The organism is Paraburkholderia sp. BL10I2N1, from assembly GCF_004361815.1.
In the GTDB taxonomy this organism is placed as follows: domain Bacteria; phylum Pseudomonadota; class Gammaproteobacteria; order Burkholderiales; family Burkholderiaceae; genus Paraburkholderia.
The window spans coordinates 1,427,120-1,484,790 of record NZ_SNWA01000001.1; the positions used below are offsets into that span (position 1 = coordinate 1,427,120).

Here is a 57,671-nt window from a genome sequence, read left to right on the forward strand (position 1 = left end):
ACACCGAATTCAGGCGTGCGGAATGAAAACCGGTGTCCACACCCTGTACGAACGGCGAGGAAGCAGACAGCGCGATGAAGTGCGGAATAAAACGCGACATCGAATGCAGCAAAAACAGCGCGCTGTTGGGATCCGGACAGCCGATATGCACGTGCTGGCCAAACACCGTGAACTGCTTCGCGAGATAGCCATACAGTTCGGACAGGTACTGAAAGCGCGGTGTATCGACGATTTGCCGCTCGCTCCATTGCTGGAATGCGTGTGTTCCGCCGCCGCACAGTCCGACGTTCAGCCGGTCGGCCGCGGCGACGAGCGTGTCGCGGATCGTGCGCAGATCGGTCAATGCCTGTTCGTGCGACGTACAGATGCCCGTCGACAGCTCGATCATGCTTTCGGTGATTTCCGGCGTGATGTTGCCGGGAATCTTTTCGTCCTTGATAAGCCGCAGCAGATCGGAAGCGGCTTTGGTCAGATCATAGTCGTGGGTGTTGACGATCTGCATTTCGAGTTCGATACCGAAGGTGAACGGTTTCGAATCGACAAACGGTTCGAGTGACATGGCGTCCCTAGGTTACTGGCTCGCCCGACCGGTCGCGTGGATCCGGTCGGCCGTATTCAATGCCGGGTGGTGAAAAAGTGCGACCGCCTATTCTTCGCGCCGCTCGCCGACCAGCGCGAGACTGCGGTAGACAAGCCATGGCCCCACAAGCTGCAGCACGACAATCGAGCACATCACGACGGCGCGCAGCAGCGGATCGAGATTCGGATAAAGATCGTAGGTGTCCTCGACGAGCAGATACGCGAGAGCGGACATGGGCGAAAGCGACAACCCGAGTGCCATACCCTGCTTCCAGTTCAGTCCGCTCGGTTTCGCGAAGGCGAGCACCCCGACCAGTTTGCCGACGAGCCGCGCAACGATCAGCCCGAGCGCGGCCACGCCTCCGAGCGCGATGTCTCGCCATTCGAACGTCGTCAGCGTCAGCACGAACAGAATCACGGTGAGCAGCCAGCCGGCGGTGCCGAAATGCTGCGGCCACAACTGCGGGCGCGCTTCGAGATTTTTCACGATGATGCCGGCGGCAAGCAGGCTCAGGATCGTCGACAGTTTGAACAGATGGGCGATCGCGATAGCCAGCAGTACGAGACCGAACAGCGCGACAAACGAATGCTCGTCCTGCATGTTCATTCGTCGATAGAAGAAATTGCAGGCGCGCGCAAGTGCGTACGCAAGCACCAGCGAACCGATCAACAGATAAAGCGGCTGCAGGATCGTGGCGAGCACATTGCCGTAAATCTCCTGATGCAACCAGCCTGATGCGAGCTTTTCAATCACTACGGCATACATGCTGTTGAGCGCGGTCAATGTCATCAGACGTTGCGTCACCTGGCCCTCAGCTCGCAGCTCCGTTTTGAGCTGAATCACCATCGCGGGCGAAGTGGCCATCGCGATGGCCGCGAGCACCATCGCCACCATGGTCGACACGTGCAGAAACAGCAGAACGGCAAGGACAAGGACAAATGTCAGCGTTGCTTCAGCAATGCTCGACAGGATCAACCAGGGATTGCGGCGAATCCAGCGCAGATCGAGCCGGCTGCCGAGTTCGAAAAGCAGCAGACCGAGTGCGACATTGAGCAGCGGGCCTGCCGCCCTTGCGGCATCTGCATCGATCACACCGAAACCTGCCGAACCGGCGATCAGGCCAATCACCGCGTAACCGGAAATACGCGGCAGACGCCATGCGCGATAGCAGAGTTCGCCACACAGACCGGCCGCGAGCAGCGCGAGACCGGCCCAGAAAATTGCGTCGGGCGCGAGTGGCCAGGCTGGAAAAAATGAAAACGCCGACTTCATCGTGGTGGCTTCTCCTTTTGCAGCAACGGCAAGCAGCGCGAACCGGCAGAAACGCCGGCGACGGGATAAACACGTTGCGCCAACCAGCGTTGCGAGTTGAACGATCGGGTGAAAACTGAACGAACGCGCAGGAACCACAGGACTGCGAGCGGCGAGTCTGCGCGCGGCGTTAAAGCTTGCCAGACACGTGCGTATGAACGCCGTCGACCTGTGAATCAGATTGTTGTCGACGGGTAACCGTTCCGTTGTTGCGCACGCTGGTCAAACAAGGCATGCGCGTGGGGGAACGGCGATTGTGCCATAGCTTTTTCGCACTCGACCGAAAACACTGCAACATGCGCGCAAAGCGGTAAAAACTGACGTCATCTTCGCAGGAGCAGGAAAAAACGACCGTTTGTAGAGAACTGCGCGGCAGTGAACAGACAGACGCAGTCGTATCGATGTAGCCAGGCTGGTCGAATTTCGTTTTCGCCAAATGACGGTTTACAGCCCGCCCTTCTTGCCGATGACGGGCGGGCTAGCCCTTGGTTTACATGTTTACCTGTATGTATACGTAGTAATAGTTAACAAGGGCACTGCGTTTCTGTGGATAACATCGGTTTACCACGAGGAATCAGTCGCTTGCAGAACGCATAACCGGATGCATAGCGTGTGTGGCTGGCGCGCGCTGCCGAGAATAACTTTTGGGACCCAGCCAGGGGCGCGCGGGTTACCCCGTTTACGTCCACATCGATTCCACATCAGTTGCGCCTGCTTTCCACGGTGTTATCCACAGCCGGGCGTGGATAACTTTTGCTGGTCAGCCGACGCTGCCGTGACGTAATGCCCTAAGAAGAAAGCGTGCAGGGTCGATCGCTTCGGAGAGGTCCCGTTCTATGGGCCACGGTTCGCCTTCGATTTGCGAGGCGATGAGTTCCGCACCCAGTGCCGCCCATACAAGACCGCGTGAACCGTAGGCGAATGCTCCGTGCAGGCCGTAGGCGCGCGGGAGATCGAGTGGCCAGGCGCCGCGCAGACGGTCGGCTTCACGGGCGGCCGCATTTTCGTCAGCTAGCGTGCCGATTATCGGCAGACGGTCGCTGGCGACGCAGCGAAACGCGACGCGTCCGCCCAGCATGGCGATTTGCTGCGGGTCGATCGCGCCGTTGAGCGTCGGCAGCATCTGCCCGATACGCGCAAGATTCTCGGCGTGACCGGGTGCGCGCAGCGAAGGGTCGGGATCGTCTATATCGTAGGTCGCGCCGGTGAGCGCGATGCCATTGGCTAGCGGTACGACGTAACCCTCACCGATCACCGGAATGTGTAAACCTGACACGATGCCCGCGGGCAAAACTGTCAACTGGCCGCGTACGCTGCGCGTCGACGCATAGTTGAGACCCGCGACGCGCGCGGCGTCGTGCGCGTTCGCAACGATGACAATGGGCGCCCGAGCGACGAGCTGGTTAGCGTCGTCGAATACATTCCAGTCTTCGCCGGATCGTTCGATGCGCGACACCTGCACACCGAAGCGTCGTTCAAGTTGCCCGCCTGCAGCGGCGCATTGTGCCGCGCAAAGCGACGCGGGATCGAGCCAGCCACCGCGCGGAAAAAACCAGCCACCGTTTGCCACGTCGATGTTCGCGATACGTCGCGCCTCTTCGCGCGACATCGGCACAACGTAGTCCGGGGGATAGGCAAACGACGCGAGTGCCCCAGCCATCGCTCGCGATTCTTCGTCGCTGGCGGCTAGCTGAAGCAGGCCCTCTGGACCGCGTGTCAGTGGTTGACCTGCGCGCTCGAGCGTACTCCAGCGCTGCAACGCGTACAGAAATCCGGCTCGCGTGATGCGCGACGCGACGCTGTCGTCTCGCGAAAGCATCGGATGAAACACGCCTGCCGGATTACCCGACGCGTCGCGCGCTAGCGCGTTGTGACGCTCCAGTGCTGTCACTCGCCAGCCGCGTGCGGCGAGTCGTTCGATCACTGCACAGCCGGCGAGGCCGGTGCCGATCACGATCGCATGACGTTCGCCGACGGCGAGCGGCAACGGCGGTTCATGTCGACGTACCCGCCAGCGCGGCGCAAAGCGGCCGACCAGCATCGCGCGTTTCCAGCCGAAGCCATCGACTTTTTTATACTCGAAGCCGCTTCCCTGGAGCGCGCGTTCTACGTCGCCGGCACTGGTATAAGTGGCGAACGTGGCGCCATCGCCCGCGATCCTGGCGAGCTGCCTGAAGATGACCGGCGTCCACAACTCAGGATTTTTCGCGGGAGCAAAGCCATCGAGATAGAACGCGTCCGCGCGTAACCAGAGCGACGGCAAAGTTTCTGTTGCATCACCGAAGACCAGCGTCAGCGTGATGCGCCCACCTTCGAATTCGAGTCGGTGCGTGCCGGGCACAAGCGTTGGCCACGCATCGACGAGCATTTGCGCAAGCGCGGCGATCGATGCATCTGCAACGGTCGCTTCGTATGCACGACGCAGATCCGCCTGCAAAAACGGGTGTTTTTCGGTCGACACGAAATGCAGACGTTCGCAACGGGCGGGGTCGGCTCGCCACGCTGCCCAGGTCATCAGAAAGTTGATGCCCATGCCGAAGCCGGTTTCCATCACCGTGAAAACGCGCCTGCCCTGCCATCGTTCAGGCAGGTCGTTGCCGCGGAGAAACACGTGTTCGGCCTGCGCGAAGCCGCCTACTGCGCTGTGATAGATGTCGTCGTAGTGCGGCGAGAAGGGGGTGCCGTTGTCGCGAAAAGCAAGATTGGCAGGAGTCAGCGGCTCGGTCATGAGGGTAAAAATGAGCGTTCGAAGCCAGGTTCGCCAGTGCAGAAAGCCCTTGTTACAAGGGTTACACGGCAGTACGTGAGGACAGAAGCGTTGGCAAAAACCAACGCTAGCGGGCCTTTCAGGGCAGCTGGCACACCTGCTTCGGTGGCCTCAAACCCCAAATCCACCGAAACCTTACTGGATAAGGCGAAGAACCGTGTAATTCTTCGAAACCCTTGTCCTGATTGGGTTTGCGCTGCGCTATCATAGCAAGCGCCGCACAGGGAAGCGGCAGCGCGGCCGTCGCGTAGTATGCTGCGCGGCGCGTTTGTCCGGAGCGTTCCGGCACCGTCGCTGCTCGACGGCGCGGCACGCGCACGTATAATCGGCGCGTTCGCGCTGTTCGTGTCAACCTAAACCAGAAAGGAACCTTAATGAACAAACAGGAACTGATCGACGCCGTCGCAGGTCAGACGGGCGCCAGCAAAGCTCAAACCGGCGAAACGCTGGACACGCTGCTTGAAGTAATCAAGAAGTCGGTGTCGAAGGGTGACGCAGTCCAGTTGATCGGCTTTGGCAGCTTCGGTTCGGGCAAGCGTGCGGCACGTACGGGCCGCAACCCGAAGACCGGTGAAACCATCAAGATTCCGGCCGCGAAGACTGTCAAGTTCACGGCCGGCAAGGCGTTTAAGGACGCAGTCAACAAGCGCTAAGCACCTTGTGCTTTGTTGTTGACGCCCGCCACAGGCGGGTTTTTTTTTCGTCCGCGTTTTTGTTTGAGCTTGGGTTTGCGCTGGCGTTTGCAGCGCTGTTTACCTTGGCGTTCGCGTGATTGCACGCTAAGGCAACTCCGCCGGCAAGGCGCGATCTCTTGATCGATGGATGCCGGCGGCAAGTTTTTTAGCTAACCCAACTTTCGCTATTCGCCCGTCGATTCCAGTGTTTTTCACCGATTTCTGATATGGCTGCCTCGGTAACTCTTTGATTTGTCGTGTGAGTGCGCGCGGGGGATTGGCAGAATCGCTTGTAGTGAAGACCTTGGTCCTTGGCAGTCGTACGGCGAGGATCCTACACTGGCCGAATGTTCCTCAAGCGCACACAGCGGATCAAGGACGGCAAGACGCACCAGTACTGGAGCGTGGTGGAGAATCGGCGTCTGTTGAATGGCAAGGTCGCGCAGCGCCAGGTGCTGTACCTGGGCGAGATCAACGACAGTCAGCAACTCGCCTGGCGCAAGACGATCGAAGTGTTCGACGAAGGCGCCAAACGCCAGGTTGCGCTGTTTGCGGAAGGTGCGCAGCCGGCAGATGACGCCAAGGCAGTGGGCGTGCGGTTGAGCGAGTTGCAATTGAAGCGCCCGCGGCAGTGGGGAGCGTGCTGGCTGTCTTGCGTGCTATGGCAGCAGCTAGGCCTGGACGCATTCTGGTCGGCGCGCCTGCCGGCTTCACGCAAAGGAACGCGCTGGCTGCAGGTGTTGCAGACCCTGGTGGCGTATCGGCTGATCGATCCGGGCTCGGAATGGCGTCTGCACCGGCACTGGTTCACGTCAAGCGCGATGGCGGATCTATTGGAAGCCGACTTTGCGCTGGCCGGCAAAGATACGCTGTATCGTTGCCTGGACAAGTTGCTGCCGCACAAGGACACCTTGATGCTGTTTCTCAAGCAGCGTTGGGGCGAACTGTTCGGCGCCTCGTTCGACGTGCTGCTATACGATCTGACCAGCACCTACTTCGAGGCCGACACGCCGCGGGAAGCACCGGACAAGCGTCAATACGGCTATAGCCGCGACAAGCGCGGCGACTGCCGGCAGGTCGTGATCGGCCTGATTGTCACGCCGGAGGGCTTTCCCCTGAGCTACGAAGTGCTGGCCGGCAACACCGCAGACTGCACCACGCTGTCCGATCTGCTCAAGCGTATCGAGACCCGACACGGCAAGGCCAATCGGATCTGGGTCATGGACCGCGGCATCCCAACAGAAGAGACGTTGGCACAGATGCGCCAGATGGGCGCCTTTTACCTCGTAGGCACACCTAAGGGTCGCTTGAGCAAGCTGGAGCAGTCATTCCTCCCAGCGCCGTGGGAGCATGTCCGGGAAGGGATGCAGGTCAAGCGCCTGCCCCTGGAGAGCGAAACGTATGTGCTTGCCGTGAGCGAGCAGCGGATCGGCAAAGAACGTGGCATGCGGCTGCGCCGGCTCAGGCGCTACGTGGAAAGGCTCAGGCAGTGCCGTACGCAAAGCCTCACACGCGACCAGCTACTGATGAAAGTGGGCGCGGCCAGGCAGGACGCCGGGCGAGCCGCGAGCCTGATCAGACTGACATTGCCACAGAGCCATGAAGTCGTCACGCCGGACACCTTCCGCTTTGAACTTGACCGTAAGAAATTGCGTCAGGTGCGGCACCGCGAAGGCCGTTATCTGTTGCGCACCAACCTCTCGAGTCACGACCCGGCGCAGCTTTGGACCTTCTACATTCAGCTCACGGAAGTCGAGCAGGCGTTCAAGGAACTCAAGCATGATCTGGCTATCCGACCGATCTACCATCACAAGGAAGAGCGCATCGAAGCGCACATCTTCGTGGCCTTTCTGGCGTATTGCCTGCAGGTCACGCTCAAATACCAGCTCAAGCGGGCCGCGCCAGGTTTGACACCCCGAGCGGCGCTGGAGAAATTCAGGACCATGCAGATGGTCGATGTTCATCTGCCCACCACTGACGGGCGCCATCTGATCCTGTCGCGCTACACGCAGCCGGAACCCGAACACCGTCTCCTGCTCGACCAGTTAGGTCTCAAGCTGCCCGCGCAGCCACCGCCGAAAATCACCGCCCAGCCATCGCCAATCGTCCCTACGCGCGCCCACGCCCTGTAGTGAAGACCTTTGCCGGCGACACCTTTTAAAATCAATTACTTAGCCTAGGCAAACACCGCGAATAGCGAAAGTTGGGCTAAGTCTACCGCGAGGTTTTTTCAGCTGGCCGGCATGCGCCGGTCTAGTGACGGTGATGTCCATGACCGTGATCATGGTGATGGTGATGGCCGGTTTCATCCTCGCCGGCTTCGTGATCGTCTTCCGGATCGAAGTCCCATGCCGGAAACGGATCGGCAAATTGCTGCCATGCGTCAACGCCCAAAGCATATTCATCGTCGGTCAACAGACACGCATCCAGCTTTGCGCGCCACGCGGCCGGATCGATGTCGACGCCGATCATCACCAGTTCCTGGCGACGGTCGCCGATGGTGAAATCGTCGAGGTCGCCATACCAGTCGGCGGCAATTTCAGCCATCAGTTCGTCGTCGTCGTGTGGCCACTCACTGCGATCCTGCGCAGCCCACCACATGCCGGCCGGACCATGCCGGCATGCACCGCCCGCCTGCGAGAGCGAGCCGCCAATCTCGTTGCGCGTCGCAAGCCAGAAGAAACCCTTGCTGCGCAGCACGCCCTTCCATTCCTGATGCAGCAACGTCCACAGACGTTCTGGATGAAACGGCCTGCGTGCGCGATAGATGAAATTCCCAATGCCGAATTCATCGGCTTCAATATGGTTCTCGTGCCCAGCATGTTCGTTCAGCGCAACGAGCCAGCCCGGTGAACCCGAAGCCTCATCGAAATCGAATCGCTTCGTATCGAGAACCTCGGTCAGCGGCACGTCGCCAAAGCGGCTCACCACCTGCACCGCGCGTGGATTGATGCGCGCGAGGATGCGCTGCAAACGCGTGAGATCGTCGACGCCGACCCGATCCGCCTTGTTTACGACGAGCACATCGCAGAATTCCACCTGTTCGACCAGCAGCTCAACGAGCGTGCGGTCGTCCTCTTCGCTCGCGGCGATACCAAGCTCCGTGAGCGCGTCGGCGCGAGCGTAGTCGCGCAGAAAGCTGGAGGCGTCGATCACGGTCACCATCGTGTCGAGCCGCGCGACATTGGAGAGCGGCATGCCGTCGTCGTCCGCAAAGGTGAGGGATTCGGCGACCGGCATCGGTTCGGCCACACCGTTCGATTCGACGAGGATCGCGTCGAACCGACGCTCGCCACCCAGACGGCGGATCTCGGTCGGCAGGTCGTCGCTCAGGGTGCAGCAGATGCAGCCGTTCGACATCTCGATCCGCTGCTCGCCGGCTTGCGACCGGGTGGCGGCGTCGCGCACGAGCGTCGCGTCGATTTTGACCGCAGCGAGATCATTGACGATCGCCGCGACGCGCAGGCCTGCGTGGTTCGCCAGGATGTGATTGAGGAGCGTGGTCTTGCCCGCACCCACAAAACCGGAGAGCACGGTGACGGGCAGTGGCGGCTGGTTCATCGCAGTAGGGAAAACATGGGAAGAAAGGGGCATGCCTGGCGCAAACAGGATGCAGGCCGATGGCAGCACGAAGCCGCATTGTGCATCAAACGCGATGGCGCCGCCTGCGCGCATCTGCAGGAGCGTGGACTGATGCCTGAGGAGGTTGGATCAGCGGGTGGTCCGCAGCAGGTTCCACTTTTCCAGGATGCCTGCGATCTGCTTCGAATACTGGTCGCGCAGTAACGGCGTCTCTGAATGATATGCGCCGACTGCCTGCCAGGTGTTACCGTACTTGTTCATCTTCTGACGCAGATGCCACGCCGCGATGTAGACATTCTTACATGGCTCCATCAGCGTTCCGGTAGAAATGCCGTACTGGGACAGCGTGGCGAGATGGATCGAATTGATCTGCATCAGGCCATAGTCCGTTGAACCATTGGCGTTCTTGTGAAGCGCGTCGGGCCGGTTGTGCGACTCCTGCCATGCAATTGCGCGCAGGATCAGCGGATTGACCTTCTGATAGCCGGCGGCCTCGTCGAAACAGTCGGCGCGTGCGGACGCCACGGCGAACCATGCGCACAATCCCACGACAACAGTGATGACGGCCTGTCTCATCGGTCAAGATGACTAAGCAAAAAAGTGAAGAAGCGACCCTGCAACCAGCTTGCAAGATGTCGCCCGATATCGGGAAAACCCGTGTCCGGCGCATTGAGCTATTGCTTCGAACCGTCCGTATGATACTGGCAGCACGTCAAGCGTCAAAGTTGGCTAACCGACATAAGAATGCTGAATAGGGATCCGCGTTTTGCCTGGGGCGCCGTTTGCGGTGGCTCGCGTGCGAGGCTTTCAGTAATATGACGGATGCGTCGAATTCCAGAAAGAACTCACGGTGCCGAGCCCTTTTGTGACAATTCCGACATGAAAAGCTGCTACTGTTCACATTTTTCGGACATCGGGCGGCCTGCATCCGCGATCCCCGGGACTCGTCAGGGCGAAGGGGTTGCACCCGGCCAGGATGTCCACTGCGCATGACCGTCGGCGGCGACTGCCGTCGGCATCGACATAACACTCCATGAGAAGAAACCGTATGGCTCTGCGTCGCGTCGCGACGGCGCTGCTGATTGCCGGGTTGATCACCACGCAGGTTGCTCATGCACAGGTGACCCTCAACTTTGTCAACGCCGACATCGATCAGGTCGCCAGGGCGATCGGCGCGGCAACTGGCAAAACGATCATCGTCGACCCGCGGGTGAAGGGGCAACTGAATCTCGTGTCCGAGAACGCGGTCCCTGAGGACCAGGCGCTCAAGACCTTGCAATCCGCTTTGCGGATGCAGGGCTTCGCACTGGTTCAGGACCATGGCGTACTGAAGGTAGTACCTGAAGCCGACGCGAAGTTGCAAGGCGTGCCGACCTACGTCGGCAATGAGCCGGCGGCACGCGGCGATCAGGTCGTCACGCAGGTTTTCCAGCTAAGAAATGAATCGGCGAACAATCTGCTGCCGGTGCTGCGTCCGCTGATCTCGCCGAACAATACGATTGCTGCGTATCCCGCGAACAACACATTGGTCGTGACGGACTACGCCGACAATGTACGGCGCATCGCGCAGATCATTTCGGGTGTGGATACGGCTGCCGGGCAGCAGGTCGAAGTCGTGCCGCTGAAAAACGCGAACGCACTGGATATCGCCACGCAGCTTTCCAGGATGCTGGATCCGGGCGCCATCGGCAGCGCGGACACGACCCTCAAGGTATCCGTCACCGCCGACGCACGCACCAATTCGCTCCTGCTGCGCGCTTCGAATGCCGCACGGCTTGCAGCGGCGAAGACGCTTGCGCAGAAGCTCGATGCTCCGACAGCCCAGCCCGGCAACATGCACGTCGTGCCGCTGCGCAATGCGGATGCGGTCACGCTTGCCAAGACCTTGCGCGGGATGCTGGGTAAAGGTAGCGACACCGGCTCGTCGGCCAGTTCGAGCGAGGCGAATTCGTTCAACCAGAGCGGCGGCTCGACGGGGGGGAGCAACTACTCGACGGGAACTGCGGGCACGCCGCCGCTGCCTTCGGGGCTCAGCACCTCATCGTCGTCCTCGTCGATGGGCGGTGGCGGAGCGTCGGGCTCGACTGGCGGTCTCGGCAGCGCGGGTCTTCTCGGCGGCGACAAGAAGAGCGAGGACAACCCGCCAGGCGGGATGATCCAGGCGGACGCGGCCACCAACTCGCTGATCATCACGGCGTCGGACCCGGTGTACCGGAACCTGCGAGCGGTGATCGACCAGCTCGACGCCCGGCGCGCGCAGGTCTATATCGAAGCGCTGATCGTCGAGCTGAGTGCGACGACGAGTGCCAATCTCGGGATTCAGTGGCAGGTCGCGAACGGCAACCTCTTTGCCGGCACCAACCTGACAGCAGGCGGCGCCGGCAACAGCATCGTCAATCTGACTGCGGCGGCGGCGGGAACCGGTGGCACCCCCGCGGCGCTGGCGGGCCTCGCGCAGGGGCTCAATATCGGCTGGATACACAACCTCTTCGGCGTACAGGGGCTCGGTGCCCTGGTGCAGGCACTCGCCCAGTCTAACGACGCGAACATACTGTCGACGCCTAACCTCATCACGCTCGACAATGAGGAAGCCAAGATCGTGGTTGGCACGAACGTGCCGATCCAGACCGGTTCGTATTCGAACCTGACGAGCGGTGCCACAAGCGCGGCGTTCAATACCTTCGACCGCATCGACGTCGGGTTGACGCTGCACGTCAAACCGCAAATCACCGACGGCGGGATTCTCAAGCTGCAGCTCTACACCGAGGACTCGGCAATCGTAAACGGCACGAACGTCGCTGCGACCAACCCGGCGGGCCCGGAATTCACCAAGCGTTCGATCCAGTCGACGGTGCTCGCCGATAACGGCGAGATCATCGTGCTCGGCGGCCTGATGCAGGACAACTACCAGGTGAGCAATAGCAAGGTTCCGCTGCTGGGCGATATACCGTGGATCGGCCAGCTGTTCCGCTCGGAAGCGAAGACCCGCACGAAGACCAACCTGCTGGTCTTCCTGCGCCCCGTGATCATTACCGACCGAAATACCGCGCAGGCCGTGACGGCGAACCGCTACGACTACATCCAGGGCGTGCAGGGTGCGTACCGGTCGGACAACAACCTGATCAAGGACAAGGACGATCCGGTGGTGCCGCCGATGCCGGTCGGCCCGAGCCAGGGTGGCTCCGAGTTGAACCTGTTCGATCTCGACCAGATGCGACGCCAGCAGATGACGCCGCCACCCGCTGCTCCGGCGAGCGGCGCGGCCGGAAGCGTCGCGTCGCCAGGAGCCCATCCGTGACGCAGGCGGGCGCGCAGGCAACCCCCAACGATCCGGTCCACCCGGAGAAGGGTGCGCGCGAGGCGCCCTCGCCGCTCGCCGCCCGGCTCGTACCCTACGGCTTCGCGAAGAGCGGGCAGATTCTCGTCGCGCATCAACACGCGGACGGTCTCGAAGTCTGGATCAGCGAACGCACGACCGACGCCGCGCTGGCTGAAGTCGCACGAAATTTTGGTGCACTCTCGGTCATGCGGATTCACGCCGACGAGCTCGCCCAGGCGATCAATCAGGCCTACGCACGTCAGGATGGCAGCGCGGCGCAGGTGGTCGGTGAAGTCGAAGGCGAAGTCGATCTGTCGCGATTGATGCAGGAGATTCCCGAAGTCGAGGATTTGCTCGAATCGGAAGATGATGCGCCGATCATCCGTATGATCAACGCGCTGCTGACACAGGCGGCGCGCGAGCAGGCCTCGGATATCCATATCGAGCCGTTCGAAAATGCGTCGGTGGTGCGGTTTCGCGTCGACGGCACGCTGCGCGATGTCGTGCGGCCGAAAAAGGCGCTGCACGGCGCGCTGATCTCGCGGATCAAGATCATGGCGCAGCTCGATATCGCTGAAAAACGTCTGCCGCAGGATGGCCGGATCACGCTGCGCGTGGGCGGCCGGCCGGTCGACGTGCGCGTCTCCACGCTGCCGACCGGACATGGCGAACGCGCGGTGCTGCGTCTTCTGGAAAAGGATGCGACCCGCCTGAATCTCGAGGCACTCGGCATGGCCACCGACACGCTCGCGAAATTCGACAGGCTCATCAGCCGGCCGCACGGCATCGTGCTCGTCACCGGCCCGACCGGTTCGGGCAAGACGACCACGTTATATGCATCGATGTCGCGGCTCGAAACCGCGACGACCAACATCATGACGGTCGAGGATCCGATCGAATACGACCTCTCCGGCATTGGCCAGACGCAGGTCAACGAACGGATCGGCATGACCTTTGCGCGGGCGCTGCGCTCGATTCTGCGTCAGGATCCGGACGTCATCATGATCGGTGAAATCCGCGATCTGGAAACCGCGCAGATTGCCGTGCAGGCCTCGCTGACCGGCCATCTCGTGCTGGCGACGCTACACACGAACGACGCCGCGTCGGCCGTCACGCGTCTGACCGATATGGGCGTCGAGCCGTATCTGCTGGCGTCGTCGCTGCTCGGCGTGCTGGCGCAGCGGCTCGTGCGCAGGCTGTGTCCGGTGTGCAGGGAAGAGCGCGTCGAAGACGGCGACGATGAACCCGGCGACGACAAAGGGCACGCCCGCTGGCATCCCGTCGGCTGCGAAAAATGCGGTCATTCCGGCTACGCGGGACGGCGCGGCGTGTATGAACTGCTGCTGATCGACGAGCAGATCCGCTCGCTGATCCACCGCAACGCAGCCGATGCGGAGATTCTCGCAGCAGGCCGCGCGCAGGGTATGCGTACCCTGCGCGAGGACGGCGACCGCTGGCTCGCATCGGGCATGACGTCGCTGGAAGAAGTGATCCGCGTCACGGGCGGAGTGTAAGCGCATGCCAGCCTTCCGCTTCGAAGCGATCGATGCAGCCGGCAAGGCGCAAAAAGGCGTCCTCGATGCGGACAGCGCGCGCGGTGCCCGCACACAGTTGCGCACGCAGGGTCTGACGCCGCTCGTCGTCGAACCGGCGGCGACGCGCACGCGTGGGCAGCGCAATCAGCGTCTGGCGCTCGGCCGGCGCCTGTCGCAGCGCGAACAGGCGATTCTCACGCGCCAGCTGGCGAGCCTCCTGATCGCCGGGTTGCCGCTCGGCGAAGCGCTTTCCGTGCTCACCGAGCAGTCCGAGCGCGACTACATCCGCGAACTGATGGCGGCGATCCGTGCCGAAGTGCTCGGCGGCCATTCGCTCGCGAACGCGCTGGCGCAGCATCCGCGCGATTTTCCCGAGATCTATCGCGCGCTGGTATCGGCGGGCGAGCATACCGGCAAGCTCGGTCTCGTGCTGTCGCGCCTTGCCGACTACATCGAACAGCGCAATGCGCTGAAGCAGAAGATCGTCCTCGCATTCACGTACCCGATGGTCGTGACGATCATCGCGTTCGGCATCGTCACGTTTTTGTTGAGCTATGTCGTGCCGCAGGTCGTGAACGTCTTCGCGAGCACGAAGCAGCAACTGCCGATTCTCACCGTGATGATGATGGCGCTGTCCGGTTTCGTGCGGAACTGGTGGTGGGCAGTGTTGATTGCGCTCGTCGTGGTGTCGTATGTCGTGCGCTCGATTCTTGCGCAAGCCGGGCCGCGCCTCGCATTCGACCGGTGGCTGCTCACCGCCCCGCTGCTCGGCAAGCTCGTACGCGGCTATAACACGGTGCGCTTTGCGAGCACGCTCGGCATTCTGACGGCGGCTGGCGTGCCGATCCTGCGCGCGCTGCAGGCCGCCAGCGAGACGCTCAGCAACAAGGCAATGCGCACCAACATCGACGACGCGATCGTGCGGGTACGTGAAGGCACGTCGTTATCGCGCGCATTGGGCAATACGAAGACGTTTCCGCCGGTGCTGGTTCACCTGATCCGCTCGGGCGAAGCAACGGGCGATGTGACGACGATGCTCGACCGCGCCGCCGAAGGCGAAGCGCGCGAGCTCGAACGGCGGACGATGTTTCTGACGAGCCTGCTCGAGCCGTTGCTGATTCTTGCGATGGGTGGCGTGGTGCTCGTGATCGTGCTGGCGGTGATGATGCCGATCATCGAATTGAACAACCTGGTGCAATAAGAGGTAACCGGAAGGGCGCGCGGCGGCAGTTACGCCGCTTGGAAAATTCAGCGTACGTAGATCGTGGGACCGGGCGCGTTGGCAGGGAGGAACACTTCGGAGTGTGCGCCATTGCGATCGATGATGATCGAGCGCGGCCGGACTTCGTAGAGTTTCGCGCCCTGCATGATTGCACTGCCGAGCGTGACGGCGCGCGGCGGCTCGCCGCCGGTGCTGATGATGGCTGCGGCGCCTTCCCTGAGTGCGAGGATGCCGAAGAGATGTACGTCCTGATTGGCACTGCGCGTAAGCTGGCCACCGAACAGCGTCTCCGCCTGCTCGATCGAAACCGGCGCGCGCGCAGCCGCAGCCGCGGGTCCGGGCCGATGCGCGGTGAGCGTGACGATCCAGTAGGTGAGCGTCGCGCACAAGACAGCGAAAAGCGCGAGCGACAGGAGGCGGACTTGGAGTGCGTTCATAGGCTTCATTGTACGTATTAATGTGAAATTTGCGTTGAGTTGAAACCCTTCAACTCCATGACATTAAAATGAGCCGCCGGGCGTAGACCAGGCAGGTGGAACGCAGCATGTTCACTGCACCGGGCGTCGCCCGTTGCATCGATACTTTTTCTGGAACGAGGTAGCAAGCTATGCAGATGTGGACCACACGCCGCACTGAAATCTCCGGACTGGGCGCCCGCCGTCAACGCGGGTTCACGTTGATCGAAATCATGGTGGTGATCGCGATTCTCGGCATTCTCGCCGCGCTGATCGTGCCGAAGATCATGAGCCGCCCGGACGAAGCCCGCCGTGTCGCGGCGAAGCAGGACATCGGCACGATGATGCAGGCGTTGAAGCTCTATCGCCTCGACAACGGCCGTTATCCGACCCAGGAGCAGGGATTGCGCGCGCTGATCGAAAAACCGTCGACGGATCCGGTGCCGAACAACTGGAAGGACGGCGGCTATCTCGAACGCCTGCCTAACGATCCGTGGGGCAACGCGTATCAATACCTGAACCCGGGCGTTCACGGCGAGATCGACGTTTTCAGCTATGGCGCCGACGGCAAGCCTGGCGGCGAGGGCAACGACGCGGACGTGGGTTCGTGGCAGTAACTGGCTGACTTCAATGAAGGCGATGCTTCCGATGCCGCGCAGCCGTCCGCGTGCGACCGGTTTTACGCTGCTGGAAATGCTGGTGGTGCTGGTGATTGCCGGCCTGCTGGTGTCGCTGGCATCGCTGTCGCTGACGCGCAATCCGCGCACGGATCTGAACGAAGAAGCGCAACGTCTCGCGCTGCTGTTCGAATCCGCCGGCGATGAAGCGCAGGTGCGTGCGCGGCCCATCGCCTGGCTGCCGCTCGAAGGGGGTTTCCGATTCGATCTGCGCAGCGATGACGGCTGGCGTCCGCTGCGTGACGATCTGCTGGGACCGCGCCACTGGGAAGGTGGCGTAACGGGTGTCGCGATCAGCTATCCCGGTTCGGAGGAGCGTGCCGATCGCGTCGTATTCGGAACGGAAAGCATCGACGCGCCCGTGCAGGTGACGCTGTTTTCGTCCGCGGGGAGCGCGACGATCGTCGGCACGGGTAATGGCCGCTATGAGGTGCGTTGAGATGCGCTGCCGCACGTCGGGTTCGGCTCGCGCCGCGGCATCGCGCGGCTTTACGATGATCGAAGTGCTTGTCGCGCTTGCGATCATCGCGGTGGCGCTGGCGGCGTCGCTGCGTGCGGTAGGCAGTCTTGCGACGAGCGAGGCCGATCTGCACACGCGGATGCTGGCCGGCTGGAGCGCCGACAACACACTCGCGCAGTTGCGGCTTGCACACGCGTGGCCGGAGGTCGGCTCACAGAGTTTCGACTGCTCGCAGGGCAACCAGCAGCTGATCTGCACGGAGCGCGTGAGCGCGACGCCGAACCCGGTGTTTAGGCGCGTCGAAGTATCGGTGACGACGCCTGGGCGTTCCGGCAATCTCGCCCAGATGGTTACGGTGATCGCGAATGAAACCAGCCGGTCGCTGTAAATGCAATGCGGCTCGCCGCGGAGGTCTGCCTCGCCGCGTGCGGGGGTTCACGCTGATCGAATTGCTGGTTGCGATTGCGATCCTGGCGGTGATTGCTGTGCTGTCGTGGCGTGGGCTGGACCAGATCGTACGTGGCCGGCAGATGATTACCAGCGCGATGGAAGACGAACGCGTCTTCGCGCAGCTGTTCGACCAGATGCGGATCGATGCGCGGCAGGCGACCTCGGACGATGAAGCGGGCGAGGCGGCAGTATCGATTGGCGGCAGCGTGCTGCAGATCGTGCGTGCGCTTGATATGCCGGGCACGGCACCGCGGCTGGAGGTTGTGCGGTATCGGATCGCCGATGGACGTGTGATCCGGTATGCGTCGCCGCCGTTAGGGAATGTGGGTGAGTTGCGGCGTGCCTTGCGCGGTGGAGAAAATGCGGACTGGAGCGCGGTGCCGTTGATGGGCGGTGTCGGAGCGATCTCCGCGCGTGCTTATGTGCCGAAGGTCGGCTGGACCGCCCAGATGAATGATGTGCAATCCGCCATCACGCAGAACGACAATAATCTCAAGGTGCCGCAATTGGGGAATGCGCCTTTGCAGCGATCTGTCACCGGGCTTGAAGTGAGCATCGGAGGCAAGGGGTTGGCGCGGCCTGTGACGCGCGTGTTTCTTGTCGGAGAATGATGATGAAGTTTTTTTGTTCTTCGTCTGCGCGGTGCTTTGGTTCGAAGGCACCAAAACTGCAATTCCAGAAAAGAACAAAAACCGCCGGCGCAGCCATCATCACAGCCCTGCTAGTCGTAGCGCTATCCGCGATCCTGGTCTCAGGCATGCTCTGGCGCCAGCAGGTGCAAATCAGAAGAATCGAGAACCAGCGCCTCCTGTCCCAGGCCCAATGGGTAGCAAGGGGCGCGCTAGACTGGACGCGCCTGATCCTCCGTTCTGAGGGCGACACCTCCGCCGGGGTCACTTACCTCGGTGGCATCTGGGGCGTGCCAATCGCAAAGACACGCCTGTCCGACTTTCTGGGCCAGATCGGCGAAGGCGGCGCCGAACAGGGTGCGGAAACCTGGCTGTCGGGATCGATCGAAGACGCCCAGGCCAAATTCAACCTGCGCAATCTCGTCTCGAGTCCGGCGCCCGGCGCGCTCCAGCTGAATATCCAACAGATCGAGGCATTCCAGCGCCTCCTCGCGCTCCTCGATGTCAATGGCCAGCTGGCAAAAAACACCGCAGTCCAGCTGCGCGCGAGCCTCGCGCAATCCGCGACTCGCTTCCAGACGCAGACCACCACCAGCACGACCACGACATTGCAAGGCGGTGCAATCGGCGGCGGCAATTTCACCGACAAACCGGGTCTCGACGACAGCGACGACAACTCCCCCGTCGCGCCGCTCCAGATGACGAGCGTCGACTCGCTGCTCGATGTTCCGGGCTTCACGCCCGAAATGGTCGCGCGCCTGCGCCCTTTCGTGACCGTGCTGCCGACGACTTCGGCCGTCAACATGAACACGGCTCCCGCCGAAGTCATCGCTGCAATTGTCCCGGGGATGAACCTGTCGAGCGCGCAAGCCTTCGTTGCGCGTCGCGCGACGGTGTTCTTTCATAACATCGGTGACGTGCAACTGGCGTTGCAAGGCGCGGGTGTGCAGCTCGCGGCGTTGGACCCGAACCAGCTCGACGTGAACACGAGCTATTTTCTGATTCACGGCCGCGTGCAGCACGAACGCGCGGAAGTGGACCGCACGACGCTCATCTATCGCGATTCACTGACGCACACGACGCGTATCGTGCGTGTGCGCGACCAGCTATGAATAACGTCTTTCCCGGAGAGAGTGGCCTTTGAGCACCCTGATCGTCCTTCTGCCGCCGCGTGACCCGGTGGTGCCTTCGCAGGAATGGCAGTTGCCGGAAATGCCGTTCCTGTTGCTCGACAAGGCGGGCCGCACGCAACGCGCCGGTCGCTCGGCGTTGCCGCTGCTGCCGCGCGCGTCGGCGACCGTGCTGATGGTTGCCGCGCGCGATCTGCTGATGATCGCTGCCACCGTGCCGCCGCTCAAAGGCCCGCGGTTGCGCCAGGCGCTGCCGAACGTCGTTGAGGATCAGTTGATCCAGGATCCGCAGACCTGTCACATCGCGCTCGATCCGCTACCGCTCGCCGGGGGGCAGCAGGTGCTCGCCGTGATCGATCGTGGCTGGTTCCGGTTCATCCTGGAAGGCTTTCATGCAGCCGGTCATCGCAACATTAGCGCGGTGCCGGTTACGCGCTGTCTGCCGGAAGCACTGACCGGCGCGACACTCCCCGCTGAGGCGGCGATCGCCGCGACAGCGCATGCCGGTGCCGATCTGCTGGCGACAGCAGCGGCGGGCGCAGGCTTGGGGGACACACCGGTTGCGCCCGTCGTTGCCGCCGTGCTCGGCGCGGTGGTATCGACGGCCCCGGCGCTGCTCATTGATGCCGCGATGGAAACCGGCGCGCCAGGCGTCGAACTTGCGATCGTGCGCGGCGCGCTGGGCGAAGGGCTCGCCGTGCCGGCGGCCGGCGTTCGCGCGACCCTTGCCGCGCTGGCAGGCACCGCGCCCACTACGCTTTATTCGCTCACGGAGGTGCCCGGCAACGAGCCGCGTCTCGCGTCAAGTGTAGAGGCGCATCTGGGCGGCGCGCAGCCGTTGCCGTTCGAGACGCTGGCGCGCCGCGCGCTCGAATGCCGCTTTGATCTGTGCCAGTTCGAGTTTGCCTCCCAGCCTTGGCGCCTCGACCGTGCGACGCTGCGGCGGCTGCGTGTACCGTTGCTGCTGGCGATTGCCTCGATCGTGGTGGCGATAATCGGTGCCAACCTGCAGTGGCTGATGCTTGCGCGCCAGCGCGATGCCATCACGACGCAGATGACCGAGTTGCTGCTCAACGCCTTTCCGAAAACCACCGTCGTGCTCGATGCCCCCGACCAGATGTCGCGCCAGCTTCAGCAACTGCGCGTCGCGGCGGGTGAGCTGTCGCCGGGCGATTTCCTGTCGCTGGCGGATGGGCTCGCGCGTTCGCTGGGTCCGATTCCCGTGAACGGGCTCGCGGCGCTGGACTATCACGATCGGCACCTCGAAGTGACCTTCAAGCCGGAAGTGAAGGTCGATCCTGATCTGGGCCGGCGCCTTGCGCGCAATGGCCTGAACGGCGCGATCGACAGCAATACGGGCAAGTGGACGATCAGGAACGGACAATGAAAACAGCACTTGCACAGACCTGGGCCGGATTCTGGGACGCGCGCACGACGCGCGAAAAGACGCTGCTGACGTGGGGCGGCGCGGCGGTGGGCGTGGTAGTCGCCTGGTCGGTGCTATGGGCACCCGCGCAGGAAGGCCGCGCGCGTCTGCGCGATACGCTGCCCGCTCTGCAGCGCCAGCTCGCGCAGATGACCGCGCAGGCGAACGAGGCGCGTGCGCTGTCGCCAGCGACTCAGGGTGTGGCGCCTACGGGCGGTGCGCTAAAAGACGCTCTGACGGCCTCGCTCACCGATCACGGCCTTGCCGCGACCCAGGTGCAGGTGCTTGGCAATGCGGTGCAGATCCAGATGAAGAATGCGCCGTTTCCGGCGTGGACCGCCTGGCTCGACGACGCGCGGCGGCAGTTCAAGGTGCAGGTCGTCGAGTCGCACGTGAGCGCACTGAAGGCCGACGGCCAGGTCGATTTGACGGCATCTTTGCAGCCGTCGACAGCCCGATGAACGCGCATCGGCACGAAACCGCATGATTTTCTGGATGCGCCGTTTACGTGCTGCGTTGCCGTGGGCGCTCGTTGCCGCATTGTCGAGCGGCACGGTGTTGCTCGTGATGCTGCCTGCCGCGTTGATCACACCGCAATTCGCGAAGGCCACGCACGGTCACCTGAATCTCGCCGATCCGGCCGGTTCGCTGTGGAACGGCTCGGCGACGTTGATGCTCGCCGCAGGTGACGATCTGTCGGGTGCGACGCTGCTGCCGGGCCGAATCGAATGGCGCACTTCGTTCTGGCCGCTTTTCACAGGCCGCGTGCGTATGCAGATGCGTCAGACCGACGCGATGCCGGACTTCGTTACCGTCGATGCTGCCGCACGAGGCGCGACCATCACTGGCGGCGGCATCGCCGTGCCGGCGTCCTTGCTTGCTGGCCTCGGCGCTCCGTTCAATACGCTCGATCTGCAGGGTGACGTGCGTCTTGCATGGACCGATCTGCGCATGTTTGACAAGCAAGCGTTCGGCAGAATCACCGTCACGCTGAATAATATGAGTTCGCGCGTGTCGCTGGTCAAGCCGCTCGGGTCGTATCAGGTTGTGCTTCAGGCGGAGGGCATGAGATCGACGGTCGATCTGTCGACGCTGAAGGGACCGCTGATGCTCGACGGTCACGGCATCGTGCAGCAGGCGGGGACGTCGTTTCAGGGCACGGCGAGCGCCGCGCCGGAGCAACACGACAACCTTGCGGGGCTGTTGAATCTCCTCGGCCGGCGCACCGGGCCGGACACCGTGGCGCTTACCTTCATTCGTTGAGCGACGGCGCGACGCTCGCGACGATGACATTGCCAGGCATCAAGGGAGGCGGTTACTGCAGTGCCGCCTCCTGATCCATCGCTATTTCTGCGCGGGGTCCGATTTCTGCGCGACCGCCTGCGGTATGGGCGCCGGCGCGGTGACGTCGCCCGTCTCGCGATCCATCTGCGAAGCGTCCCAGCCGCCGCCAAGCGCCTTGACGAGCCCCACCGACGACACCATGCGCTGCCCGGCGATGCTCGCGAGTTTCTGTTCGGCCGTGAACGCGGTGGTCTGCGCGGTCAGCACATTCACGAAGCCGACTGTGCCGGCCTTGTACTGGTTCAGGACAATATCGCGCGCCTGACGGGCCGAATCGACGGCCTGCTGCTGCACGACGATTTCCTGCGCGAGGATGCGCAGCGACGCAAGGTTGTCCTCGACATCCTGGAACGCGGCCAGCACGGTTTGCCGGTAGGCGGCGACGTCCTGGTCGTAGGTCGCGCGGGCGGCGTCGGTCTGCGCCTTGCGCAGGCCGGCATCGAAGATCGTGGCAGCGAGTTGAGGACCGAGCGTCCAGAAGCGCGACGGCACCGTCAGCAACTGCGAGAGCACCGAGCTTTCGAAACCGCCCGTGGCCGACAGCGTCAATGTCGGAAAAAATGCGGCGATCGCCACGCCGATCTGCTCGTTTGCCGCCGCGGCCTTGCGTTCCGCCGACGCGATATCGGGCCGGCGTTCGAGCAGCGCGGAGGGCATCTGCGTGGGCACTGCTGGCGGCGTTGCTACGAGCGGCGACGGCGGAATCGAGAATGTCGAAGCAGGTTCGCCGACCAGTACCGCGATGGCGTGCTCGTCCTGCGCGCGCGCGACGCCGTTTCCGATCGCAGCGGCCTGCGCGGATTGCAGCTGGGTCTGCGCCTGGATCACGTCCGAGCGCGCGACGATGCCCTGCGCGTACTGATTTTGCGTGAGTTGCAGCGAGCGGGTATAGGCCTCGACGGTGTCGTCGAGCAGCTTCTGGGTTGCGTCCAGCGAGCGCAGTGAAAAGTAGGTCTGCGCAAGCGTCGCCTGCGCGGACAGACGGGCGTTGGCCAGATCCGCGGCGGCGCCCTGCTGGCCAGCCTGCTGGGAGCTGACCGAGCGGCTCACCTTGCCCCACAGGTCCGGCTCCCAGGTGGCGTCGAGCTGGAGGTGATAGCTATTGCCGACCGAGCTTGGAAGCGAGCCTGACGTCGAACTCGAGTTGATATGCGATGACGAGCCCTGCCGTGTCGCGCCTGCCGTCGCGCTGATCACCGGGAAATACGCCGCACGTGCTTCGCTGACGAGCGCCCGCGCCTGCCGGTAAGCGGCGGCGAACTGCGCAACGGTCTGGTTCGACTGGTTGAGCTTGTCCTGGAGCGCGTTCAACTGCGGGTCTTTATAGATGGTCCACCACGCGCCGCGATCGTTCTGGTCGGCTGGCTGCGCAACTTTCCAGCCGTCAGCCGCTTCCTTGTACGACTCGGGGACTGAGACCGCCGGACGCTTGTAGTCGGGGCCGACCGCGCAACCGGCAAGTGCAACTGCTAACGTTGCCGCAGCGACGGCGAGCGTGAGTGCACGAGGCGCGGCCGTAAGCGGGCGCGTGGTGTGTTCAAACAGCATGCAATGAATTCCTTTCGGTCCAGCATTCGCGCGACGCAATCGCCGCAAACCGCCGCTGCAGGCGGCCATGCAACGTGCGCGACGCCCGTGATGGTAGCGCACGCCATGCGCTCGATACGGAAAACTGAAAGGGTAATGCGATGGATGCGGAAGGTGTGTTACCGACGTTGTCGAGACGGTTACGTCTCGTTACCGTCGGCCGTGCGCGGCGACTGTGTCTCTAGCTGCGGGCGTCGCAACTCTGGCGAGCCTGCTTTCCCGCAGCGGCTCGGCAGGGCGGCGCATCGGCGCGAGTCTGGCAACTGGAGATGACGGCTGCCGTCCCTTTGGTCGTTGCCGTGGAGGTCACCAACGCGACCGGCACATCGGCGCGTTCGCGTGCGGTGCTGCCGTCGCGACGATTTCCAGCCCATGCGAACAGCAAGACCGCGATCGACCCACCCGGCAAGACGAATATGGCCGCGTACAGCGCCAGCTTCCACCAGCGATGCGGCCCCTGGAAAGGGCAGAGCGCAGAGCCAGTCAGGGAGCGGCCCAGGCCGCCAAGGGTGTTTTTCAGGTACAGCATCGCGGAAATCCTTTTAGCACCGGCGGACGCCGTTGCCGTTCAATCGGTCAGAACATGGTCTCGTGACAGCGCAGATCGCGCGTAACTTATTGCCTGTCATAATATTGACTATGCAATTAAATTTCAAGATACTTTGCGTCATGTCTGATTGACTGTTGTTTTTTGTCGAGGAGACCGATGCAGAATGCGGTTGACTTGCCTGCCCAGGCAGATAAAATTCGACACCCGTTCCCGATGTTTTCTGGCGATTTCCGATGAGCGATGGCCCTTACAATGCCAACGAGATCCGCCTTGAGGCGAGTCTCGGCTATTACCTTTCCAAGGCGCGCAATGTGTTCGCGGAGCGGATGGATCAGGCGGTCGAACCCCTCGGACTCACGTCTTCGCAGATTGCCGTGATCCTCCTGTTGTCATGCGGTCGGGCGCATACGCCGTATGAGCTGTCGCGAGCCATGTCGTACGACAGCGGCTCGATGACGCGGATGCTCGACAGGCTGGAAAAAAAGGGTTTTATCGTACGAACCCGTAGCGATGCCGACCGCCGCATGGTCGAGCTGCAGCTGACGCCACAAGGCGCGGATGCCGCGAAAGTGTTACCGGGCATCGGCGCCACCGTGCTGAACGAACAGCTGCGCGGTTTTTCCGACGCTGACCTCGCAACGCTGATCGATTTGCTTGCCCGCTTCATTGCGAATGGCCCAGCCGGTGACTCAGGATGCTGCGAAGTTGCGCCACCCGCGCCACCCGCCAGTTCATCGGCCGCAGAAAAGAACGAGTAGATAAACGGCGCTTTCTGAGCGCCGCAACACAGGCATTTATCTGTCTGGGCAGAAGGTGTCGAAGCATGCAAGATGCATCGTCAGCGTGGGTTTGACGGGCTGACAAGCATGCCGCGGCAAGCTTTCTGCGCGACACGGAGATCGATACATGACAACTTTGGCAACTGCCGACGCCTCCGCCCCACCCGCTGCACCGGCGCCGCTCGCCGGCGGTATGCTCGCGCTGCTCACCGTGGGTCTTGCGCTCGGCACCTTCATGGAAGTGCTCGATACGTCGATCGCGAACGTCGCGGTACCGACTATTTCCGGCAGCCTCGGTGTCGCGACGAGCGAAGGCACGTGGGTGATTTCGTCGTATTCGGTGGCGTCGGCGATTGCCGTGCCGCTGACCGGCTGGCTCGCGCGCCGGGTCGGCGAGGTGCGGCTCTTTACCCTGTCGGTGCTGCTCTTTACGGTCGCATCGGCGCTGTGCGGCTTCGCGCAGAACTTCGAATCGCTGATCGCTTTCCGGCTGCTTCAGGGGCTCGTCTCCGGTCCGATGGTGCCGCTTTCGCAGACGATCCTGATGCGCTCATACCCGTCGGAAAAGCGCGGCCTCGCGCTCGGCCTGTGGGCGATGACGGTGATCTGCGCACCGATCTTCGGGCCTGTGATGGGTGGCTGGATCACCGACAACTTCACCTGGCCGTGGATCTTCTATATCAATGTGCCGATCGGCCTCTTTTCGGCGACCTGTGCGTTCCTGCTGCTGCGTGGCCGCGAAACGAAGACCACGAAGCAGCGTATCGACGCAGTCGGTCTTGCGTTGCTCGTGATCGGCGTGTCGTGTCTGCAGATGGTGCTCGACCTCGGCAAGGACCGCGACTGGTTCAACTCGACGTTCATCGTCGCGCTGGCGATCATTGCGGTGGTGTCGCTCGCGTTCATGCTCGTCTGGGAAATGACGGAGAAGGAACCGGTCGTCGACCTGTCGCTCTTCAAGGACCGCAACTTCGCGCTCGGCGCGCTGATCATCTCGTTCGGCTTCATGGCGTTTTTCGGCTCGGTGGTGATCTTCCCGCTGTGGCTGCAGACCGTGATGGGCTACACGCCGGGGATCGCCGGCCTCGCAACCGCGCCGGTCGGGCTGCTCGCGCTGGTGCTCTCGCCGCTGATCGGCCGCAACATGCATCGGCTCAACCTGCGGATGGTCGCAAGTTGCGCGTTTCTGGTATTTGCGTTCGTGTCGTTCTGGAACTCGAGCTTCACGCTCGACGTACCCTTCAATCATGTGATCTGGCCGCGGCTGGTGCAGGGGATCGGTGTCGCATGTTTCTTCGTGCCGATGACGACCATCACGCTTTCGAGCGTCCCGGACGAACGGCTCGCGAGCGCGTCAGGCCTGTCGAACTTTCTGCGGACACTTTCGGGGGCGATCGGCACGGCGATCAGCACGACGTTTTGGGAGAACGACACGATCTTTCACCACGCGGTACTGGCGGAATCGGTAAACGCCTATTCGCAGAACACGATTGCCTATCGTGATGCCCTGACGAGTCTCGGCATGTCCGGCTCAGGGGCAACGGCTCAACTGAACGAGATCGTCACGCAGCAGGCCTACATGATGGCGACCAACGACTTCTTCCGGATTTCCTGCGTCGCGTTTCTTGTGCTGGCGGGCCTCGTCTGGATCACGAAGCCGCGCAAAGTCGGCGGTCCGTCCATAGGGCACTAGCCTCTTTCGCCGCCGCGAGCGGTTGCGGCGCGGCGACGAAGCGCCGGCTACTGGGAGACAGGCTCGCCTGTCGAAGACGGACGGGCCGATTGAGCGCCCGCTGTATCAGTGGGGTTTGCTGCAGAAGGAGCGGACGCCGGTGACTGCGGTGTAACACCCGCTGCAGTGCCTCTCACGAACTGCTTGAAATCGGCTCCCGCTTTCCATGGATTCGGTTTGCAGCCGAGCGAACTATCGCAGTGCGCGGCGAAGCCGATCGTTGCGGTGCCGTCGCTATTGGGTGTCAGCGTGATCTGGTACGCAAGCGCGCGTTTGCCGCCATCGGGCCCGGCGGTCTGGATCAGCGTATCGCTGACGGTTTGCACATCATAGGTTGACACCTGTGTGACCCACGCCTGCGCGCGCTTCCACCACAGATCGCATTGGGCCTTGTTCGCGCAGGTAAGCGGTGCGGTCGCGATCTGCATCGTGTCGGGGTCAACCTGGCCGCGTGTCGAGCACCCCGCGGCCAGCACGCATAGCACAGCCACCAGACCTTTTTTCATCGCGTAGCTCCATGCCACCGTTGCGCGTCGGGTCCATTTCATCGCGGCCCGATCGTATGTCATGAAAGTTTGACCGACCAAGGCCGACGACGTTTCATGCACACTTTTGATCTACCTCAGGTCGCGGAGATTTTGCCGATCGACGGCGTGTGGCAGTTGCTGATCGCGTGGCTGTTACCGTGCGCAAGGACGGATGGCGCGCCACGCCGAAATGAAAAAAGGCAGCATCGCGCTGCCCTCTTTCGTACAACGATTGGCTGCAGGATCACACGCTGAAGCGATTCAAAGTGTATGCGCGATAGGCAGCGACGAATGCATCGAACGAGCCGACTTCCTCGCGCTCGAGCTTCGCCTGTTCTTCGAGCGACTTTGCCGCAGACTCAGCGAACGCCTGCTGTTCGTCGACGGGCAGCGGACGCGAGTGGAAATATGCGGCATGCGCTTCGCTCTGCTCGAGGCCGAATTGCAGGAAGCTCTGCTGCCTGTCGCGCATTGTTTCCAGTACGCGTGCCGACGGCGTCAACGATACATCAGCGAGCTTTGCGCGTTGCGTCGCGACAGCACGAGCGTGCGAGTCGTCGCCGCGCAATGCGTCGAGCGTTGCCGCGGCGCTGTCGATCTTCGCGAAGAGTTCGTGCGCCCAGTCGAGCATCGGGATGCTGCGTCCCTCGCGCGTCAGTTCCAGACCCGCCTTGCGCCCTTCCATCGTGACGCGGCCAAAGTTCGCGTTGGATTCGGCATAGGCAGCCGGCGGCAGTAGTGCGCTGTCGTCGAGCGCGCAGACCAGCAGATAGGCGTCGAGAAAGCGCGACGTTTCGAGCGAGATTCCGATCGGCTCAAAAGGATCGATATCCATGCAGCGCACTTCGACGTACTGCACACCGCGCGCGGCGAGAGCATGCAGCGGACGCTCGCCAGGATACGTGATGCGCTTTGGCCGGATCGTCGAATAGAACTCGTTTTCGATCTGCAGCACGTTAGTGTTGATCTGCACCCACTCGCCGTCGCGCTGCGTGCCGATCGCCTCGTACGGCGGATAGGGCTGGCTGACCGCTTTTGCGAGTGCGTCGAGATAGCCGGGCAGCGTGTCGTAGTCGGCATGCAGCGCGGCCTGCGCAGTGGTGTTCGAATAACCGAGATCGCTCATCCGCAGGCTCGTCGCGTATGGGCGATAGAACGTGTCGGCGTCGAAGGTTTCGAGCGTATGCGCGCGGTCGCGCAGGAAGCGGCGATCAAGTGCCGGCGATGCGCCGAACAGATACATCAGCAGCCAGTTCGTACGGCGGAAATTGCGGATCAGTGCGAGGTAGCGTTCCGACTGGAAATCGACGGGGCTCGCCGTGGACTGCTGATCCGCGTGAAGCACGCGCCACACTTCTTCGTTCAGCGAATAGTTGTAGTGAATGCCCGCAATGCATTGCATCGTGCGCCCGTAGCGCAGCGCCAGACCGGTGCGGTACACATACTTCAGCTTGCCGATATTGGATGTGCCGTATTGCGCGATCGGGATCTCGTCGTCGGCGGGCAAGAGGCCTGGCATCGAGTTGTTCCAGAGAATCTCGTCGCCGAGCTCTGCGTAGACGAAACGATGCAGCTCGTCGAGTTTTTCCAGCGTGATGGAGACGTCGTGTTCGGCCGGTGTGATCAGTTCGAGCAACGCTTCCGAATAGTCGGTGGTCAGCGACGGGTGCGTCAGGGCGGAGCCCAGCGCGCGCGGATGCGGCGTCATCGCGAGCTGGCCATGGTGCGTCACGCGCAGGCTTTCTTTTTCGATGCCGCGCAGACCGGCCGTCAGCGCGTCGCGCTGCGGGCCGGATGTCAGCACAGACAGGCGGTGCGAAAAGGCGTCGGTCGTGCGGAGAGGTGTCGTGTTGGGCATTGATGCAGGTCGTGCGTTATCGGCGCTTTGTGCGGCCGACAACGATCGGCGGAATTTTCAGTAGCGGGCACTTTAACATCTCGCCAGAACCCCTGCTTGAGGCCGCTTCGGCGGCCGGTTCCGCGTCTCCGGGACTACCCTGGAATCGCCGTTTCCCCGACACCCGTCAACCGCCGCGCGCCCCTCCCGCGCGGTCCGCGACCTCATTCCACAGATGCATGGCGGCATAGGCGCGCCATGGCCGCCATGTGTCCGTGCGTGTGCGTTGCTGGGTCGGACGGACGAGCGTCGGGTCGCGCATGGCAATCGACTGCATCAGCACCAGGTCCCACGCCGGCCACGCATCGGCATCGCGCCATGCGCGCATCGCGACGTATTCGACCGTCCACGGCCCGATGCCGGGCAACGCGAGCAGCGCGGCACGCAATGCCATCGCGTCGATATCGGCGTCATGGGTGTGGTCGATGGGCACGGCGCCGGAGGCCACCGCCTGCGCAAAGCCTTGCAACGCGGCCACACGTTTGCCAGGCATGCCAATCTGCGCGAGATCGACGGCAGCAAGAGCCGCAGGCGTCGGAAAGCGCCAGGCGGTGCGCTCGTGCATATGGCCTTCGATGCGCTGTCCGGCGCGCTGCACGAGCCGGCCGATGATCGTGGTGGCCGCCTTCACGCTGACCTGCTGGCCGACGATTGCCCGGACCACCAGCTCGAAGCCGGACCAGGCTCCCGGCACGCGCAGACCCGGCGCGGCTTCGACGAGCGGGGCAAGCCACGGGTCGCTGGCGAAGTGCGAGCGGATCGCCGCCGGATCGGCGTGCAGGTCGAACATGCGCGCGATGGGCGCGGCGAGCGCCTCGGCATGGCGGCCGACCTCACCTTCGAGCGTGGCGACGATGCAGCGCTTCTTCGGATGCAGACGGACGGTCAGCGTGCCGCTGTCGCCGGCCCACTCGATTGCGCGACGATACGCGCTGTCTTCGACCGCTTCGACGCCAGGTGTCGCGCGTCCCGCGAAGAAACGCAGGATGCGCGGCCAGTCGAAAGGCGGTTTGAACGGCAGTTCGAGAGAAGCGGCGGATGTTGCGGACGGAATGGGCCTAAGGGTGCTCAAGCGACGTGATCCAGATCGTTGGTTTCGGCAGGCGCAGCGGCTACCGCGCCCGTGTGGCGAGCTTCAGTGTCGAGCAGCGCTGCCTTGCGCGGCAGGCCCCAGCGGTAGCCCGCGAGCGCACCACCCTTCTGCACGACACGATGACACGGAATCGCGAGTGCTACCGGATTGGTCGCGCAGGCGCTGGCGACAGCACGTACCGCGCGCGGTGAACCGACGGCTTCGGCGATATCGGAATAGCTACGCGTCTCGCCGTACGGGATGCGCCGCAACGCGTCCCAGACCCGCAGTTTGAAGGCGGTGGCGGCGATATCGAGCGGCAGGTCGAAATGCTGGCGTGTACCGTGCAGATAGGCGTCGATCTGCCGGAGGAACGGCGCGAGCTTCAGCGGATCGTCGATCAGCATGGCATTCGCGAATTCGCCGCGCAGGTCGTCGACCAGCCCGGCGACCTCGTCACCGAAGGAGATCTTGCAGATGCCCTTGTCGGTCGCCGCGACGAGCACGAAGCCGAGCGACGTCGGCGCACTGCCGTAGCGCACGGTGAGACCCTTGCCCTTGTGGCGGTAGGCCGACGGCGCCATGCCCAGTTCGGCCGGCGCGTTGTCGTACATCCGTGATGGCGAACTGAAGCCCGCGTCGACGGTGGCGCGGGTGACGTCGGTGCCGCGTTGCAGGGCGTCGCGCAGCGCTGCGCCACGCTGCGCGGCCTGATACTCGCGCGGCGACACGCCTGTTACGCGCTTGAACAGTCTCTGCAGGTGAAATGGGCTGACGTGGACCGCTTCGCTCAGCTGGGCGAGCGTGAGACGTTGCTGGGGGTCGGCATCGAGCGCCGCGCAGGCGCGGTTCACGATGTCGAGCTCGCGCGGCAGGCCGCCGGGCTGGCAGCGTTTGCAGTCGCGATAGCCCGCGGCGCGCGCTTCGTCTGCGGTAACGAAAAATTCGACGTTTTCACGGCGCGGCGGACGTGATGCGCACGACGGCCGGCAAAAGACCCCCGTCGTGCGGACGGCGTAAAAGAACACGCCGTCTGCCTGGGCGTCGCGTTCGGTGAGGGCGGTCCAGCGCTCGGCGTCGGTGGACCAGGCGAGTTGTGTGGCGTTCATGACGTTCTCGACAGGACGGTTTCGATGGTCCTAATGTAGTCCGCAGAGCCTTACAGTACGCTCCGGTTCTTGCTCTGTCATTGGGCCGCCCGGGTTAGCCGGCAATTGTTGGGGTCGAATCCCAGGAGAGAGCACAAATCGGCATCGCCTCGGGTTTTCCCTTAAAAATCTATTGCGTCGCACCAACCCGTTGTGTATAGTTGTCTCTGTCTCCTCCATGTCTCCTCCTGATATGGATTCAGCCCGCTCCCTGTGAGCGGGCTTTTTTTCGCCTGCTAACTGTACGACAGCGCGGACAACGGCATGAAATCGGCAGGCAGCCAGCAGGCAGTCATCCGCCGAGCCATCCAGCGGCATTAGCACCCGCCTCGTCTTCCTCCTACACTCGTAGACTGCCATCCAGCGGCATGAAGAACCGGACGAAGGAGGCTTTTCCATGAAGTTTCACATTCGTGAGATCGACCACGTCGTGATCAGGACCACCGATCTCGATGCGATGACCCGTTTTTACCGCGATGTACTTGGCTGCAGCGTGGAGAAGGAACAGGCTGATCTTGGGCTCACTCAGTTACGCGCCGGGCGCTCGCTGATCGACCTGCTGAAGGTCGGCGGGAAGATCGATCGCCCGGAGAGCGGCGCGCCGGGCGCGGGACGCAATATGGATCATCTGTGCCTGCGCATCGAGCCCTTCGACACCGATGCGCTCAAGGCGCATCTCATCGTCCACGGGGCGCGGCCGGGAGAGCCGGCACTGCGATATGGCGCGGACGGCTACGGCCCTTCGCTGTATCTGTTCGACCCAGAAGGCAATATGGTCGAACTGAAAGGGCCACCCGAAGCGGCGCGCGAGACGTCCCTGTAGCTTCGTCGCCAATGAGCCCTGCCGGGTTCCGCTGCGCCCCATGGAGTCGGTGACGCGCTCAGACGCTGGCCGGCGCCTTCAACACGGTCCACTCGATCGGCACCGGATCGGCTTCGGTGCTGCCGAGCCACGCGGCGCTGTCCTGCACCGTGCATTGCAGTCGCATCGTCCGTTCGGCGAGGCCGCCAAGGGCCTCGGCGACGCCTTCACCCAGCGACCAAACCGTCACATTCCGCAGACGCTCGACCTTGCTGCGCACGCCCTGCCACCAGATATCGGAGGTTCGGCCCGCATACGCGATCACGATCACCTCGTTCGCTCGACCGCTTGCCTTCGCGATGCGCCGTTCGTCCGGCTGACCGACGTCGATCCAGGTTTCGATGGCGCCGGTCAGGTCCTTTTGCCAGAGATCGGGCTCATCGGTATCCGACAGCCCCTTGCAGAATTCGAGCCGCTCCTGCGCGAACAGCGCGAACGCGGCGACGCGGACCATCATTCGCTCGTCGGTTTCAGACGGGTGGCGCGCGATGGTCAGCTGATGGTCGGCATAGTAGTGCCGGTCCATGTTGGCGATCTGGAGTTCCGCCTTGTAAATCGTCGATTTTAGAGCCATGCAGGATCAAGGGCCGCTTCGGCGGCCCTTTCAGAATAAGGGTTAAGCAGCGACTTTCAGGTCGCCGCGGTGGCATCGAACGGCGTGCCGTACACCTCGGCGGCGGCCTCGCGAAGCGCGTCGAGCACCACCGACGCCGCCGGCGAAAGCAGATGCGACTGGCGCGTGATGATACCGAATGCGTCCATCCTGCACGGCAAGTCGATCGGCAGGCGCTTCAGCACGCCGTACTGCTGATACTGCCGCGCGACCTCGTCAGGCAACACGGCCAACATGTCACTCTGCAAAAGCAGGCTCGAGATCGCCAGAAAATTGTTCGTATTGACGACGTTTTGCGGCGGATTCAGTCCGATCTGCGAAAAGATCATATCGAACCGGTGCCGCAGCACGCTACCGGGCGGATGCAGTACCCAGCTAGCGTTGACGATGCCGCGCAACGTCAGCCCCGCCTCGCCTTCGAGCGGATGGCCGGGCCGTGCGACCACACATAACGGCTCATCGGCGAGCGGTTCATAGCGGACCTCGGTCTTTAACTGGTCCTGCCGTTCGAGCACCCGGCCGATCATGATATCCAGTTCGCCCTCCGCCACACGCGGCAGCATCACATCCGACGTTTCGACCTGCACCCAGATCTGCAACTGCGGATAGCGCGCCTTCACGCTGGCTATCGCGCGCGGCACCATCGTCGCGGCTGCCGTCGCGATCACGCCGATGCGCACCTGTCCCGCAAGTCCGGCCCGCAATGCCGATATTTCATCATGCGCGTGACTCAGGTTTGACAGCACCATCCGCGCGTGGCGAATCATCACCTCACCGTACAGGGTGGCGTGCATGCCGTGCGGCGTCCGGTCGAAGAGACTCACGCCCAGCATGTCCTCCAGTTCCTTCAGCAAACGGGATGCCGCGGGCTGCGTCATCCCGAGCACGTCGGCAGCGCGCCGGACGTTGCCCTCTTCCTCCATCGCGGCGAGCAGTAACAGCTGTCGGGTCTTGAGCCGCGCGCGGACGAACCAGTTCGAGTAGCTGCGTGTCATGGATGTCCCGCTCCGTTGTTTCGTGCGGTTATCTGGGGGATGTCGGCAAAAGACCTGGCGGTAGGTCGTATCGGCGCCACACCGCGTTGGGCCAGCTGCGATGATGCCATACCAGAAACGATATTGCGATGGCCTAAAAAGGGATTGGAAAGTTATTGCGGCGACTCATACCATTCGTGAACTTTCACCGGACGGCCGCACTGCGCAGCGATGAATCGCGATCCCCTAGCCCCTCTGTTTCCTCTCGTATCCGGTCCGTTCCGGCACTACATCAATGGTGCCTGGGAAACCGGTGCGACGACGGGGCTGTCGCTGAATCCATCGGATCTCGACGATCCGATCGGCGAATATGCCCGCGCCGATGCACGGCAGACCGATGCGGCCATCGAGGCTGCAAGCGCGGCGTTTCGCGAGTGGTCGCTCGCTTCGATCCAGCGGCGGGCCGACGCACTGGATGCGATCGGCAGTGAGATTCTCGCTCGCAAGGACGAACTTGGCCGCCTGCTGGCGCGCGAGGAAGGCAAGACCCTGCCGGAAGCGATCGCAGAAGCGACGCGCGCCGGCCAGATCTTCAGGTTTTTCGCCGGCGAGGCGCTGCGCGTTCCCGGGGAACACCGCCCATCGGTGCGCGCCGGAATCGACATCGACGTGACACGCGAGCCGCTCGGCGTAATCGGGATCATCGCGCCATGGAATTTTCCGCTCGCGATTCCGGCATGGAAGATCGCCCCGGCCCTCGCCTATGGCAACTGCGTCGTGTTCAAGCCGGCCGAAACGGTTCCAGCGTGCGCGGCGGCGCTGGCCGGGATCATCAATCGCGCGGGGTTGCCGGCGGGCGTCTTCAATCTCGTCATGGGCAGCGGCCGGCAGGTTGGCGAACGGATCGTCGCCCACCCGCTCGTGCACGCGATCAGCTTCACGGGCTCGGTCGAGACCGGAACACGTGTGCTGCAGTCGGCGGCCGCGCGGCAGGCCCGCGTGCAGCTTGAGATGGGCGGCAAGAACCCGCTCGTCGTGCTGGCGGACGCAAATCTGGAGAGCGCCGTCGATGCGGCGCTGAACGGCGCGTTCGTCTCTACCGGACAGCGTTGTACGGCTTCATCGCGGCTGATCGTCGAGCGCGGCGCGTTCGAACCTTTCGTCGAGGCATTGAAGGCGAAGCTTGCGTCGCTTTCCGTCGATCACGCGCTGAAGCACGGTACCGACATCGGGCCGGTCGCCAACGAGCAGCAGCTCGCAGTGACGCAGGACTACCTGAATGTCGGTCGCGAAGAAGGCGCGGAGCTGGTGGCGGGCGGCCGCCGGCTGGAACGGGCAACGCGGGGCTACTTTCTCGAGCCGGCGCTCTTCATTGGTGAGCCAGCGCATCGGATCGCACGCGAGGAGATTTTCGGTCCGCTCGCCGTTGTACTTCCTGCCGACGACTACGAGCACGCACTGCATCTCGCCAACGACACGCCGTTTGGCCTGTGCGCAGGCATCTGTACGCAGTCGCTGAAATACGCGCGGCATTTCCGGCGCCACAGTCAGACCGGCATGGTGATGGTGAATCTGCCAACCGCGGGCGTCGACTATCACGTGCCGTTCGGCGGTCGCAAAGGCTCGAGTTACGGACCGCGCGAACAGGGCACGTATGCCGTTGAGTTCTACACGACTGTAAAGACCGCTTACGTCGCGGGCTGAAGCACGACGCAACATCGGCCATGACGTGGCAAACCTGCGCGGGCGGGCACCCGGATCCGCACGCGCCAGCATCGACCGGCTGCAAAAACATGAAGTACCCGCAGCTTTGATAACTTCAGGAGACACGAATGAATCTCAAGCTTCGCCGTTTGACCCTGTCTGCGATGGCCGCTGCCGCCCTCGCCGCTCCGTTCGCCGCGCATATGTCGGCGCATGCGGACGAGCCGCTGAAAGTCGGCTTCCTCGTGAAGATGCCGGAACAGGCGTGGTTCATCAACGAACAGAAAGCCGCGTCCGCCCTCGGCCAGAAGGAAAACTTCTCGGTGGTGAACATCGGCACGCCCGACGGCGAAAAGGTTCTGGCCGCAATCGACAACCTCGGCGCCCAGGGTGCAAAAGGCTTCGTGATCTGCGCCCCCGACGTGCGTCTCGGACCGGCCATCGAGGCGCGTGCGAAGCGCTACAACATGAAGTTCGTCACCGTCGACGACCAGCTCGTCGACTCCTCCGGCAAGCCGCTGGCGGACGTGCCGCACCTCGGCATGTCGGCGTTCAAGATCGGCAATCAGGTCGGTCAGGCGATCTCGGATGAAATGAAGCGTCGCGGCTGGAAGCCCGAAGAAGTCGGCGCGCTGCGCATCACGAACTACGAACTGCCGACCGCCAAGCTTCGCACCGATGGGGCGACGCAATCGCTGCTGGCAAACGGCTTCAAGAAAGAGAACATTTTCGATGCGCCGCAAAAGACGACCGATGACGAAGGCGGCTTCAACGCGTCGTCACCGGTGCTCGCACAGCATCCGAACATCAAGAAGTGGGTGGTCTTCGCGCTGAACGAAGAAAGCGTGCTGGGCGGCGTGCGCGCGACCGAGCAACTGCATATTCCGTCGGCGGATGTGATCGGCGTGGGCATCAACGGCGCGGGCGAAGCGTTCGCCGAATTCCAGAAGAAAGAGCCGACGGGCTTCTACGGAACGATCGCTGTGAGCTCGACAAACCACGGCAAGCAGAGCACGGAAAACCTCATCGAGTGGATCAAGACGGGCAAGCAGCCGCCCGCCGATACGCAGACCACCGGCAAGCTGATGGTGCGCGGCAACTGGCAACAGGTGCGTCAGGAACTCGGCATCTAAAGCGGTACAGGCACGCGTGAGATGAACGGCGCGCGGATGGCCATGACTGTCCGCGTGCCGGCTTCACCTCCTCCAGCAAGAGGCATTCGATGACGGCTTTACCACAAGAAGAAGCGGCTGCGGTGGCATCGCCCTCGCCCGCTTCCGGTCCATGGCTGCGGCTTGACGGCATCACCGTGCGCTTTCCGGGCGTGCTCGCGCTCGACCAGGTTTCGCTTGGCGTGCGGTGTGGCGAAGTGCACGGGCTGATGGGTGAAAACGGCGCGGGCAAGTCGACGCTGCTGAAGGTGCTGTCGGGCGTCAACCACCCTGAGTCCGGCACGTTGCGGCTGAATGACGTCGCGCAGCAGTTCACGACGACCAAGGCAGCGATCGAAGCCGGCATCGCGATCATCTATCAGGAACTGCATCTCGTGCCGGAACTGACGGTCGCGGAAAACCTGATGTTGGGTGCACTGCCGAACCGCTTTGGCGTGCTCGACGAGAAGGCGCTCGTCAAACGTGCGATCCATGAACTCGACCGGCTCGGCGAGAAGATCGATCCGGCGACGCAGGTGAAACATCTGTCGATCGGCCAGCGGCAGATGATAGAAATCGGCAAGGCGCTGATGCGCGACGCGCGCGTGATCGCGTTCGACGAACCGACGAGTTCGTTGTCGTCGCGCGAAACGGAGCAGTTGTTCCGCATCATCCGCGCGCTGAAAGCTGAAGGCCGCGCCATCATCTACGTCACGCACCGGATGGACGAAGTCTACGAGCTGTGCGATCGCGTGACAGTGTTCCGTGACGGGCGCCGGATCGAGACGTTCGAAGCGGTAGACGGACTCGATCGCGACCAGCTCATCAGCTGCATGGTCGGCCGTTCGATCAGCGACGTGTACGGCTACCGTTCGCGCGAGATGGGCGCGACTCAGCTCGAGGTGAAGGATCTGATGGGTCCGGGTCTGTCGGAGCCGGCTTCGTTCGTCGCGCGGGCCGGCGAGATCGTGGGCTTTTTCGGGCTGGTTGGCGCTGGCCGCTCTGAACTGATGAAGCTCATCTACGGCGCGGTCAGACCGAGCGCCGGCGAGATCACCCTCAAGGGGCGCCGCGTGCGTTTCTCGACGCCGCGCGATGCGGTGCGCGCGGGTGTCGCCTTGTGCCCGGAGGATCGCAAGCAGGAAGGCATCGTGTCGATCGCGTCGGTCTCGGACAACCTGAATATCAGTTGCCGCCGCCACTTCAGCCGCTTCAACGTGCTGAACGGCCGCAAGGAGGCGCAGACGGCGAAGGATTTCATCGCGAAGCTCGCCATCAAGACGCGCAGCGGTGAAACGCCGATCGGCACGCTCTCGGGCGGCAACCAGCAGAAGGTCATCCTGTCGCGCTGGCTCGCGGAAGAAATCGACGTGTTCCTGATGGACGAGCCGACGCGCGGCATCGACGTCGGTGCGCGTAGCGAAATCTACGGCCTGCTGTATGCGTTGGCTGAGGCGGGCCGCACGGTGATCGTCGTGTCCAGCGACCTCGCTGAAGTGATTGGCGTCACCGATCGCGTGCTCGTGATGAAGGAAGGTCGCATCGTCGGCGACCTGCCGAAAGCGCAGGCCACGCCCGATGCGCTGATCAAGCTCGCGCTGCCACGCTGACGCGCCCTTCGGGCAATCGAATCAGGAACAGACAACATGCAAACACAATCGACCAACTCACCCCTGCCCAATCCGTCGGGCGCCTCCGCGGGCATCGGCGCGCGTGCGGCGCGCACGTGGGATCTCATCAACAGGTCGGGCATCGTGATGGTGTTCGTGATCCTGTTCACCGTGCTGTCGTTCACGGTGCCGGGGTTCATCAGCTCACGCAATATCCAGGGGCTGCTGCTGTCGGTGACGCTGATCGGCTCGATCTCCGTCACGATGATGTTCGTGCTTGCGCTCGGCGAAGTGGATCTTTCTGTGGCTTCGATCGTCGCGTTTTCAGGCGTCGTCGCGTCGACGTTGATTACCGCGACCCATAGCGTGCTGTTCGGCGTGCTGGCGGGCGTGCTCGCCGGCGGCGCGGTCGGGCTGGTGAACGGAGTGCTGGTTGCGCGCTACAAGATCAATTCGCTGATCGTCACGCTGGCGATGATGGAGGTCGTGCGCGGCCTTGCATTCATCACGTCGAACGGCGACGCGGTGATGATCTCCGAAGAGCGTTTCTTCGATCTTGGCGGCGGTTCCTTCCTCGGGATCTCGTATCCGATCTGGAGCAACATCGTCGGCTTCGTGCTGTTCGGCTTCCTGCTGAAAAAGACCGTGTTCGGCAAGAACGTGCTGGCCGTGGGCGGCAACGGCGAAGCAGCGTTGCTGGCGGGGTTGCCCGTCACGCGTATCAAGATCACCGTGTTCATCCTGCAGGGACTCGTGACCGGCTTTGCGGGCGTGATGCTCGCGTCGCGGATGAGTCTCGGCGATCCGAAGACTTCAGTCGGGCTCGAACTGGGCGTGATTTCGGCGTGCGTGCTCGGCGGCGTGTCGCTCACGGGCGGCGTGGCGACGATTTCCGGCGTTCTCGTCGGTGTGTTGATCATGGGCTCGGTGCAGGACGCGATGAGCCTGATGAACGTGCCGACTTTCTATCAATACCTTATTCGTGGCGGAATCCTGCTGCTAGCGGTACTGTTTGATCAATTCCGGCGCAGCAAGCGTGTGCACTGAGCGACAGACCGCGCGCCCGACATGTATGACAAAAGACAGGAGTATTCATGGCTGATTCAAGCAAGACCAGTAAGCCGCTACGCAGCCAGGCGTGGTTTGGGCTGAAGGACCGCGATGGTTTTCTGCATCGCTCGTGGATGAAGAACCAGGGTATTCCGCACGATGAATTCGACGGACGCCCGGTGATCGGAATCTGCAACACCTGGTCGGAACTTACGCCGTGCAACGCGCACTTTCGCGAGCTGGCGGAGTATGTGAAGAAAGGCGTCTACGAGGCCGGTGGCTTTCCGCTGGAGTTTCCGGTGATGTCGCTGGGCGAAACGAATCTGCGCCCTACAGCCATGTTGTTTCGCAATCTCGCGTCGATGGATGTCGAGGAATCCATTCGCGGCAATCCGATGGATGGCGTGATCCTGCTGGTTGGCTGCGACAAGACCACGCCCGCGCTGCTGATGGGCGCGGCGTCGTGCAATCTGCCCGCGTTGGCGGTATCTGGCGGCCCGATGCTGAATGGCCGCTTTCGCGGCAAGAACATCGGCTCCGGCACGGGCGTGTGGCAGATGTCCGAGGAAGTGCGTGCCGGCACGATGACGCAGGAAGAATTCACCGAGGCCGAATCGTGCATGAACCGCTCGCGCGGCCACTGCATGACGATGGGCACGGCTTCGACGATGGCGTCGATGGTGGAATCGCTGGGCATGGGGTTGCCGCACAACGCGGCGATTCCCGCGGTCGATGCGCGGCGTCAGGTGTTGGCGCATCTCGCTGGCCGGCGCATCGTCGACATGGTCCGCGAAGACCTGACGATGGACAAGATCCTCACGCGCCAAGCCTTCGAAAACGCGATCCGCACCAACGCCGCGATCGGTGGCTCGACCAATGCGGTCGTGCATCTGATCGCACTGGCGAAACGGATCGGCGTGGAGCTGTCGCTTGAAGACTGGGAACTGGGTTCGAACGTGCCATGCCTCGTGAATCTGCAGCCATCGGGTGAATACCTGATGGAGGACTTCTATTACGCGGGCGGCCTGCCCGCCGTGCTGAAACAGCTTGGCGAACAGGGCCTGCTGCATCGCGATGCGCTGACAGTCAACGGCAGGACGATCTGGGAGAACGTACGCAACGCGCCCAATCACGACGAGAAGGTCATCACGACGTTTGCCGAGCCCTTCAAGCCGAAGGCCGGCATTGCGGTGCTCAAGGGCAACCTCGCGCCGAATGGCGCGGTGATCAAGCCGTCGGCAGCCACGGCGAAGCTTTTGAAGCACCGTGGACGCGCGGTGGTGTTCGAAAACATCGAAGAGCTGCACGCGAAGGTCGACGACGATTCACTCGATATCGACGAGCACTGCATCATGGTGCTCAAGGGCGCAGGACCGAAGGGCTATCCGGGTTTCGCTGAAGTGGGCAACATGCCGCTGCCGAAGAAGGTGCTGCAAAAAGGCATCACGGACATGGTCCGCATCTCGGACGGCCGCATGAGCGGGACCGCGTATGGCGCGGTGGTGCTGCATGTGTCGCCGGAAGCAGCGGCAGGCGGGCCGCTCGCACTCGTGAAAACCGGCGACATGATCGAACTCGATGTCGAAGCGCGGCGCCTGCATCTCGATGTCTCCGACCAAGAACTCGAGCGCCGTCGAACCGCGTGGCAGGCGCCCGAGCCGCCGAAACGCGGTTATTACAAGCTCTACGTCGAACACGTGCTTCAGGCCGATCAGGGCGCGGATCTCGACTTCCTGGTTGGCTCGAGCGGCGCGCCAGTGCCGCGCGATTCGCATTGATTTGATGTACCTGCGCTAGCGAGAAGGCGTCATGCCGATGCGTGTTTTAAGCGCATCGGCTTTTTTTGCTCGTTACGCCGCGGGAACGGGCGAAAAAAATGGCCTGGCAAAAGGCGCCAGGCCATTTTTTTAAACACGCAGATTGACCGCCAGTCCATTAAAGGACGGGCATTTCGTTACTCGCTTTTTCTGCGCGAGGCAGAAACAGGTTATTGCTTGATAAAACGGTCGTTGGTCCAGAGTCCCTGAGTGTCGCCATTGCCGGCATTCACGAACTCAACGTCGTGACCCACGACGCGCACTACACGGAAATTGGCGTTTTCCGGGGTCGAGAGGCACTGATAACCGGAGAAGAATTCCTGCATCTTCTGTTGCTCGCCCGCCTGGGCATGGTGGTCGGCGGCGTCGAATTTATCCTTCGACAGACACCCATACGCATTAGGCCTGAACTGGATCGTCTGCTGCGGCTTGATAACGACATCTTGTGCCTGCGCAGCAGAAACGGCGGCCAGTCCTGCGATTGCGAAAAGAACAGCGATACGCATTTTCATGTTCTGCCTCCGAGCGGGTTTTACTCAGGTTAGCTATGTATTTAACTTCAAGGGAACACCCGCAACTCTCACTCTAGGAGAACCGGCGCTGGACACAAGCATATCTTGTGTGCGTTCGCAACAGCGGCGAATTGTCGCAGCTGTGACAGGGCCGATTTAGAGCCTGCAGATCAGCGTAAACCCATACGGTTTTGACGGTTGAAGAAGCACCCAGCAATTTACGACGCGCTATATCTGGTGTGCTTTAGCGTCAATCTATTTGATAAATCGATCGTACTAATTAAGTGGATTGCTATGAAATCAGCTTCCTTGGTGCGCTGCACATAAACTTGTTTGGCAGCCGGAGGAAAAATAGCTGGGTATAGGTGTGGATGCAGAATAAAAAGGATGCCTGATCTGCGTGCTGCAGTTTCCGGGCTAATGGAGCGCGCGTAGGAAGCAGCTAAATCGCGGTCGAAAAGAGATCCATGCTCATTGCCCTGAGAGGCGCGATGTGTCCATGCGGCACATGAAACGGGTGCCGGGCATTTCGATAGTGCAGTGAGTGGTTCCCCGCAATGCACGCATTCGCGAGACGCCTACAATGAAATGGCGGATATCTAACGATCTGGAGGCTGACGTGATCGAGCACCTGATTCTGGGCGTGTTTCTGGTCGTGCCCTTGCTGATCGTCGCATTCCTTTTCTCAGACGAACTCTGGCAGGAACATCGACTCCACGAACATGAACCGGACCAGCATCCGCGAAAGATCGACTGGCGCCATCCGTGGCGCAGCCTCCGGCATCACTGAACCGACATCGCGCAAGTGCTAAGGCATCTGGGAGGCGCGCATGGACTTCAACTTTTCGTGGATGGGGTACTTTCTGGCGATCTTCGGCTTGATGGCGCTTAGCCTTGTATTGACGACACTGTGTGGCGGGGAAAGCGACCCTTCGTCAGAGGTTTCGGCTGGCAGCCGGCACGGCCGGCCGGGTTTTTACCGCAGCATCAGCGGGTCCGATGGGGAATCTGGGTAGGTCAGCTTCAGCTCCCGCTATCGTTGCGCGCGTGGTACCAGCACGTAACCTTGTGAGACTGCCTAATTTCCTTGTCTGGAAAGGGTTGGATGGGTTTATTGAATGTGCTGTGTACCATAGAAGAGGCGCTTGCAGATCGCAAGCCGGGGCGGCGTGATCGCCCTCGTGGGTCATGCGCGGCAAACGTCACGACGCGTCTCGCGGTTGGCCGACAGGCACCTCTCGGGCGCCGTCAATCTTTGCTTCCACAAAATCGGCCCATAGCTGCAGCATCTGGCGGCGCTCGGACGCGAACGCCGAGACGTTATTGCCGCCTTCAGTCTCCTTGACTGTATTTGCCAGCGCCTTTTCGATCGCGTCGGAAGGCTGGCCCGCTTCGTGGAGATGTGTCGAAGCGGTGCGTCTGAAATCGTGCAAGACGAAATGCTCAAACTGGAGGCCGAGTGCTTTCACTGCCTGATTGAGCGTGCTCCTGCTTATCGGCCGGTCCGCGCCTCTCACCGCCGGGAAAACAAACGTCGGGCTGGCCTTCGTCGCGCGGAGCTCACGCAGTATGGCGACCGCCTGGCGAGGTAGGTAAACCCAGTGTTCGCAGTTGTTCTTCATTCGCGACCCCGGGATTTTCCAGATCGCTGTGTCGAGATCGAATTCGCTCCACGTCGACTCGATCAGCCCGGATTTCCTGACCATCGTAAGCACCAGCAGATGCAACGCCAGCTTCAGCGGTCTCCGGATGCTCGATGCGTAGATCGCCCGCAGCATCGTACCGATCTCGTCTCGCGTAAGGACGCGGGTACGGCTCTCCGGGGTTGCGATGAATCGGGCCGGGATGACCTGTGCGGGGTTTGTGGTTGCCAGTTGGCGTGCAATCAGAAACTCGTAGAGCCGTTTGACTACGTTGCGGGTATGTAGCGCCATCTTCGGGGAGCCCCGGCCCTTGATCCTGTCGCATACCGCCAGAACGTCTTCTGCCGTCACGTCGCGGATCAGTTTGTTTCCAATCGCGGGTAATACGTCCTTTTCGAGCGCCCGCTGCGCCGTACGTTGATATTCCTCTGACTTCTTCACCATCGCAGCGCTCAGGTATAGCTCCGCGGCGTCTCTCAGGACGTCGACGCGCTTCTCAGCGCCGCGGTCCTGCCGTGCGGCAGAAACCGGCGAAACTCCCCCTGCGACGATCGCGGCGTACTTCCGCGCTTTCTCGCGCGCAACCCGCAGCGAGATCAGCCGGAAGTCGCCGATGGTGACGGTGGGCTGACGTGCACCGTTGAGGGAATAACGGAAACGCCAGATCTTGTTTCCGGTCGGCATGATCTCAAGAACGAGGCCGTTGCCGTCTGCGATGGAGTAGCGCGTCCGGCGCGGCTGGAGGGCACGTATCTGCGGTTCGGTGAGGGGGACGGCGGCTCTAGGCATTTTTTGTTGGTACACGGGACTGGCCAGATTGAGAAGCACATCATCCTGTGTACCAAAAAAAGTCACGTCCCACAGGTTCGTAAGCGCTGTCGGAAGTATAGCAATGATCTGCTAAATCGCTTGGAAAAAGGGGGGATTAGTGTTCCGGATCGGGTGGCTGTTCCTCGGATCATCACTTCCCGATACAAAATCGACTAAAAATTACCCCTAGTAGATCATCGGAAGTAAACTCACCCGTGATCGAATTCAACTGCTCCTGCGCCAGCCGCAACTCTTCGGCGAAAAGATCGAGTGCCTGCGCATTTTGATCCGCGTGTTGCTCGGCCATTGCGAGATGCTCCTGCGCCGCGCGCAGCGCAATCAGATGTCGTTCGCGTGCCAGATACACGCTCTCGGCGCCCGCCTGCCATCCGGCAATGCGTAGTAGTTCCGCCCGCAGCAGTGTGATCCCATCGCCCTTTTTAGCCGAAAGCCAGACTTCACGCAGATTCGCACCCGCGACATCGTCGATCGTATTGACCGATGGTCCGACATCCGTCAGATCGGTCTTGTTCAACACGCGCACGACGGGCACACCCTGGGGAAAACGTGTGGCGATGTTCACGTCCTCATCGGTCATGCCGACGCGAGCATCGAGCAGATGCAATACCACATCGGCGCGTTCGATCTCACCCCATGTTCGTTCGATGCCGATCTTCTCGACCTCGTCCTGCGTTTCGCGCAGCCCTGCCGTGTCGATCACATGCAGCGGGATCCCTTCGATCTGGATGGTCTGCGTGACCTTGTCGCGCGTCGTGCCGGCGATCGGCGTGACGATCGCCAGTTCCGCGCCTGCGAGCGCGTTCAGCAGCGACGATTTGCCGACGTTCGGCTGGCCCGCCAGCACTACCGACAAACCTTCGCGCAGCAATGCCCCCTGGCGCGCTTCGCCGAGCACGTGCGCAAGCCGCTCGCGAATGCGCGCGAGCTTTCCGCGGGCATCGGCGGCTTCGAGGAAGTCGATTTCTTCTTCCGGGAAATCAAGCGTCGCTTCGACCAGCATCCGCAACGTGATGACCTCGTCAACGAGCGCGTGGATGTCGCGCGAAAACGCGCCGTCGAGTGAGCGGCTCGCAGAGCGTGCGGCGGCCTCGGTACTTGCCTCGATCAGGTCGGCGACTGCTTCGGCCTGCGCGAGATCGAGCTTGTCGTTGAGAAAGGCACGCCGCGTGAACTCGCCCGGTTCAGCAAGCCGCAGGCCGAAGGCGCGGCCGGCATCGATACAGCGTTGCAACAGGAGTTGCAGCACGATCGGGCCGCCGTGTCCCTGCAGTTCCAGAACATGCTCACCGGTGTACGAATTCGGAGCCGGGAAATACAGGGCGATGCCGCGGTCGAGCGCATTGCCGCCGTCGTCGAGGAACGGCACGTAGCTCGCATGCCGCGGTGCCAGCAACTGGCCTGTGAGAGCCTGCATCAGCGGACCGGCGGCGGCCTCGCCGGCGCGGCTAAACGAGATCCGCACGACGCCGATTCCTCCACGACCGGGTGCTGTGGCGATGGCAACAATCGGATCGGAGTCGGTGGAGAGCATGGTGGCGGATCGAAGAAACAGGACAAAGAGGTGGCCGCGAGCGGAGATCGTGCGGCGCCAGGCATTGTAACGCGGGCCTTCCCGGTGCTTGAAGCCGGGGGCGAGGAAACCACGAGCGATGCGAATACCTGAGACGTTTTCCGATGGCCCTCGAGCGATTCGCGCCGTTCTGCGTCACTGCCGGTAGCGGGCAGCCGCATGCAGAACCCGCAAAAAAAGCCGCCCGGCGCAAACCGGGCGGCCTTCTCATTCTCGTGGTGAACGGACCGGAAATCCGCGCCGTTCACTCAAGCCGGCATCAGGCGGCTTTCTTGGTCTTGCTCTGACCCATCATCCGCGTGATGTAGTACTGCTGCGCGATCGACAGCACGTTGTTGACCACGTAGTACAGCACGAGGCCAGCCGGGAAGAAGAAGAACATGACCGAGAACGCGATCGGCATGAACATCATCATCTTGGCCTGAACCGGATCCGGCGGGGTCGGGTTCAGCTTCGTCTGCAGGAACATCGAGACGGCCATCAGCACCGGAAGGATGAAGTACGGATCCTGCTGCGACAGATCCTGAATCCACAGGATCCACGGCGCACCGCGCATTTCCACCGACGACAGCAGCACCCAGTACAGCGAGATGAACACTGGAATCTGGATCACGACCGGCAGACAGCCGCCGAACGGATTCACCTTCTCGGTCTTGTAAAGCTCCATGAGCGCGGCGTTCATCTTCTGCGGATCGCCCTTGAAGCGTTCGCGCAGCGCCTGCATGCGCGGCGTGATCGCTTTCATGCGCGCCATCGACTTGTAGCTCGCCGCCGACAGCGGGAAGAACACGGCCTTGATGAGGACCGTCAGCAGCACGATCGACCAGCCCCAGTTGCCGACATAGCTGTGGATCTTTTCGAGCAGCCAGAAGAGCGGCTTGGCGATGATCGTCACATAGCCGTAGTCTTTCACCAGTTCCAGACCCGGCGCGATGGTTTCCAGATTGCGTTCTTCTTCCGGACCGGCGAAGAGGCGCGACGACACGGTAACCGACTGCCCCGGCTGGATCGTCGACACCGGCTGCTTCACGCCGACGCGATACAGCGACGGATCGATCTTCTCGACATAGATGTCGCGCTTCGCACCCTGCTCCGGAATCCAGGCCGACGCGAAGTAATGCTGCACCATCGCGATCCAGCCGTTGTCGGCCGTCGTCGCGTAGTTCGCCTTGTTCTTGTCGATGTCGCTGAAATCGATCTTCTGGAAGTGATGCTGGTCCGTGTAGACAGCCGGGCCGATGAACGTGTGCGAGAAGCGCGGCGTTTCGACCGGCTGGCTGTCACGCACGAGTTCCATGTAGAGGGTCGGCGACACCGGCGTCGTGCCGACGTTGACGATCTTCGTGTCGACGCCGATCACATAGCTGCCGCGCGTGAACGTGTAGGTCTTCACGACCTTCACGCCACCGCGAACCGGCGACTCGAAGCTCAACTGGAACGACTTCGCATCGGCCGGCAACTCGGTCGGCTGACCGGCGACAGGCGTGAAGATGTCGTTGTGGTTCGGGAAATCGCCACCGAGCAGACCCGTGCGCGCCAGATACGTGTGGCTCGCGGTGTGGTCGAACAGCGTGATGTACTGGTCAGGCTGCTTGCCGTCGCCTTCCTTCACCAGCGACAGCTTCGACAGCGTGCCACCACGCGTATCGATCTGGCCGGAATAGACGTCGGAACGGAAACTGACCAATTGCGACGTCTGCGCAGCGGGCGCTGTCGCGCCACCAGGGGCGGCAGCCGTGCTAGCCTGCGGCAGATCGGCGGACTGGGTGTCAGATGCCGTCGTGCCAGGCGGCGCGCCCGGAGCGGTCTTCGTCACCGACGTGTTCGGGAAGAACATCGACGGGCGTCCGTGGTCGCGTTGCCAGTTGTCGAACAGCATGACCGCTGACATGAAGAAGATGACCCATAGGACGGTGCGTTTAATATCCATGCGTTGTCTCAGTGTCGATGGAACGGCGCGTCAGCGCTTTTCAGAAGTGGGAGGCGGGACAAGATCGATGCCGCCCGCAGAAAACGGATGGCAGCGGCACAGGCGCCTGGCGGCGAGGTAAGTACCACGCGCGGCGCCATGATACTGGATTGCTTCGCGCGCGTAATCCGAACAGGAAGGGTAAAAACGGCACCGGCTGCCGAGCAGGGGGCTCACGGCAACCTTGTAGAAACGCAATAAAGCGAAAAGTACCGTTTGCATGGCAAGTGCGGCCAGCCTGCGCCGCGCTACATAGAGTGGCAGTCGACGCGACCGCAGACGGGCCGCGGGAGGCGTCATTCCGTCGCGGGCATTTCTGCCGGCGGCGCCTGACGGCGCGCGATTTCGCGAGCCGCCTTGTCGAGCAGCGCTTCGATCTCGCTCTTGCACAACGCTTTCAGGGGCGGCGACGAAGCGGCGGGCATCGCCTTCCTGTCGAACTTCGTGTGCAGGCGCAGCAACACATCCCAGCCGCCGAACTCCGCACGCCGCACCCTGAAGGCTTCGCGCGCAATGCGGCGCACCAGATTGCGGGTGACCGCGCGCGGCGCATACTTCTTGCCGATCACAAGGCCGAGGCGCGCTTGGTTGCCCGTCGGACGGCCGTAGACGACGAAATAAGCAGACCGGCGCCACGGGCGCAAACGAAAAACGGATGAAAATTCATCCGTTTTTAGTAGCCTTGCGGCTTTGGGAAAGGCGGCTTGCGCTCGCAACGGAACTGAGCCCTGCTGCGGCGCCCCAGCCGTTCCCGCGATGCGGGCGTCGGACATAGCGCGCAATCGTCGCAACAGCCTTAGATGGCGAGGCGCTTGCGGCCCTTCGCGCGGCGTGCGTTGATCACTTTGCGGCCCCCGGCGGTCTTCATGCGAACGCGGAAGCCATGGGTGCGCTTGCGGCGCGTCACGGAAGGTTGATAAGTACGTTTCATGTTGCTCTCACTTTGCAGAGAATTAACCGCGCGAGCATCGCGGAAAGTGCAATGGCCGGTGGTTCGAAAATTGGTTTTCGCGGAACCCGCTATTTAAACCGGTTTTCTCTTGGTCGTCAATAGCTTAGAGAGATGTTCCACAGGTTGGGTAGGCGCCCGTCATTGATCGGTCCCTGTGGATAACTCCCTTCGCGGCGTTGTTTGGCGGTAGAATCTCGCCTTACTTCCCAAAAATCATGCACGCCGCTCCGGCTCGCTTGCCCTCCGCAAACCCTTGTGGCACAAGCGCCTGGAGCCTGTCCGCTCGGCTGTACCGGGCCTTGTTGCGCCTTCGGTGGGAGGCGCGGCGAGGGCGGCCGCGGGCCGCTGTGCACAAAACTATAGCAACTCGATGAATGATTTCTGGCAACACTGTTCCGCACTGCTAGAGCGTGAACTCACGCCCCAGCAGTACGTGACGTGGATCAAACCGTTGGCCCTGGTCGCCTTCGACGCCGATGCAAATACCTTGTGCATTGCCGCGCCCAACCGCTTCAAGCTCGATTGGGTGAAGAGCCAGTTTTCGGGTCGCATTGCTGATCTGGCCCGCGATTTCTGGCAGGCGCCGGTCGATGTCCAGTTCGTTCTCGATCCCAAGGCCGGCATGCGGGCACCCGCGCCGCAACCGCAGTCGCGCCCGATGACCGCTTCCATGAATTCCGGCGCCGCCGTGGACGCCGCAGTGGGCGCCGTCCAGGCCGCGCACGCCGCCCGCGCGGGCGCCCATGCCGCACACGCCGCCGCGACGCACACCGCCGACGATGGCGCCGACCTCGACCTCCCTAGCCTCGACGCGAACGAAGCCGCCGCCGCGCGCCGCACGTGGCGCCCGGGTTCGGGCGCGAGCGCCGGCAGCGGTGAAAACGACTCGATGTACGAGCGTTCGAAACTGAACCCCGTGCTTACCTTCGACAACTTCGTGACCGGCAAGGCGAACCAGCTGGCGCGCGCCGCGGCGATTCAGGTCGCTGACAATCCGGGCATCTCGTACAACCCGCTGTTCCTTTACGGCGGCGTGGGCCTCGGCAAGACTCACCTGATTCATGCGATCGGCAACCAACTGCTGATGGACAAGGCCGGCGCGCGGATTCGCTATATTCACGCCGAGCAATATGTATCGGACGTGGTGAAGGCCTACCAGCGCAAGGCGTTCGACGACTTCAAGCGCTACTACCACTCGCTCGACCTGCTGCTGATCGACGATATCCAGTTCTTTTCCGGCAAGTCGCGCACCCAGGAGGAGTTTTTCTACGCGTTCGAAGCTCTGGTCGCGAACAAGGCGCAGGTGATCATCACCAGCGACACGTACCCGAAGGAAATCTCGGGTATCGACGACCGCCTCATCTCGCGCTTCGACTCCGGCCTGACGGTCGCGATCGAGCCGCCCGAGCTGGAAATGCGCGTCGCGATCCTGATGCGCAAGGCGCAGTCGGAAGGCGTGAGCCTGAACGAAGACGTCGCGTTCTTCGTCGCCAAGCATCTGCGCTCGAACGTGCGCGAACTCGAAGGCGCGCTGCGCAAGATCCTCGCGTACTCGAAATTCCACGGCCGCGAAATCTCGATCGAACTGACGAAAGAAGCACTGAAAGACCTGCTGACGGTGCAGAACCGGCAGATTTCGGTGGAAAACATCCAGAAGACGGTCGCCGACTTTTACAACATCAAGGTCGCCGACATGTATTCGAAGAAGCGTCCGGCGAACATCGCGCGGCCGCGCCAGATCGCGATGTATCTGGCGAAGGAGCTGACGCAGAAAAGTCTGCCGGAAATTGGCGAGCTTTTCGGGGGCCGGGATCACACCACGGTGCTGCACGCGGTGCGCAAGATCGCCGACGAGCGCAGCAAGGATGCTCAACTGAATCACGAGCTGCACGTTTTAGAGCAAACACTTAAAGGTTGAGTGGCCGACCCGGTAAATTCGATCTGTTTATTTCGCAACTCGCCCCCAATTTAGTGGAGCGGTTCCGTTTTCAGGCACAATACAGGTTTAACCGCCCGGCGGCCGCGGGCGGATTTCACGCCGTGACTGGCGCAGCGTGGCGCCAGCCAGCGGGGGGCGGGGCCACGCGCAACACAGCTGCCGGACGAGGCGCGCAGGCCGTCACATCAACGAAGGAACTCTATGCAACTGGTCAAGACCGAACGCGATAACCTCCTCAGGCCGCTGCAAACTGTGAGCGGCATCGTCGAACGCCGCCATACGTTGCCGATCCTCGCCAATTTGCTGATTACCAAGAACGGTCCTGACGTGTCGTTCCTGTCGACGGACCTCGAGCTTCAGATCACCACGCACGCTGATTTCGGTGTCGGTGGCGAGTCCGTCGCCACTACGGTCGCGGCGCGCAAGCTGCTCGACATCCTGCGCGCCATGCCGGAAGGCCAGGTGAGCCTGACCCTGTCCGACAAGCGTCTCACGGTGCAATCCGGCAAGAGCCGCTTTGCGCTCCAGACGCTCGCCGCCGACGAGTTTCCAACCGTCGCTCAGGCAAAAGACTTCGGCGCGAACCTTTCGGTTCCCCAGAAAACGTTCCGCCAACTGCTCGGCATGGTCCACTTCGCGATGGCGCAGCAGGACATCCGTTACTACCTGAATGGCATGCTGCTGGTGGTGGACGGCGACCAGCTGATGGCAGTCGCGACCGACGGTCACCGTCTGGCATTCTCGTCGATGAAGATTGAAGGCTCGTTCCCGCGTCAGGAAGTGATCATCCCGCGCAAAACGATTCTCGAGCTGCAGCGTCTCCTGGAAGACATCGACGACGTGTTGAAGATCGATATCGCGCCTACCCAGGTGAAGTTCATCTTTGGCCAGGTCGAACTGGTGTCGAAGCTGGTGGAAGGCAAGTTCCCCGACTTCCAGCGCGTGATTCCGAAGTCGCACAAGAATACGTTTGTGATCGGCCGCGAAGAACTGCAACGCTCGCTGCAGCGTGCCGCGATTCTGACCTCGGACAAATTCAAGGGCGTACGCTGCATCATCGAGCCGGGCCAGCTGAAGATCATGTCCACCAACGCGGACCAGGAAGAGGCGCAGGAAGAACTGGAAATCGCTTACGACGGCGACAGCGTCGATATCGGGTTCAACGTCACGTATCTGCTCGACGTGCTCGCGAACCTGAAGGTCGACATGCTGCAGGTAAGCCTCGGCGATGCCAGTTCGAGCGCGCTGATCACGATTCCTGAGAACGACGAATTCAAGTACGTAGTGATGCCGATGCGCATCTGACGCGTTCGACAACAAGAAGACATCAAGGGGCGCAGTGCCCCTTTGGCGTTTTTATGGTGTTTTGAAAAGTCCCGAGCAGTAACGAAGCAGTAACGCAGAACCGGAAGAAATCCATGACTGAAACGAACAATTCGCAACCCGATAACAGCTACGGCGCCTCATCCATTCAGATCCTCGAAGGTCTGGAGGCGGTACGCAAGCGGCCCGGGATGTACATCGGCGATACGTCGGACGGTACCGGTCTGCATCACCTCGTGTTCGAGGTGCTCGACAACTCGATCGACGAAGCCCTTGCGGGGCACTGTAACGACATCCAGGTGATCATTCACGCGGATAACTCCATCTCGATCACCGACAACGGCCGTGGCGTGCCCACCGGCATCAAGCTCGACGACAAGCACGACCCGAAGCGCAGCGCCGCTGAAATCGTGATGACCGAGCTGCACGCCGGTGGCAAGTTCGACCAGAACAGCTACAAGGTCTCGGGCGGCCTGCACGGTGTGGGCGTGTCGTGCGTGAACGCGCTGTCGTCGTGGCTGCGCCTCGTCGTGCGCCGCGATGGAAAGAAGCACTTCATGGAGTTTCACCGTGGCGTTCCGCAGAACCGCGTGATCGAAGAAGTGAACGGCGAACGCGTGTCGCCGATCCAGGTAGTCGGTGAGACCGAAAACCGCGGCACCGAAGTGCACTTCATGGCCGACGAGACGATCTTCGGCAACGTCGAATATCACTACGACATTCTCGCGAAGCGTATCCGCGAACTGTCGTTCCTGAATAACGGCGTGCGGATCCGCCTGACGGATCAGCGCACGGGCAAGGAAGACGATTTCGCGTTCGTCGGCGGCGTGAAGGGTTTTGTCGAGTACATCAACAAGACGAAGAGCGTCCTGCATCCGACCATTTTCCACGTGAACGGCGAGAAGGATGGCGTGGGCGTCGAAGTGGCGATGCAGTGGAACGACAGCTACAACGAAAACGTGCTGTGCTTCACGAACAACATTCCGCAGCGCGATGGCGGCACTCACCTGACCGGGTTGCGTGCGGCGATGACGCGCGTGATGAACAAGTACATTGCCGATCACGAGATCGCGAAGAAGGCGAAGGTCGAGACGTCTGGCGATGACATGCGTGAAGGGCTTTCGTGCGTGCTGTCGGTGAAGGTGCCGGAGCCGAAGTTCAGCGCGCAGACGAAGGACAAGCTGGTGTCGTCAGAAGTGCGTGCGCCGGTTGAGGATGTGGTGGCGAAAGCGCTCGAAGAATTCCTGCTGGAAACGCCGAACGACGCGAAGATTATTTGCAGCAAGATTGTCGATGCCGCGCGGGCGCGGGATGCGGCGCGCAAGGCGCGTGAGATGACGCGTCGCAAGGGCGTGCTGGATGGCGTGGGTCTGCCCGGCAAGCTCGCGGATTGTCAGGAAAAGGATCCGGCGAAGTCGGAGATCTATATCGTCGAGGGCGACTCGGCAGGCGGGTCGGCGAAGCAGGGGCGTGACCGGAAGTTTCAGGCGATCTTGCCGTTGCGCGGCAAGGTGCTGAACGTCGAGAAGGCGCGCTATGACAAGCTGCTTTCTTCGGAACAGATCGTGACGCTGATTACCGCGCTGGGTTGCGGGATCGGTAAGGAGGATTACAACCTCGACAAGCTGCGTTATCACCGCATCATCATCATGACCGATGCTGACGTGGACGGCGCGCACATCCGGACGCTGTTGCTCACTTTCTTTTATCGGCAGATGCCGGAGATGATCGAGCGCGGGTACATCTATATCGCGCAGCCGCCTTTGTATAAGGTGAAGGCCGGGAAGGATGAACGGTATCTGAAGGATGCGTCCGAGCTGAATGCGCATATGTTGAAGCTTGCTCTCAACGGGTCGGAGCTTCTGGCTTCGGAAGGGGCTACGCCGATTGCTGGGGATGCGTTGGGTGAGCTGGCGCGGTCCTATCTGTTGGCGCAGGCTGTTGTTGACCGGTTGAGCCGGTTGTATGACGCTGGAGCGCTTGAGGCCGTTATGGATGGCGTGACGATCGATCTTTCCAGTGAGGCTTCTGCTGAGGCTTCTGCGAAGGCGCTCGAGGCCAAGCTACGCGACGATGCGTTGAAGCCTGAGGTGACGGTGACTGCGATGTACGACCCGGTGAGGGAGATGCGGTCGCTGAAGGTGTCGAGGACGCATCACGGGAATCAGAAGGTTTCTGTGCTCGATGAAGAGTTTCAGTTGACTGCGGATTATCAGCAGCTTTTGAATACGGCTAATACGTTCAAAGGTTTGATCGGTAATGGCGCGGTGATCAAGCGCGGTGAGCGGAGCATGGCTGTTACCGACTTCAAGAGCGCTATGAAGTGGCTGATTGCCGATGCTGAGCGGAATGTTTCGAAGCAGCGCTATAAGGGCCTCGGTGAGATGAACCCTGGGCAGCTTTGGGAAACGACGATGGATCCGAATGTGCGGCGGTTGTTGCGCGTGCAGATTGAGGATGCTATTGCTGCTGACGGCATATTCACTACGTTGATGGGTGATGATGTCGAGCCGCGGCGGGCGTTCATTGAGTCGAATGCGTTGAGAGCGGGGAATATTGACGTTTGAACGTTGTGTAGCGGGAACCATAAAGCAGAGATTTTGGGAAGCATCCGTTGAGACATCTATTGATGGATGTGCCCTGATAGCTCAGGTTGAGGGTACCTAGCCTGACGTCACACCAGCAAGAGCAACGGCCGCCTCACTGAGGTGGCCGTTGCTCTTTCAATCTACGCAACAATCACTAGCCGCACACGTCACGATAGGTAAACGCGTGCGTGCTATTTTTGGGACATGGCCTTTTCCGCTTTTCCTTCCCTTCAAAGATCAAATCTGTCAGATCAGATCAAAAGCGCCTGCGCTTCCGTGCTCGCGTTGCTGCCATCGGTTGTCAGCCCGGGTAGCGATCGAATCGTCTCCTGAATATCGGCAATGGTGATCGGTATGCTCCCGGACTCCGCGTTTTCCATGGCGTCTGGCATAACCGTCCTGCCGCTCAAGCGGGACGTAATTTCGCCCAGTGTCTGATTCCATGCATAGTTGGCTTTTCTCATGGCCTGGTCGCGTGCGTCCAAAGCCTGGACTACCAACAACGCTATCCTGTCTTGCTCTTCAGCCGGCGGGACAGGAATCAATGTCTTTGCAACGTCCTCGTCAAGTATTGCAGGATAACTCGACCCGGTACTCCACTTGCGGAATTGCTCAAGAGTACTGGGCAACCGAAGCGCAAAATGCAGATAAAACGGATTGACGTCGTCGCGAGCCCGGACGACCGAAAAGCCAGTGGAGGCAATCTGGTCGTGATATTTCCGGGGCACGACTGCAATCGCACCTCGCGTAGGGCGACATGTCGAGATCAATATATCGAACGCTCGCACAACCTTTCTCGCACGAGACGGCGCCTCCGCCCCTTCCAGGTCTTGAGGATTCGCTACTGATCCCGTTGCGACATCCACGCTTGAAATGTCCAGATACTGAAATGGAACGTCTGGCAGCCGGGTCGGATCTCTTTTGTCTTTCGCTACGTTGGCGACTTCGTCGACACGGCGCAGGATGTCCGCAGGAAAAGACTTGATGCCCTCCGGCGGCAAGTGGAAATCAATATCCCATCGGCCGGCGGCCTGCAACTCGCGAAGCGATTTTACGAGTCGTTTCATTGCCACGACACCTCTTGATGGAAGGCCAACATGGCCGCCTGAATTTCCGATCCAGCCTCGGGCCGCCCCGTGGCGTCGTAGCCCAGATTCTCAACCTCACAGAGGAATGTCTTATCCGAAGGGGATGGCCGCTCATCCTCTCTCAATCGCTGCACAATACAGAGGCAGGTCTTTACCAGCGCCCCATACGGAGTAAAAGCCTCCTCCGGGAAGAAAAAGATCCCCTTTAATCTTGCGACGCCCTCAAGCCATTTTCGGACGAACAAGGCACTTTTTCCCTTCATCAGATGTTCTGGTAATACGATCGCCATCCGCCCGCCCGGCCGCAAGAATTGCAGGCTGCGCTCCAGGCCGAGAATTTCCAGCGGAAGCGACTTTTTCCTATGTCCAAGCTCGAATCTTCCCATCATCTCCATCGTCTCTTGCCGCATGATGCTGCCGAAAGGAGGATTGGTCAGTACCACATCGAAAACTGCTGGATCGGCGTGCCCGTTGTCACGCAGAGCGTTAATGTCCGGATAGTTGTTGAAACTCAGGAGAGCGTCCTGGTTCCGGATGTTGGTATGCCCGTCATCGTTCAGCATCATGTCGGTCATCGCAATGCGGACCATGCGATCCGATTTCTCGATACCGTGCAAGTGAAAGCACTTGAACTCATGCAGTTCATGCGGAGTCAATGTTCTTCCTTGCTCGCGCACGACGTATTGCGACGCTTTCGTCAAGAAATGGCCTGACCCACAGAACGGATCAAGGATCAATTCATCGGCCTTGGGTTGAATTAACCCAACCGCAAGCTCCACGATCGGATCGGGAGTGAAATACTGACCCATGCCAGCCCGGATCGCGGGCCCCAGCACTTTCTGGAACGCGCGACCTTTGATGTCGGCTTGACTGTCTAAAAGAGAAAACTCTTGCAGCCGGTCAACCACGCGATACAAGGCTGAATCCGACAGCCTTATTTGTGATCTGAAGACACCTCTTGACCGCTCGTATCCGGGGATGCGTTCGGTGTTGACGTCGAGATCGGCTGCGCGAGCCGCGTCATAGAGGACTCGAATATTGGAGGCAACCTCGGACGCGTTGCTGACGCCATAAGCCTGAAACGCAAAAGGGGTACCGAGCGGCTGTTTCGCGGTCTGCCGCTCGTCATAGACTTTCGTGTAAATGATCTTGCAGATCTCGTCTAACGCCTCATCCGCATGCAAGCCGTCGACATCTCGGGCTGCGCTGTGGCAATCGAATAGAACGCGTTCGTAGTCAGCGTTGAGAAGCTTCAGTCCTGTGCTTCGTCCCTCGCGCTGCTCTGGCATCTCTCGTACCAGTTGAACCTTGTAGCGCGCCTCGAGCCCGTATGAAGGAAGGTCGGCGATAAGTTCAAAGCCGCCTGGATCGATCTTCTTCCGCAACGTCCTCACTCGATCGCCATCGGTGATCAGGCCGATGGTGGCTGTATGAGTGGACGACAGGTACGCTTCCAGCTGCCGTTCAGCCTCCTTGAATTCGTCGTTGGGTATTCCGCGCCTTTTTGTCTCGACATACAGGAAGGTGCGTCGACTGGTATTCCTGATCGAGATATCGGCTTCCTTTTCGGTCGAGCCCATCCTCACCGGCTCGTCGATGACGATGCGCTCGCCGATCCACTCCACTGGATACCGGTAAGCGTCAAGCAGGCGCCGCAACGCCCACTGCCGGACGAATTCCGCGATGCTCCGCTCGGCACCTTCGTAGGTCTCGTGAGCCTGAAACCACGCCTCCGCCCGACGTCTGGCGTCCAGCACGTCGACATGTCCGGGGAAAAGCCACTGGTCCGGGGGAATAAGTTCGAATCCACCTATCGCTGCCATGTGCCTGTCGCCCGTCGTTTTCGCAAGTCGTGGATTTTCGCACGGGCGCAGCGCCCGTGTAGAAGCCGTGTCGCAGAGGCTCTTCAGCACCAAAGCGCGGAAGTCGGCGTGGAGCCTCGCCGCCAGAAGAGCTGGAATTCACGGAGTCTTCGCTCATGTCGTCTCGCGACGACCCCCAACATTTGCCGATTTTCGATAACACCTCGAATAATGACTCACTACGATCGGCTAAACCCTGTTCGCAATTGCTCGCACAGGGCGACACCGCGCAAAACAGCAAAAATCCCGATGGAACCAACCTCAAAAGGCCCACAAATGAGCAAAGTGATCCATCACGAACTGAAGCAAACCCTGGGCACCTGGCAGCTATGGGGCATCGCCGTCGGCCTCGTCATTTCCGGCGAATACTTCGGCTGGAGTTACGGCTGGGCCAGCGCTGGCACGCTCGGCTTCATCTTCACGGCGCTCTTTATCGCCGCGATGTACACCACGTTCATCTTCAGCTTTACCGAACTCACCACGTCGATTCCGCACGCAGGTGGCCCGTTCGCCTACGCGCGCCAGGCATTCGGCCCGACTGGCGGCTATCTCGCCGGTGCGGCGACGCTCGTCGAATTCGTGTTCGCACCGCCCGCCATCGCACTCGCGATCGGTGCCTATCTGCACGTCCAGTTCCCCGGCCTCGATCCGAAACACGCGGCCATGGGCGCATACCTCGTCTTCATGGCGCTTAATATCGTCGGGGTGCAGATCGCGGCGGCGTTCGAGTTGTGCGTAACGTTGCTGGCAATCTTCGAAC

The 57,671-nt window shown here is 61.7% G+C and carries 49 protein-coding genes (2 of these 49 running past the window's edge); 26 read left to right on the forward strand and 23 right to left on the reverse strand.

Features of this window, described 5'->3' with window-relative positions; all coding sequences use genetic code 11:
* The 3 genes from B0G77_RS06700 to mnmC all read right to left on the reverse strand — a co-directional run.
* Positions 1-559 carry the 5' portion of a YbdK family carboxylate-amine ligase gene (locus tag B0G77_RS06700; RefSeq protein ID WP_133661408.1) on the reverse strand. Its footprint begins 557 nt before the window's first position, so the window shows 559 of its 1,116 coding nt (coding positions 1-559); the start codon lies at positions 557-559; its stop codon lies beyond the left edge, outside the window.
* Positions 560-646: 87 nt separating this feature from the next.
* Positions 647-1,852, reverse strand: a complete 1,206-nt coding sequence (locus B0G77_RS06705) for a cation:proton antiporter (RefSeq protein ID WP_133661409.1) — start codon at positions 1,850-1,852, stop codon at positions 647-649.
* A gap of 799 nt (positions 1,853-2,651) precedes the next feature.
* Positions 2,652-4,619, reverse strand: a complete 1,968-nt coding sequence (gene mnmC, locus B0G77_RS06710) for a bifunctional tRNA (5-methylaminomethyl-2-thiouridine)(34)-methyltransferase MnmD/FAD-dependent 5-carboxymethylaminomethyl-2-thiouridine(34) oxidoreductase MnmC (protein WP_133661410.1) — start codon at positions 4,617-4,619, stop codon at positions 2,652-2,654.
* A 413-nt stretch (positions 4,620-5,032) separates the two neighbouring features.
* Here mnmC and B0G77_RS06715 point away from each other — a divergent pair, with 413 nt between their 5' ends.
* Together B0G77_RS06715 and B0G77_RS06720 are read left to right on the forward strand one after the other, a co-directional pair.
* Positions 5,033-5,311, forward strand: a complete 279-nt coding sequence (locus B0G77_RS06715; protein WP_006050811.1) for an HU family DNA-binding protein — start codon at positions 5,033-5,035, stop codon at positions 5,309-5,311.
* A 368-nt stretch (positions 5,312-5,679) separates the two neighbouring features.
* Positions 5,680-7,464: an IS1634 family transposase gene (locus B0G77_RS06720; RefSeq protein ID WP_133661411.1), complete on the forward strand. Its 1,785-nt coding sequence runs from the start codon at positions 5,680-5,682 to the stop codon at positions 7,462-7,464.
* A gap of 121 nt (positions 7,465-7,585) precedes the next feature.
* Here B0G77_RS06720 and B0G77_RS06725 read toward each other — a convergent pair whose 3' ends face one another.
* Complete coding sequence (locus B0G77_RS06725; RefSeq protein WP_133664057.1) at positions 7,586-8,893, reverse strand: GTP-binding protein; 1,308 nt, start codon at positions 8,891-8,893, stop codon at positions 7,586-7,588.
* A gap of 150 nt (positions 8,894-9,043) precedes the next feature.
* The gene (locus B0G77_RS06730) at positions 9,044-9,490 is read right to left on the reverse strand and encodes a lytic transglycosylase domain-containing protein (RefSeq protein ID WP_133661412.1); all 447 of its coding nucleotides are present in this window, start codon (positions 9,488-9,490) and stop codon (positions 9,044-9,046) included.
* 457 nt (positions 9,491-9,947) lie between these two features.
* On the opposite strand from B0G77_RS06730, the gene gspD reads away from it, so the two are divergent.
* From gspD to gspF, 3 genes are read left to right on the forward strand one after another with little or no spacing between them, the layout of a single operon-like run.
* Positions 9,948-12,212: a type II secretion system secretin GspD gene (gene gspD / locus B0G77_RS06735; RefSeq protein ID WP_133661413.1), complete on the forward strand. Its 2,265-nt coding sequence runs from the start codon at positions 9,948-9,950 to the stop codon at positions 12,210-12,212.
* Positions 12,209-13,747 (forward strand): type II secretion system ATPase GspE, encoded by a 1,539-nt coding sequence (gspE, locus tag B0G77_RS06740; RefSeq protein ID WP_133661414.1) that lies wholly within the window; start codon positions 12,209-12,211, stop codon positions 13,745-13,747. Before gspD ends, gspE begins: the two co-directional genes overlap by 4 nt.
* Positions 13,748-13,751: 4 nt before the next feature.
* Positions 13,752-14,969: a type II secretion system inner membrane protein GspF gene (gene gspF / locus B0G77_RS06745; RefSeq protein WP_133661415.1), complete on the forward strand. Its 1,218-nt coding sequence runs from the start codon at positions 13,752-13,754 to the stop codon at positions 14,967-14,969.
* A 47-nt stretch (positions 14,970-15,016) separates the two neighbouring features.
* Here gspF and B0G77_RS06750 read toward each other — a convergent pair whose 3' ends face one another.
* The gene (locus B0G77_RS06750) at positions 15,017-15,427 is read right to left on the reverse strand and encodes a type II secretion system protein N (RefSeq protein ID WP_133661416.1); all 411 of its coding nucleotides are present in this window, start codon (positions 15,425-15,427) and stop codon (positions 15,017-15,019) included.
* A 170-nt stretch (positions 15,428-15,597) separates the two neighbouring features.
* On the opposite strand from B0G77_RS06750, the gene gspG reads away from it, so the two are divergent.
* From gspG to B0G77_RS06790, 8 genes are read left to right on the forward strand one after another with little or no spacing between them, the layout of a single operon-like run.
* Positions 15,598-16,062 (forward strand): type II secretion system major pseudopilin GspG, encoded by a 465-nt coding sequence (gene gspG / locus B0G77_RS06755; protein ID WP_133661417.1) that lies wholly within the window; start codon positions 15,598-15,600, stop codon positions 16,060-16,062.
* A 13-nt stretch (positions 16,063-16,075) separates the two neighbouring features.
* Positions 16,076-16,561: a GspH/FimT family pseudopilin gene (locus tag B0G77_RS06760; RefSeq protein WP_243750945.1), complete on the forward strand. Its 486-nt coding sequence runs from the start codon at positions 16,076-16,078 to the stop codon at positions 16,559-16,561.
* 1 nt (position 16,562) lies between these two features.
* Positions 16,563-16,970 (forward strand): type II secretion system minor pseudopilin GspI, encoded by a 408-nt coding sequence (gspI, locus tag B0G77_RS06765; RefSeq protein WP_133661419.1) that lies wholly within the window; start codon positions 16,563-16,565, stop codon positions 16,968-16,970.
* 37 nt (positions 16,971-17,007) lie between these two features.
* The gene (locus tag B0G77_RS06770) at positions 17,008-17,643 is read left to right on the forward strand and encodes a prepilin-type N-terminal cleavage/methylation domain-containing protein (protein ID WP_243750946.1); all 636 of its coding nucleotides are present in this window, start codon (positions 17,008-17,010) and stop codon (positions 17,641-17,643) included.
* 2 nt (positions 17,644-17,645) lie between these two features.
* On the forward strand, positions 17,646-18,773 hold the full coding sequence (gene gspK, locus B0G77_RS06775) for a type II secretion system minor pseudopilin GspK (protein ID WP_133661421.1): 1,128 nt from the start codon (positions 17,646-17,648) through the stop codon (positions 18,771-18,773).
* Positions 18,774-18,801: 28 nt separating this feature from the next.
* Positions 18,802-20,178 carry a type II secretion system protein GspL gene (gene gspL / locus B0G77_RS06780; protein ID WP_133661422.1) on the forward strand — a complete coding sequence of 459 codons (1,377 nt, stop codon included), beginning with the start codon at positions 18,802-18,804 and terminating at the stop codon, positions 20,176-20,178.
* Positions 20,175-20,678: a type II secretion system protein M gene (locus B0G77_RS06785; protein ID WP_133661423.1), complete on the forward strand. Its 504-nt coding sequence runs from the start codon at positions 20,175-20,177 to the stop codon at positions 20,676-20,678. The genes gspL and B0G77_RS06785 overlap by 4 nt, the downstream gene beginning before the upstream one ends.
* Before the next feature lie 22 nt (positions 20,679-20,700).
* The gene (locus B0G77_RS06790) at positions 20,701-21,480 is read left to right on the forward strand and encodes a type II secretion system protein N (RefSeq protein WP_133661424.1); all 780 of its coding nucleotides are present in this window, start codon (positions 20,701-20,703) and stop codon (positions 21,478-21,480) included.
* Positions 21,481-21,561: 81 nt separating this feature from the next.
* Here B0G77_RS06790 and B0G77_RS06795 read toward each other — a convergent pair whose 3' ends face one another.
* Both B0G77_RS06795 and B0G77_RS06800 read right to left on the reverse strand, forming a co-directional pair.
* Entirely contained in the window at positions 21,562-23,109 is a 1,548-nt protein-coding gene (locus B0G77_RS06795; protein WP_133661425.1) for an efflux transporter outer membrane subunit, read from the reverse strand.
* A 220-nt stretch (positions 23,110-23,329) separates the two neighbouring features.
* Positions 23,330-23,677: a hypothetical protein gene (locus B0G77_RS06800; protein WP_133661426.1), complete on the reverse strand. Its 348-nt coding sequence runs from the start codon at positions 23,675-23,677 to the stop codon at positions 23,330-23,332.
* 254 nt (positions 23,678-23,931) lie between these two features.
* Between B0G77_RS06800 and B0G77_RS06805 the strand changes: the two genes are divergently transcribed.
* Positions 23,932-24,456 (forward strand): MarR family transcriptional regulator, encoded by a 525-nt coding sequence (locus tag B0G77_RS06805; protein WP_133661427.1) that lies wholly within the window; start codon positions 23,932-23,934, stop codon positions 24,454-24,456.
* 148 nt (positions 24,457-24,604) lie between these two features.
* The gene (locus B0G77_RS06810) at positions 24,605-26,170 is read left to right on the forward strand and encodes a DHA2 family efflux MFS transporter permease subunit (protein ID WP_133661428.1); all 1,566 of its coding nucleotides are present in this window, start codon (positions 24,605-24,607) and stop codon (positions 26,168-26,170) included.
* Between the two features lie 47 nt (positions 26,171-26,217).
* Here B0G77_RS06810 and B0G77_RS06815 read toward each other — a convergent pair whose 3' ends face one another.
* The 4 genes from B0G77_RS06815 to ada all read right to left on the reverse strand — a co-directional run bounded on the left by B0G77_RS06815 (position 26,218) and on the right by ada (position 30,814).
* The gene (locus B0G77_RS06815) at positions 26,218-26,715 is read right to left on the reverse strand and encodes a hypothetical protein (RefSeq protein WP_133661429.1); all 498 of its coding nucleotides are present in this window, start codon (positions 26,713-26,715) and stop codon (positions 26,218-26,220) included.
* Between the two features lie 265 nt (positions 26,716-26,980).
* Positions 26,981-28,594: a glutamate--cysteine ligase gene (gshA, locus tag B0G77_RS06820; RefSeq protein ID WP_133661430.1), complete on the reverse strand. Its 1,614-nt coding sequence runs from the start codon at positions 28,592-28,594 to the stop codon at positions 26,981-26,983.
* Between the two features lie 166 nt (positions 28,595-28,760).
* Positions 28,761-29,705: a DNA-3-methyladenine glycosylase gene (locus B0G77_RS06825; RefSeq protein ID WP_243750947.1), complete on the reverse strand. Its 945-nt coding sequence runs from the start codon at positions 29,703-29,705 to the stop codon at positions 28,761-28,763.
* The gene (ada, locus tag B0G77_RS06830) at positions 29,702-30,814 is read right to left on the reverse strand and encodes a bifunctional DNA-binding transcriptional regulator/O6-methylguanine-DNA methyltransferase Ada (protein ID WP_133661431.1); all 1,113 of its coding nucleotides are present in this window, start codon (positions 30,812-30,814) and stop codon (positions 29,702-29,704) included. The genes B0G77_RS06825 and ada overlap by 4 nt, the downstream gene beginning before the upstream one ends.
* A gap of 436 nt (positions 30,815-31,250) precedes the next feature.
* Here ada and B0G77_RS06835 point away from each other — a divergent pair, with 436 nt between their 5' ends.
* On the forward strand, positions 31,251-31,676 hold the full coding sequence (locus B0G77_RS06835) for a VOC family protein (RefSeq protein WP_133661432.1): 426 nt from the start codon (positions 31,251-31,253) through the stop codon (positions 31,674-31,676).
* A gap of 58 nt (positions 31,677-31,734) precedes the next feature.
* Here B0G77_RS06835 and B0G77_RS06840 read toward each other — a convergent pair whose 3' ends face one another.
* Both B0G77_RS06840 and B0G77_RS06845 read right to left on the reverse strand, forming a co-directional pair.
* On the reverse strand, positions 31,735-32,289 hold the full coding sequence (locus B0G77_RS06840) for a YaeQ family protein (protein WP_133661433.1): 555 nt from the start codon (positions 32,287-32,289) through the stop codon (positions 31,735-31,737).
* A 56-nt stretch (positions 32,290-32,345) separates the two neighbouring features.
* Positions 32,346-33,323, reverse strand: a complete 978-nt coding sequence (locus B0G77_RS06845) for a LysR family transcriptional regulator (protein WP_133661434.1) — start codon at positions 33,321-33,323, stop codon at positions 32,346-32,348.
* A gap of 210 nt (positions 33,324-33,533) precedes the next feature.
* Here B0G77_RS06845 and B0G77_RS06850 point away from each other — a divergent pair, with 210 nt between their 5' ends.
* The 5 genes from B0G77_RS06850 to B0G77_RS06870 all read left to right on the forward strand — a co-directional run bounded on the left by B0G77_RS06850 (position 33,534) and on the right by B0G77_RS06870 (position 40,595).
* A complete protein-coding gene (locus B0G77_RS06850) occupies positions 33,534-35,006 on the forward strand; it encodes an aldehyde dehydrogenase family protein (protein ID WP_133661435.1) in 1,473 nt (490 codons plus the stop codon).
* A 128-nt stretch (positions 35,007-35,134) separates the two neighbouring features.
* The gene (locus B0G77_RS06855) at positions 35,135-36,139 is read left to right on the forward strand and encodes an arabinose ABC transporter substrate-binding protein (RefSeq protein WP_133661436.1); all 1,005 of its coding nucleotides are present in this window, start codon (positions 35,135-35,137) and stop codon (positions 36,137-36,139) included.
* Between the two features lie 89 nt (positions 36,140-36,228).
* The gene (gene araG, locus B0G77_RS06860; protein ID WP_133661437.1) at positions 36,229-37,767 is read left to right on the forward strand and encodes an L-arabinose ABC transporter ATP-binding protein AraG; all 1,539 of its coding nucleotides are present in this window, start codon (positions 36,229-36,231) and stop codon (positions 37,765-37,767) included.
* A 36-nt stretch (positions 37,768-37,803) separates the two neighbouring features.
* Complete coding sequence (araH, locus tag B0G77_RS06865; protein WP_133661438.1) at positions 37,804-38,814, forward strand: L-arabinose ABC transporter permease AraH; 1,011 nt, start codon at positions 37,804-37,806, stop codon at positions 38,812-38,814.
* 47 nt (positions 38,815-38,861) lie between these two features.
* Positions 38,862-40,595 carry an IlvD/Edd family dehydratase gene (locus B0G77_RS06870; RefSeq protein ID WP_133661439.1) on the forward strand — a complete coding sequence of 578 codons (1,734 nt, stop codon included), beginning with the start codon at positions 38,862-38,864 and terminating at the stop codon, positions 40,593-40,595.
* A gap of 209 nt (positions 40,596-40,804) precedes the next feature.
* Here the strand turns inward: B0G77_RS06870 and B0G77_RS06875 are convergent, their stop codons facing one another.
* A complete protein-coding gene (locus B0G77_RS06875; RefSeq protein ID WP_133661440.1) occupies positions 40,805-41,146 on the reverse strand; it encodes a hypothetical protein in 342 nt (113 codons plus the stop codon).
* A gap of 583 nt (positions 41,147-41,729) precedes the next feature.
* On the opposite strand from B0G77_RS06875, the gene B0G77_RS06880 reads away from it, so the two are divergent.
* Positions 41,730-41,936 (forward strand): hypothetical protein, encoded by a 207-nt coding sequence (locus tag B0G77_RS06880; protein WP_133661441.1) that lies wholly within the window; start codon positions 41,730-41,732, stop codon positions 41,934-41,936.
* Between the two features lie 412 nt (positions 41,937-42,348).
* Here the strand turns inward: B0G77_RS06880 and B0G77_RS06885 are convergent, their stop codons facing one another.
* The 6 genes from B0G77_RS06885 to rpmH all read right to left on the reverse strand — a co-directional run bounded on the left by B0G77_RS06885 (position 42,349) and on the right by rpmH (position 48,090).
* Entirely contained in the window at positions 42,349-43,578 is a 1,230-nt protein-coding gene (locus tag B0G77_RS06885; RefSeq protein ID WP_133664059.1) for a tyrosine-type recombinase/integrase, read from the reverse strand.
* A gap of 172 nt (positions 43,579-43,750) precedes the next feature.
* On the reverse strand, positions 43,751-45,151 hold the full coding sequence (gene mnmE / locus B0G77_RS06890) for a tRNA uridine-5-carboxymethylaminomethyl(34) synthesis GTPase MnmE (protein ID WP_133661442.1): 1,401 nt from the start codon (positions 45,149-45,151) through the stop codon (positions 43,751-43,753).
* Positions 45,152-45,449: 298 nt separating this feature from the next.
* Positions 45,450-47,120 (reverse strand): membrane protein insertase YidC, encoded by a 1,671-nt coding sequence (yidC, locus tag B0G77_RS06895; protein ID WP_133661443.1) that lies wholly within the window; start codon positions 47,118-47,120, stop codon positions 45,450-45,452.
* Positions 47,121-47,150: 30 nt separating this feature from the next.
* Positions 47,151-47,381, reverse strand: a complete 231-nt coding sequence (gene yidD, locus B0G77_RS06900; RefSeq protein WP_133661444.1) for a membrane protein insertion efficiency factor YidD — start codon at positions 47,379-47,381, stop codon at positions 47,151-47,153.
* Between the two features lie 74 nt (positions 47,382-47,455).
* A complete protein-coding gene (gene rnpA / locus B0G77_RS06905; RefSeq protein WP_133661445.1) occupies positions 47,456-47,932 on the reverse strand; it encodes a ribonuclease P protein component in 477 nt (158 codons plus the stop codon).
* Positions 47,933-47,955: 23 nt separating this feature from the next.
* Positions 47,956-48,090 (reverse strand): 50S ribosomal protein L34, encoded by a 135-nt coding sequence (rpmH, locus tag B0G77_RS06910; protein ID WP_004198824.1) that lies wholly within the window; start codon positions 48,088-48,090, stop codon positions 47,956-47,958.
* Between the two features lie 391 nt (positions 48,091-48,481).
* On the opposite strand from rpmH, the gene dnaA reads away from it, so the two are divergent.
* From dnaA to gyrB, 3 genes are all read left to right on the forward strand, one after another.
* Positions 48,482-50,029 carry a chromosomal replication initiator protein DnaA gene (gene dnaA, locus B0G77_RS06915; RefSeq protein WP_243750948.1) on the forward strand — a complete coding sequence of 516 codons (1,548 nt, stop codon included), beginning with the start codon at positions 48,482-48,484 and terminating at the stop codon, positions 50,027-50,029.
* A 222-nt stretch (positions 50,030-50,251) separates the two neighbouring features.
* Positions 50,252-51,355: a DNA polymerase III subunit beta gene (gene dnaN / locus B0G77_RS06920; protein ID WP_133661446.1), complete on the forward strand. Its 1,104-nt coding sequence runs from the start codon at positions 50,252-50,254 to the stop codon at positions 51,353-51,355.
* A gap of 113 nt (positions 51,356-51,468) precedes the next feature.
* Positions 51,469-53,940: a DNA topoisomerase (ATP-hydrolyzing) subunit B gene (gene gyrB, locus B0G77_RS06925; RefSeq protein WP_133661447.1), complete on the forward strand. Its 2,472-nt coding sequence runs from the start codon at positions 51,469-51,471 to the stop codon at positions 53,938-53,940.
* 272 nt (positions 53,941-54,212) lie between these two features.
* On the opposite strand, the gene B0G77_RS06930 is transcribed toward gyrB, so the two are convergent.
* Together B0G77_RS06930 and B0G77_RS06935 are read right to left on the reverse strand one after the other, a co-directional pair.
* On the reverse strand, positions 54,213-55,028 hold the full coding sequence (locus B0G77_RS06930) for a restriction endonuclease subunit S (RefSeq protein WP_133661448.1): 816 nt from the start codon (positions 55,026-55,028) through the stop codon (positions 54,213-54,215).
* Positions 55,025-56,872 carry an N-6 DNA methylase gene (locus B0G77_RS06935; RefSeq protein ID WP_133661449.1) on the reverse strand — a complete coding sequence of 616 codons (1,848 nt, stop codon included), beginning with the start codon at positions 56,870-56,872 and terminating at the stop codon, positions 55,025-55,027. Before B0G77_RS06935 ends, B0G77_RS06930 begins: the two co-directional genes overlap by 4 nt.
* 288 nt (positions 56,873-57,160) lie before the next feature.
* Here B0G77_RS06935 and eat point away from each other — a divergent pair, with 288 nt between their 5' ends.
* A protein-coding gene (eat, locus tag B0G77_RS06940) for an ethanolamine permease (protein ID WP_133661450.1) crosses the window boundary here: on the forward strand, positions 57,161-57,671 show its start. 893 nt of this gene lie beyond the right edge of the window; only the first 511 of its 1,404 coding nucleotides appear in the window; the start codon lies at positions 57,161-57,163; its stop codon lies beyond the right edge, outside the window.

Bases quoted from the DNA above. Each gene is read 5' to 3' on its own strand.
- B0G77_RS06705 (WP_133661409.1), bottom strand. From the start codon at position 1,852: ATGAAGTCGGCGTTTTCATTTTTTCCAGCCTGGCCACTCGCGCCCGAC.
- mnmC (WP_133661410.1), bottom strand. From the start codon at position 4,619: ATGACCGAGCCGCTGACTCCTGCCAATCTTGCTTTTCGCGACAACGGC.
- B0G77_RS06715 (WP_006050811.1), top strand. From the start codon at position 5,033: ATGAACAAACAGGAACTGATCGACGCCGTCGCAGGTCAGACGGGCGCC.
- B0G77_RS06720 (WP_133661411.1), top strand. From the start codon at position 5,680: ATGTTCCTCAAGCGCACACAGCGGATCAAGGACGGCAAGACGCACCAG.
- B0G77_RS06725 (WP_133664057.1), bottom strand. From the start codon at position 8,893: ATGAACCAGCCGCCACTGCCCGTCACCGTGCTCTCCGGTTTTGTGGGT.
- B0G77_RS06730 (WP_133661412.1), bottom strand. From the start codon at position 9,490: ATGAGACAGGCCGTCATCACTGTTGTCGTGGGATTGTGCGCATGGTTC.
- gspD (WP_133661413.1), top strand. From the start codon at position 9,948: ATGAGAAGAAACCGTATGGCTCTGCGTCGCGTCGCGACGGCGCTGCTG.
- gspF (WP_133661415.1), top strand. From the start codon at position 13,752: ATGCCAGCCTTCCGCTTCGAAGCGATCGATGCAGCCGGCAAGGCGCAA.
- B0G77_RS06750 (WP_133661416.1), bottom strand. From the start codon at position 15,427: ATGAACGCACTCCAAGTCCGCCTCCTGTCGCTCGCGCTTTTCGCTGTC.
- gspG (WP_133661417.1), top strand. From the start codon at position 15,598: ATGCAGATGTGGACCACACGCCGCACTGAAATCTCCGGACTGGGCGCC.
- B0G77_RS06760 (WP_243750945.1), top strand. From the start codon at position 16,076: ATGAAGGCGATGCTTCCGATGCCGCGCAGCCGTCCGCGTGCGACCGGT.
- gspI (WP_133661419.1), top strand. From the start codon at position 16,563: ATGCGCTGCCGCACGTCGGGTTCGGCTCGCGCCGCGGCATCGCGCGGC.
- gspK (WP_133661421.1), top strand. From the start codon at position 17,646: ATGAAGTTTTTTTGTTCTTCGTCTGCGCGGTGCTTTGGTTCGAAGGCA.
- B0G77_RS06785 (WP_133661423.1), top strand. From the start codon at position 20,175: ATGAAAACAGCACTTGCACAGACCTGGGCCGGATTCTGGGACGCGCGC.
- B0G77_RS06790 (WP_133661424.1), top strand. From the start codon at position 20,701: ATGATTTTCTGGATGCGCCGTTTACGTGCTGCGTTGCCGTGGGCGCTC.
- B0G77_RS06795 (WP_133661425.1), bottom strand. From the start codon at position 23,109: ATGCTGTTTGAACACACCACGCGCCCGCTTACGGCCGCGCCTCGTGCA.
- B0G77_RS06800 (WP_133661426.1), bottom strand. From the start codon at position 23,677: ATGCTGTACCTGAAAAACACCCTTGGCGGCCTGGGCCGCTCCCTGACT.
- B0G77_RS06805 (WP_133661427.1), top strand. From the start codon at position 23,932: ATGAGCGATGGCCCTTACAATGCCAACGAGATCCGCCTTGAGGCGAGT.
- B0G77_RS06810 (WP_133661428.1), top strand. From the start codon at position 24,605: ATGACAACTTTGGCAACTGCCGACGCCTCCGCCCCACCCGCTGCACCG.
- B0G77_RS06815 (WP_133661429.1), bottom strand. From the start codon at position 26,715: ATGAAAAAAGGTCTGGTGGCTGTGCTATGCGTGCTGGCCGCGGGGTGC.
- gshA (WP_133661430.1), bottom strand. From the start codon at position 28,594: ATGCCCAACACGACACCTCTCCGCACGACCGACGCCTTTTCGCACCGC.
- ada (WP_133661431.1), bottom strand. From the start codon at position 30,814: ATGAACGCCACACAACTCGCCTGGTCCACCGACGCCGAGCGCTGGACC.
- B0G77_RS06835 (WP_133661432.1), top strand. From the start codon at position 31,251: ATGAAGTTTCACATTCGTGAGATCGACCACGTCGTGATCAGGACCACC.
- B0G77_RS06840 (WP_133661433.1), bottom strand. From the start codon at position 32,289: ATGGCTCTAAAATCGACGATTTACAAGGCGGAACTCCAGATCGCCAAC.
- B0G77_RS06845 (WP_133661434.1), bottom strand. From the start codon at position 33,323: ATGACACGCAGCTACTCGAACTGGTTCGTCCGCGCGCGGCTCAAGACC.
- B0G77_RS06850 (WP_133661435.1), top strand. From the start codon at position 33,534: ATGAATCGCGATCCCCTAGCCCCTCTGTTTCCTCTCGTATCCGGTCCG.
- B0G77_RS06855 (WP_133661436.1), top strand. From the start codon at position 35,135: ATGAATCTCAAGCTTCGCCGTTTGACCCTGTCTGCGATGGCCGCTGCC.
- araG (WP_133661437.1), top strand. From the start codon at position 36,229: ATGACGGCTTTACCACAAGAAGAAGCGGCTGCGGTGGCATCGCCCTCG.
- araH (WP_133661438.1), top strand. From the start codon at position 37,804: ATGCAAACACAATCGACCAACTCACCCCTGCCCAATCCGTCGGGCGCC.
- B0G77_RS06870 (WP_133661439.1), top strand. From the start codon at position 38,862: ATGGCTGATTCAAGCAAGACCAGTAAGCCGCTACGCAGCCAGGCGTGG.
- B0G77_RS06875 (WP_133661440.1), bottom strand. From the start codon at position 41,146: ATGAAAATGCGTATCGCTGTTCTTTTCGCAATCGCAGGACTGGCCGCC.
- B0G77_RS06880 (WP_133661441.1), top strand. From the start codon at position 41,730: ATGAAATGGCGGATATCTAACGATCTGGAGGCTGACGTGATCGAGCAC.
- B0G77_RS06885 (WP_133664059.1), bottom strand. From the start codon at position 43,578: ATGCCTAGAGCCGCCGTCCCCCTCACCGAACCGCAGATACGTGCCCTC.
- mnmE (WP_133661442.1), bottom strand. From the start codon at position 45,151: ATGCTCTCCACCGACTCCGATCCGATTGTTGCCATCGCCACAGCACCC.
- yidC (WP_133661443.1), bottom strand. From the start codon at position 47,120: ATGGATATTAAACGCACCGTCCTATGGGTCATCTTCTTCATGTCAGCG.
- yidD (WP_133661444.1), bottom strand. From the start codon at position 47,381: ATGCAAACGGTACTTTTCGCTTTATTGCGTTTCTACAAGGTTGCCGTG.
- rnpA (WP_133661445.1), bottom strand. From the start codon at position 47,932: ATGTCCGACGCCCGCATCGCGGGAACGGCTGGGGCGCCGCAGCAGGGC.
- rpmH (WP_004198824.1), bottom strand. From the start codon at position 48,090: ATGAAACGTACTTATCAACCTTCCGTGACGCGCCGCAAGCGCACCCAT.
- dnaA (WP_243750948.1), top strand. From the start codon at position 48,482: ATGAATGATTTCTGGCAACACTGTTCCGCACTGCTAGAGCGTGAACTC.
- dnaN (WP_133661446.1), top strand. From the start codon at position 50,252: ATGCAACTGGTCAAGACCGAACGCGATAACCTCCTCAGGCCGCTGCAA.
- gyrB (WP_133661447.1), top strand. From the start codon at position 51,469: ATGACTGAAACGAACAATTCGCAACCCGATAACAGCTACGGCGCCTCA.
- B0G77_RS06930 (WP_133661448.1), bottom strand. From the start codon at position 55,028: ATGAAACGACTCGTAAAATCGCTTCGCGAGTTGCAGGCCGCCGGCCGA.
- B0G77_RS06935 (WP_133661449.1), bottom strand. From the start codon at position 56,872: ATGGCAGCGATAGGTGGATTCGAACTTATTCCCCCGGACCAGTGGCTT.